We start from the raw sequence: 54,549 nt of genomic DNA, 5'->3' as shown, positions 1-54,549 counted from the left end.
GCCTGAGAGAAGTTTAGCCGGTGGGAGCGTTTTCACACAGCCTGGGCCATTTGCGGACTGTCGTCTGCAAGCGATCAGAACGCAGGCGAATCGATCGAGATCGTTTGCGTATTCTCGGCCTGCGCCTCGCTATTGGGCACGGTGGGTGACTTACCTTCATCCAGTGCCGGCGGCTCCTGGGCGGTGCGGTTGTTGGTCATCCAGGTCAGGATGTCGAAATAGGCGCGAATATTGCCCACATAGGTTGCCGCCTCATGCCCGCGCGCATATCCATAGCGCGTATCCGAGATATAGCGTTCCTGGGTGAGCCAAGGCAGTGCATCGCGCAAATTCACCCACAGATTCGGGTCGCGACCGCGATCTTCGAGCAGGCGGCGTGCGTCCATTACGTGCCCGTAGCCGATGTTGTAGGCGGCCAAAGCGAACCATGTCCGGTCGGGCTGCTGGATCTCTTCGGGCATGCGTTCGAGCATGCGTACGAAATAGCGTGCACCGCCGTCGATGCTCTGGGCCGGATCGCGCCGGTTGGTGACGTTCATGTCGGATGCGGCGGCGCGTGTAAGCATCATGATGCCGCGCACGGTCGTGGGGCTGACCGCGTTCTTGTCCCAGTGGGACTCCTGATAGCCGATCGCGGCGAGCAGGCGCCAGTCCAGGCCGTATTCCTCGCCGGCGCGCTTGAAATAGTCTTCCCACAGGTGCAGGCGGTTATCGACCTGGCGGGCGAACTCGTGCCCGCCCACAAAACCCAACCGTTTGACGTGGCCGAAGTAACGATCACGCAGAATATGCAGGCGGCCGTTTTCCTTGACCTGCTCGAGAAAGGCGATCGCTTCGTTATAGAGCGTGTTGTCGCCGCCCATGTCGCCCCGACCCGGCATGGCCCAGGCCGTATGTTGGCGTACCTCGTCGAGGCTGAATGCCACGCGCAGGTTGGGGTAGTAGCGCTGGTTCATGTCGACGATGTCCGCGCTTGCGATCGTCGCCGCGAGATCGCCGGCGGCCACCCGGTCCATCAGTTCTTCGGTATTGGCCTGCTCGTCGACCGTGAATTCGATATCCGGTCGATTCGCGCGCAGCCAATCGGCAAACGCCGTATGCGCCGGTAACACCAGATCGCCGGACAGGTCGGCCAGTTTCCTGGGTTTATGTTTGTAGACGCGATAGACCACTTCCAGCTTGGCTTCATCGTAGGGGGGCGTGAAGCGCACTTTTTCCCGGCGCGGCTCGCTGACCGCGACGCCTACGCCGATATGCGCATGCCCGGAGGCGACCGCGTCGATCACGGCCTGCTGGTCTGGCATGACGACCATATCGAAGCGCAGCCCAAGCGACTGCGCGAACTCGCGGATCAGATCGTATTCGAAACCGGTGGGGCCATCGGCGTCCAGATAGTAGGTGGTGGCCGAGTTGACCGTAGCCACGCGCAGCGTGCCGAGCGTGTCGATTTGTTCGAGCAGGCCGGGGCGTTCGATGCACGTCGCCAGCCCCAGCGTCAGCGCGGCGATCGTAATCAGCTGCAGGAGGCGCAGCAATTCGCGCAATCCGCTCATTGCGCGCAGCACCGCATTAGGCGCCAGGAGAGGCGTCGGGACGAAATCGTGGTCATGGCATCAGGCTATCTTGCACACAAGTCTTGGGAAAGCCGTCTTAATCATTTAACATACGCGACTTCGCAATAAGCCTGCGGCCAGCGTACCCCGCTAAAGCGCCGGCAGGCTGAACGAGTTTCAGGAGAGGTACCGAAGCGGTCATAACGGCACCGACTCGAAATCGGTTGGGGGCTAACCGCCCCACGTGGGTTCGAATCCCACCCTCTCCGCCATCTTTTTGACCCCCTGGACCGGCCCTGCCATGTCGTCAGCAGACTCCAAGCAGCGTCTCTACCGCGTGGCCTTCTTCAACCAGGGTGAAGTCTACGAAGTCTTCGCGCGCTCGGTGTCCCAGGGCGCGCTGTTCGGGTTCGTCGAAATCGAGAAGCTGGTCTTCGGCGAGCGCTCCTCGGTGGTCATCGACCCGGCCGAGGAAAAGCTCGCCAACGAGTTCGCCGACGTCGAGCGATCGTATATCCCCATGCATTCGGTGATCCGTATCGACGAGGTCACCCGCCGCGGCACGGCCAAGGTGACGCCGGCCGATAGCGACAGCAAAGTGCGTCCGTTCCCTGTTTATACACGCCAGGGCCCCGGCGGCGGTGGTCAGGGCAATCGCTAGTGCGGCATCTCGTGAAGCGCGCATGAGTCGGACCGCGGGAAGCATGCGTTTCGCGCTGCTGGGCAGCGGCAGCAAGGGCAATGCGCTGGTGGTCGAATATGCCGACACGCGTTTGCTGGTCGACTGCGGCTTTTCCGCCCGCGAAATGGAGCGCCGCCTGGCCCGCCTGGAACTCACACCGGCGGATATCGATGCGCTGGTGATCACCCACGAGCACGACGACCATTGGCGCGGCGTGTCGCGTTTTTCGCGCCGACACGAGATTCCCGTGTGGCTCACGCCCGGCACTCAGGCCGCCAAGGCCACCGACGCGCTCGCCGCCACCGAGCTGTATTCCCCGCACGAGCCGTTCGCGATCGGCGATCTCGAGCTGTTTCCCTATCCGGTGCCCCACGATGCGCGCGAACCCGCGCAGCTGATCGTGGGCAACGGCGACAAGCGTCTGGGCATTCTTTCCGACAGCGGCTATGCGACCCCGCACGTGCGCGAGATGGTCGATGCCTGCGACGCGCTGGTGCTCGAATGCAATCACGACCCCGAGATGCTGGCCACGGGCCCGTATCCGGCGTCGCTCAAACGACGGGTGGCCGGCAAGCTCGGCCACCTGAGCAATCAACAGGCCGCCGAGCTGTTGACGCAAATCGATGCCACGAGCCTGCAGCAGCTGGTGGTGGCGCATATCAGTGAATCCAACAATCGCCCGGAGCTGGCCCAGGCCGCGCTTGCACAAGCGCTGTCGACCACGGCCGACTGGGTGCATGTGGCCAATCAAAGCGAGGGTCTGTCGTGGCGCAGTCTGGTCAATCGGTAGGCGAACACGAAGTCGCAGCCGTTGAAGTCATCGTCGGCGCGCCGGCGCTGGCAGAATTCGAACTCGAACGCCTGCGCGGCGGTCTGGCCGGCGCTGGCATCGACGTGGCCAGCCTCGTGGCCCGCGAAGTCTTCGTTGCCGCCTGCAACCGCGCGCCGAGCGACGACGATCGCGCGCGCCTGCAGGCATTGCTCGGCGTCGAGGCCAACGATGACGTGCCCGAGGGTGTCATCGCGATTCCGCGCCTGGGCACGGTTTCGCCCTGGTCGACCAAGGCCGAGGACATCGCCCGCAACAGCGGCCTCGACGCGCTGTCGCGCCTCGAACGCGGCGTGGTGTTCTCCTTCGGCAGCACGCCCGATTTCGAAGCGCTGGCCCAGAGCGGCGTGCTGCACGACCCGATGACGCAATCGCTGCTCCCCAACGCTGAACGTCTGCCGCGGCTGTTCGACACGCTGGCCCGGCGCGGGCTGCGCCGCGTGCCGCTGGCCGATCAGGGCGTGACCGCGCTGCAGACCGCCAATCGCGACTGGGGCCTGGCGCTGGCCGACGAGGAAATCGAATACCTCGCCCAACAGTATCGCGCGCTCGATCGCGACCCCACCGACGTCGAGCTGATGATGTTCGGCCAGATCAACTCCGAGCACTGCCGACACAAGATATTCAACGCCGAATTCACCATCGACGGCGAAACCCGCGCCAAGTCGCTGTTCGACATGATCCGCGATTCGCATCGCGCGGCCCCGCAGGGCGTGCTCTCGGCCTATCGCGACAACGCGGCGGTTGTCGAAGGGCATGTCGCCACACGTCAGCTGGTGGGCACGGATCGCGTCTATCGCCTGCACGAAGAACCCGTGCACCTGCTCATGAAGGTGGAAACGCATAACCACCCGACCGCGATCGCCCCGAACCCGGGTGCAGCCACGGGCGCGGGCGGCGAGATTCGCGACGAAGCCGCGACCGGGCGCGGCGGCAAGCCCAAGGCCGGGCTCACCGGTTTTTCGGTCTCCGATCTGCGTCTGCCGGGCGATATCCAGCCCTGGGAAACCGACGACGCCCGCCCGGCCACGATCGCCACGCCCCTGGAGATCATGCGCGACGCCCCGATCGGCGCGGCGCGCTACAACAACGAATTCGGCCGGCCGGCGCTGGGCGGCTATTTCCGCAGCTTCCAGTACGAATCCGACGCCACGGGCGTACGCGGCTATCACAAGCCCATCATGATCGCCGGCGGCATGGGCAACGTCCGCCCCGACGACGTGGAAAAACATGCCGTACCGGTCGATGCCGCACTGATCGTGCTGGGCGGCCCGGCCATGCTTATCGGCCTGGGCGGCGGGGCGGCTTCATCCATGGCCAGCGGCACCTCGTCGGCCGAGCTGGATTTTGCCTCCGTGCAGCGCGCCAATCCGGAAATGGAGCGCCGCTGTCAGGAAGTGGTCGAAGGCTGTATCGCACTCGGTGCAGCCAACCCCATCGCCTCCATTCACGACGTGGGCGCGGGCGGGCTGTCCAATGCGTTGCCCGAGATCATCGATGCCGACGATCGCGGCGGGCGTATTCGCCTGCGCGACGTGGACGCGGCCGACGTGAGCCTTTCGCCGATGGAAATCTGGTGCAACGAATCGCAGGAGCGCTACGTGCTGGCGATCGCGGCCGACCAGCTCGATGCGTTCGAAGCGCTCTGTGCCCGCGAGCGTTGCCCCTATGCCGTGGTCGGCACCGCCACCGCCGAGCCCCAGCTGACCGTCGAAGACGAAGAAGCCGACCGCGATGATGCGCGCTATCCGGTGGACATGCCCATGGGCGTGCTGCTCGGGCGCACGCCGCAGATGCAGCGCGACGTTGCGCACCAGAATCTCGATCTGGCGGCCTGGGATCATAGCGGGATTGATGTTGCCGAGGCCGTCGAGCGCGTGCTGCGCGTGCCGAGCGTGGCCAGCAAGGCGTTTCTGATCACCATTGGCGATCGCAGCGTGGGCGGCATGACTGCCCGCGACCAGATGGTTGGGCCCTGGCAGGTGCCGGTCGCTGATGTAGCCGTGACCACCACGGGCTTTACCGGCGACACCGGCGAAGCCATGGCCATGGGTGAGCGCACGCCGCTGGCCCTGATCGATGCCCCGGCTTCGGGTCGTATGGCCGTGGCCGAAGCGGTGACGAATATCGCCGCGGCGCGTATCGACAAGCTCACCGATATCCGCCTCTCGGCCAACTGGATGGCGGCCTGCGGCGAGCCGGGCGAAGACGCCCGGCTATACGACACCGTGCAGGCGGTCGGCGAACAGCTCTGCAGCGAACTGGGCCTGGCGATTCCGGTGGGTAAGGATTCGCTGTCCATGCGCAGCGTCTGGCGCGACGACGACGGCAACGAACGCCGCATGAGCGCGCCGCTGTCGCTGATCGTATCGGCCTTCGCGCCGGTGGGCGCGGCCCGTGCGACGCTCACGCCGCAGCTCGTGGCGCCGAGCGAAGCCAGGACCGCGCTGGTGCTCGCCGATCTGGGCAACGGTAAGAACCGCCTCGGCGGCTCGGCCTTCGCCCAGGCGTATGGTGCGCTCGGCAACATCGCCCCCGATCTGGACCAGCCCAAGCAGCTGCGCCAGTTCTTTGGCGTCATCCAGCGCCTGGCGAGCGAGAACCGCATCAAGGCCTACCACGACCGCAGCGACGGCGGGCTGCTGGCCTGTGTTGCCGAAATGGTGTTCGCCGGCCGCGTCGGCGCGGATATCGCCCTCGACGATCTCGGCGACGATGCGCTGGCAGCTCTGTTCAACGAGGAACTGGGTGCCGTGCTCCAGGTGGGGGCGGACGATGCCTCGGTCGTGGTCGGCGAGCTGCGCGCTGCCGGTTTGACCGCGCATGCGATCGGCACGGTCACCGCCGAGCCGGGCCTGGTCGTACGTCATGCAGGCCAGACGATTTACAAGAACACGCGCGCCGCGCTCGAACGCAGCTGGGCCGCGACCAGTCATGCCATGGCCCGACTGCGCGACGACCCGGCCAGCGCCGACGAGGCCTTTGAGGCCCTGCTCGACGACGCCGATCCGGGCCTGGCCGCCGAGCCCGCGTTCGACTTGAGCGACGACGTGGCCGCGCCGTTCGTGAATACCACGCGTCCGCGGGTCGCCATCCTGCGCGAGCAGGGCGTGAACGGCCATAACGAAATGGCCTGGGCGTTCTCGCGGGCCGGCTTCGAGGCCGTCGACGTGCATATGAGCGAGATCGCGGCCGGTCGCGATCTGTCGGATATGCAGGGACTGGCCGCCTGTGGCGGTTTCTCCTATGGCGACGTGCTCGGCGCCGGTCAGGGCTGGGCGAAATCGATCCTGTTCAATGCCGGTGCGCGTGCGGCCTTTGCCGATTTCTTCGAGCGGGAGGAAACCTTCACGCTCGGCGTGTGCAACGGCTGCCAGATGCTGGCCGCACTGGCCGAGATCATCCCCGGCACCGATCACTGGCCGCGTTTCGTGGCCAACGCCTCGCGCCAGTTCGAAGGGCGGACCAGCAGCGTGGAAATCCTCGAATCCAAGGCTGTGCTGCTCGACGGCATGGCCGGCACGCGCGTGCCGATCGCGGTGGCCCACGGCGAAGGCCGGGCCGAATTCGCCGATGCCAACGATCTGGACATGCTCGCGGCCAACGGTCAGGTAGGCATGCGCTATGTCGACGGGCGCGGCGCGCCAGCAACGCGCTACCCGGCCAACCCCAACGGCTCGCCCGGCGGCGTGACCGGCCTGTGCAATGCCGACGGGCGTGTGTTCATCACCATGCCGCATCCCGAACGCGTGACCCGCAGCGTGAACCTGTCCTGGGCGCCGAAGGGCTGGGGCGAGCTCAGCCCCTGGGCACGGCTGTTCGGCAACGCCCGGCGTTTCGTCGGCTAGGCGGCATGGCGCCCGAAGCGCAGCTGTCGTTGCGTGCCTTTCGACGCAGCGACACGGATGCGCTGGTGGCCCTGTGGCAGGTGTGCGGGCTGACACGGCCCTGGAACGACCCGTATCGCGATATCGAGCGCAAACTGGCCGTCGATCCTGAGCTACTCGTTGTCGGCGAGCGCGGCGACGAAATCGTGGCCAGCATCATGATCGGCTATGAAGGCCATCGTGGCTGGATCAACTATCTGGCGGTCGCGCCGGGCTGCCAGCGCCAGGGCGTCGGGCGCCGGCTCATGGCGCACGCCGAAAAGGCGTTGCGCGAGCGCGGCTGCCCGAAAATCAACCTCATGATCCGCGACGGCAATACCCAGGCTTTGGCGTTCTATCGTCGCCTGGGTTATGTCGAAGATGCGGCGACTGCGCTGGGGAAACGCCTCGAAGCCGACGGTTAGGCGTTTTCGCTGTAGATGCGGCGCAAGTCCTTGCGCGACACCTTGCCGATCGCGTTGCGTGGCACCGCATCCACCACCCGAGTATCGCTCAGACGCTGGAACTTGCCCAGCCGTTCGTTGGCCCAGGCCTGAATCGATTCGGCGTCGATATCCGCGCCCGGGGCGAGGGTCACAAAGGCCACGGGCGTTTCGCCCCACTGTGCGCTGTCCACGCCGAATACGGCCACGTCGGCCAGGGCCTCGTGTTCGCGCAGCACGGCCTCGATATCGCTGGGAAAGATATTGAAGCCGCCGGAGATGATGGTTTCCTTGGCGCGGCCGACGATATTCAGGAACCCATCCTCGTCGAAATAACCGATATCGCCGGTCCGAATGAAGCGGGCGCCGGTCTCGGGCTCGTACCATTCGGTCGCCCGGGTACGCTCGGCGTCGCCGTGATAGCCGCGCATGATGAAGCCGGAATGGCCGACGATTTCGCCCACGCGGCTGCGCTCGATCTCGATGCCGTCTTCGTTGATGATGCGCAGCTCGTGGCCCGGCATGGGCTGGCCTACGGTATGCAGCTTGTCCGGATGCTCGTGGGCGACCAGCATGCAGCTGCCGCCGCCTTCGGTCATGCCATAGAACTCCAGCAGCCCGCCCGGCCAGCGTTCGAGCACTTCGGCCTTCACGTCGGCGCCGAACGGCGAGCTGGTACAGCACTTGATCTGAAAGCTCGACAGATCGGTATGGTCGAAGTCGGGATGATCGAGCAGGCGCCGGTACTGCACGGGCACGAGCATGGCATGGGTGACGTGGTGCTGTTCGGCGAGCGCCAGAAAACGCCCGGCATCGAACTTGGGCATGAGCACGAGTATACCGCCGGCGGCCAGCGCGGGCATGAAGCTCACCAGCGTGGTATTCGAATACAGCGGCGTGGAGACCAGCGTGACCGAGCTTTCGTCGTAGAGCTTGACCACGCCGCCGGCGATCTGCGGCCAGCGCAGGCGGTTGGTATGTACGATGCCCTTGGGCGCGCCGGTGGTGCCGGAGGAATAGATGATGTTGAAGATCGTGTCCGGATCGGGTTCGACCGGCTCGGGTGTGGCGTTGTACGCGCCCAGCCACTGGCCGAACGGGGTATAAGCCGTTTCGCCGTTAATGCCTACCGGCTGGATCTGTGTGCGCTCGGCGAGTGCGGGCTGGGCATTGCGGCCATAGTCGTCGACGAAGGCGAAGCGCGCGCCGCTGTTGTCGAGCATCAGGCCGAGGGCCTCGGCGGTACTCGACGGCGCCAGCGGCGCAAACGAGCCGCCGGCGCGTAGCGCGGCGAGCATAACCACGACATAGTCGATGCTGTTCGCGGCGCACAGGGCGACAACGTCGCCCGGCGTGAAGCCGTCGCGCTGGAGCGCGGCGACCGCACGATCGACAAGCCCATCCAGTTCGCCGTACGTAACGCTGTTTTCGGCGTCGATCAGCGCAACAGCCTCGGGCCGGGCACTCGCGTGTTCATGCACACGGCCGGGCAGGGTGCCGAATTCGTCGATGGCCGTGGTCGGGACGTAGGTCGACATGGAATCTCCTCGTGCAGCAACGGCCGTTTATGGCCGGCGGGTTGTAATCGTTGTGCTGCGAAGTCTTGCACGGTGCACGCACCGTCGCAATTCGAATGAAACGACGTTTCAATCTGGCCTGCCGCGTTATACCTCGGTGCCACCGCAGGCCGGCGAATGGCCCGCAAACCAAGCTCGGTTTATTTGCATAGCCATACAGGGAAAGCGTTGCGTCACAAGATCTTTGTCCGCGAATAAACGCCAATAAACGCGAATGTAATTCGGCGTTGGCAGGCTTGGCGGCATCACTGTTTCAAGCGCCACGCCGATACAGCGGCGCGGAATACGGCTGTCTATGTGGCTGTCATGGCGATACCACGCCGCGCGTCGCTGACTTGCATTTGCGTGTCTTGGCGTTCATCTGCGGACAACCTGCTTGCTTGAGGGCGTCCCACTGAGTTTCATACATAATCAGCGTTATTTCGCGGACAAGATTCTTTTCGTGAGCGAAGTCGAGTAAAACGCAGACGTCAGCGATTCGATTCGCGCGTGGCGCTATGTCGACGATCCGCGCGCACGGGCGAGGATACGGCGGGCCACATCGAAATGCGGCTGGTCGACCATGCGTCCGTCGAGTTGAAACGCGGCCGTATCGGGATTTTCATCGACCAGTGCCTGGACTCGCGTCGCCCAATCCAGGGCGGCCACACTCGGCGCGAGTCCGCGGTGCAGCGTGTCGAGCTGGGCCGGGTGGATGGCCATCTTCGCGGTAAAACCCAGTTCGCGGGCATAGTCGCATTCGCGTTCCAGGGCGTCGAGATCACGAAAGTTGGCGCTGATCGCGTCGATGGGTTCGACGCCGGCGGCCGTGGCCATGAGCAAGCAGTGGCGCTGCATAGCGGCGGTGAGTGCGGCATGGGCGTCGGTCGTGCCGGCAATCGGCGGTCGCGCCAGGGCGGCCGACATATCCTCCATGCCCCAGCTATAGCCACGTAGCCGTGCATGGCCACGGGCCAGGCTTGCGGCCTGTTCGCCCACGACCGCTGCCGGACTTTCGGTGATGATGCCGACGATGCCGATCGGGTCGCGGTCCAGGGCGTCGCGTGCTTCCAGCGCGTCCAGCCAGGTGCCCATGCGTTCCAGCTGTGCGTGGCATTCCAGCTTCGGATGGACGATACCGGCAACGCGGGCCAGCGGTAGGCCTGCAAGCTCGGTTAGCGCTTGCGCCGGATCGCTGGCGTTCACCCGTACCCAGAGCGCGGGGCCGCTCGCGTGCGAGTCGCGAGATTGAAGAAATTCGACCGTGGTTGCCAGCGCTTCGTGCTTGCGAGCGGGCGCGACGGAATCCTCCAGATCCAGAATCAGCGCCTCGGCGCCCGATTCGAACGCCTTGGCCATCTTGTGCGCCGAATCGCCTGGCACGAACAGATACGAGCGCGGGCCGATGGTGGGCGTGTTCATGTCGAGGCCTGTGTGGGCATACGGCGCATCATCGCCTGGCGCCGACAGTTGGCCACTTCCGTGCCGTCTTGCTTGAACGCACGATGGATGAAATCGACGATGCCGACTTCGGGGCGCGAACGGCTTTCGCGCAGACCGGCGACTTCGGTGACCACATGCACGGTATCGCCATGAAACAGCGGCGCCGGAAAACGCGTGTCGCTCATGCCGAGATTAGCCACCGTGGTGCCCAGCGTGGTGTCGTTCACCGAAATGCCGATCATCAGCCCGAGCGTGAAGAGGCTGTTGACCAGCGGCTGGCCGAACTCGGTCTGCGCGGCGAAGTCGCGGTCGATATGCAGCGGCTGCGGATTCATGGTCATGCCGCAGAACCACATGTTGTCGGCCTCGGTCACGGTGCGGGTGAGCTCGTGCTCGAAACGCTGGCCTTCGTGAAACTGTTCGAAATACAGACCGGGCATCAGGCTCTCCTGGCTTATTCGTTGGGCAGACGCAGCGCGCCGGCGGCCACCAGCGCATCGATGGTGGCATCGTCCATGCCGTAGTCGTGCAGTACCGTACGGCCATCGATGCCTAGCTGCGGTGCCGGGGTGTCGGGCCGGGTGGGGGCATCGATGAATCGTAACGGTTGGCGAATGGTGTTGATGGCGCCTTCGCTGGGATGCGCGACCCGCTGGAAAAAGCCGACCGCGGCGAGATGCGGATCGTCGAGCAGATCTTCCAGGCGGTTGACCGGTCCGCAGGGAATATCCAGGCGCCTGAATTCGGCCAGCCATTCGGTGGACGTGCGCGCGGGCATGGCCTCGCCAAGCACCGCATACAGTTCGCCAATACGTTGGCTGCGCAGCGACGGATCGCGTACCCAGTCCGCATCGGCGAGATCGTCACGGCCGATCAGGCGCAGGAATCGTTCCCAGTGGCGGGTGGAATACGGCAGCGCCGCGATATGGCCATCGGCAGTACGATACGGCCGTCGATGCGGCGAGGTGAGGCGGTCGTAGCGCAGCGTGCCCTCGGGCGGCTCGAAGACGTGCCCGGATAGATGCTCGACGAGCATGAACGACGCCAGGCTTTCGAACATCGCCGCCTCTACGGCCATGCCTTGGCCGGTACGTTCGCGCGAAAGTAGCGCGCCGAGGATGCCGGCCAGTGCATACAATCCGGCCACCTTGTCGGTGAGGATGGTGGGCAACAGCTGCGGTTCGGCGGCTGGGGCGATATTCATCGAGGCGAAGCCGGTCATGGATTGGATGACATCGTCATAGGCCGGATCGTTCGCATACGGGCCGTCGCTGCCAAACCCCACCGCTGCACAATAGATCAGCCGGTCGTTGAGTGCGCCCAGCCGCTCGTAGCCCAGATCGAGTTTCTCGATCGCTTGCGGGCGCATGTTGTGCAGAAACACGTCGGCATCCGCGACCAGCCGATCGAGCGTCGCCTGCCCCTCGGCGGTCTTCAGATCCAGGGATATCGATCGCTTGTTGCGATTGAGGTTGAGATAACCCGCGCCCATGCGGGAGCTGCGCGCCGGTGCGGCCGCACGAAAGATGTCGCCGTCGGGCGGTTCGATCTTGATTACGTCGGCACCGAAGTCCGCCAGCATTTGCGAGGCGAACGGGCCGAACACGACCGTGCTCAGGTCGAGCACCGTAATGCCTTTCAACAATTCGAACATTCGAAATCCCTGCGATTCGATCAGACCCGGCGGCGATCAGGTATGCGTGCGCACCGGCTCGGCTGTTTCGAAGCCGAGTCTTGCACGATTCTTTTTTAGCTGCAATAATTTTTGAAACAATGGTTCACTAGGTGAAACTTGGCATACGCGCCTATTACGGCATTGATGCGAGGGCTGAAAATCCTCGAAACGGTCAACCGGCTGGGGCCCGTGCGTTTGACCGATATCCAGACTGCAACCGGGTTGCCCAAGGCGACCGTGCTACGCGTGCTGGATACGTTGCGTCATGGCGGCTATGTGACGATGACGCCGGACGGACGGGAATACCTGGTAGCCGCCCGCACACTGTCGCTGTCGAACAACTACGAAGCCGACGAGGCGTTGATCGCGACAGCCGCGCCGATACTTCAGGAGTTGCGGGAGGCGACCGGCTGGCCATCGGATCTGGCCTTCTATCAGGCCGGCAAAATGGTGATTGCGGATACCAATCGACGGCCGGGGAGTTTTTCGGTCAATCGCAAGATCGGCACGCGGGTATCGGTGATGCTGACCGCCATCGGTCGTGTCTATCTGTCGTTCTGCGAGGCCGATGAGCGCGCAACGATCATCGAGACGCTGCTGGCCAGCGATGACCCGGAAGAGCGCAGTGCCCAGGATGCGCAGGCGCTGGATGCGTTGATCACCCGCACGCGCGAACGCGGCTACGCGATCAACGAGCGCGAATCGGTGGCCACCATTCGCGCGGCTGCGGTTCCGGTCATGCACCAGGGTCGCGTGATGTGCGCCTTCAATGTGATCGGTCTCGCACAGGCCGTACCGATGCAGGAATTCGAGAACACCTACATCCCGATGCTCATGCAGGCGCGTGCGCGTATCGAATCGGCACTGGAGCGCCGTGACTGAGCGATGACGGCCGAATCACGGCCGGATTTTTCAGTGTCCGCACCGACTCTCGAGAAAGCCGGGCGGCCGCTACACAAAACGGAGGAGATGCCGTGTATAAGAAATCGATGGCGAAATCGGCCCGTGTGGCCGCGTTGTGTGTGCTCGTTGCGGCAGGCTGCCTGCCGGCCCAGGCGCGCACCCTCATGTTCGCCGATTCGTTTCCGCTATCTCATACGCTGTCCACTGACGGTACGCAGCGGTGGATGAAGCGGGTCGAGACATTGACCGACGGCGAAATCGATTTTCGCCACTTTCCGGCCGAACAGCTGGCCAAGGCCGGCGAGATCCTGCAGAAGATCGAGGACGGTGTGATCCAGGCCGGCTATATCGGCACCGGTTATGTCAGCGACGAACTACCGCTCAACGGGGCATTGATGCTGCCGGGCGAAGTCCGCGATACGGTCAATGCCAGCCAAGCGTACTGGCAGCTGCTCAAAAACGATACCCCATTGCGTCAGGAATATCTGGATAACGGCGTGGTGCCGATCTATGCCGTGATGCTGCCGCCGTATCAGCTTGTGCTCAAGCGTGGGCCGGTCAGCGACCTTGCCGATCTCAGGGGTCTCAAGCTGCGCTCGACGGGCAGTCTCAATCTGGTGGTCCAGGCAGTTGGCGCCAACCCGGTATCCATGGCGGCACCCGATGCCTATCTCGCGATCCAGCGCGGCACGCTCGACGGCACGGTGCTGCCAGTGACCAGTATTGCGCCTTACAAGGTCAACGAAGTGACCAGGAGCCTGAGCACGAATGGTCGCTTCGGCAGCTTCGGCATTACCGTTGCCATGGACAAGAAGACCTACGACGGCTTGAGTGAAAGCTAGCGAAAAGCAGTCGATGAGGCCGGCGACGACACCACTGTCCATCTCGCAAAAGTGATCGAAGCAGAGGTTCAGACCGATCTCGCCGAATTCCGCGACCAGGGCATGGCGGTCTATGAACTGCCTGAATCGATGCGCGAGGCACTCGAACCCAAATATCAGGCAGCCCAGCAGGCCTGGGTGAAACGCATGGCAGGGCGTGGGCTGGACGGTCAGGCGGTCATCGACGCCTATGAGTCGGCTTTGGCAGAAGTCCAGGCCGGTCGCTGAGGCGTTGACTTCTCTCACCTTCGAATAGAGGGGTATGTCGATGCTTGAAAGAATTCACCAGGGGGTGGATATCACATTGTTCTGGCTTGCAGGGGTCGCACTCATCGCGATGATGGCGCTGGTCAGCATCGATGTGATCGCGCGTTACCTGTTCAACGCGCCGCTGACCTTTCAGTTCGAACTCACCACGAATTACCTGATGGTGATGGTTGCCACGCTTGGCTTGCCGTGGTGCCTGCGTCGCGGTGCGTTCATCAAGCTCTCGGTCGTCGGTCGGTTGTTGGGCGTGCGTTCACACAACCTGCTGCACGTGTTCAACGCGCTGGTGGCCGCCGCTGTGCTCATCACCATCGCCTGGTTTTCCGGCGCGCGTACCTGGGACAAGTTTGTCGGCGGCGACGCGATGTTCGGCGTGATCGACTGGCCCGTCTGGCTGTCAACCATCTGGGTACCCATCGGCTGCGCGATGCTTGCCTTACGACTGGTCACGGAGGCGTTGCTGCGGCTTGGCAATCTGGACCGGCCGGTCGACAGCGGGGACGAGCGGACACACGACGCACACGATATTTCCGAAAACGGTGATGCTCCATGACGGTGTTCATTGGTGTGGCCGTGCTGATCGTGCTGCTGCTCATGGAAATGCCGATCGCGTTCGCCATGATGATCGCGGCCACGGTCGGGTTGTATCTGGTCGGCGGCGAGTCGTTCGTTGCCAGCTATCTGGCCGATGTCTATCACAGCGTGTCGGCATCGTATGTCTTTCTCACCATTCCGATGTATGTACTGCTGGCACAATTCATGGCCCAGTCCGGCATGGCGCGCGACATCATCAAGGCCAGCGACATGTGGCTCGGCCGGCTGCGCGGTGGATTGGGCGTGGCTTGTGTGATGGCCAGTGCCTTCATGGCCGCCATCATTGGATCGAGCACGGCCAGTTCGGCGACCATGTCGGCAGCCGCGTTTCCGTCGATGCGCGAAGTCGGCTACGACCGGCGCGTCGCGGTAGGCATCATCGCGATCTCGGGCACGCTGGCGATCATGATCCCGCCGAGCATCGTGCTGATCATCTACGGCATTCTCACCGAACTGTCGGTTGGCAAGCTGCTTATCGCGGGCCTGTTGCCGGGCGTGCTGACCGCGGCTGGCTATATCGTGACCATCTTCTGGATCGCCTCGCGCCATCCGGAAAAGATGCCGGCGCAACCGCAGTTTGACGTGCGCGCCGCCACGCGGGCATTGCTGCCGGTCTGGCCGGTTCTTTTGCTGATGCTGCTGGTGGTCGGTGGGCTTTACGGCGGTGCCGCCACGCCGACCGAGATTGGCGCCGTGGGGGCGGCCGCTGCGCTCGTGATCACACTGATCATGCGTCGCATGGACCGGGCCCGTTTCGTGGCCGCGATCGAGGATACGCTGGGCACCACGGTGATGATCGTCACCATCGTCATCGGCGCGATGATGTTCGGTTATTTCCTCACCCTGACACAGGCTACGCAGTCGCTGTTCGACGCCATTGAGTCGGCGGGCATGGCGCCCTGGATGGTCATCGCGGTTCTGGTGCTGATCTATCTCGTGCTCGGTATGTTCATGGACCAGATTGCGATCCTCGTGCTCACCGTGCCGGTTACCCATGCGCTGATCACCCAGCTGGGGTTCGACGGCATCTGGTACGGGATCGTGATCACCAAAACTGTCGAAATCGGCCTGGTGACGCCGCCACTCGGACTCAACGTGTTCGTGACCTCTGGCGTTACGCGGGTGCCCCTGGCCGAGTGTTTTCGCGGCGTTGCGCCATTTCTACTTGTCGAGGTCGTGGTTCTGGGTCTGCTGCTGGCGTTCCCCGAGATCTCGCTGTTGCTGCCCAATTTGATGAGCCATAGAGGAGATAACCATGCATTTCGATCTGCCCGAAGAACTGGTCGCGCTTGGCGACGCGGTCGCCGATTTCGCCCAACGGCGGCTGACTGCGGAGGCCGATGCGTACGAACGCAGCGGCGAGTTTCCCTATCCGTTGATACGGGAAATGGGCGAGGCGGGGTTTTTCGGTGCGCCGTTTCCCGAATCACTGGGCGGCAACGAGGCGGGTTTCATGGCAGTGTCCATCATCGCCGAGGAAATCTCGCGTATCGCGCCGGCATACGGTTATGCGATGAACATGCAGTGTGCGACCTGCCCGTACACGATCTACAACTGGGGCACGCAGCCACAGATCGAACGCTTCGTGCCCGAACTGATCGGTGGCCGTGCGATCGGTATGTTCGCGTTATCCGAGGCTGGGGGCGGCTCGGACCCGGCCGGGGCCATGCGCACGACCGCACGTCGCTCGGGCGATCACTACGTGCTCAACGGCTCGAAGATGTGGATCACGTTTTCCAACGCGGCGGATGTGGGCGTGCTGTTCGCCAAGACCGACGCCACGGCGCAGCCGGCACACAAGGGTGTGACCGCGTTCATCGTCGAGCCCAAGAAGTTCGAAGGCTATAGCGCACAGCCGATCGATATGCCGGGGCTGTCGAAAAGTTTGCGCTCCTGCACGGTCTTTCTCGAAGACTTCGAGGTGCCGGTGGAGAATCGCCTCGGCGAAGAGGGCAAGGGCTTTGCTATTGCCATGAACGCGCTGGAGTTCGGCCGGCTGACTGTCTCCGCCCGGCTGACCGGTCTCGCCCAGGCCGCGCTGGATGCCAGTATCGCCTACGCCAACGAGCGTGTGGTCGGCGGCGGCCCGATCGCGCGGCATCAACTCATTCAACAGCGTATCGCCGATGCCACCGTGCATGTGGAGGCGGCGCGGCTGATGGCCCGTCGTATTGGCTGGACGATGGATCAGGGTCGTACGTCCACGCGTGTCGCCTCGCGCGGCAAGTATTTCGCCACGCAGGCCGCGCGTCTGGCCGTGGATGTCGCCCGCGAAGTGTTTGGCGGCAATGCCTTGACCGCGGAATATCCCGTTCAGCGATTGCAGTCCTATATCGACATGCTCACCGTGGGCGAGGGCTCGGAAAACGTTCAGCGCGTGCTCATCGGCGAGGATGCACTCGGTATCAAGGATGCGGCGCGGCATACGATGCGCAACCGTTTCGCGGGTGTAACCTGAACGCGACCGCAGGCCGTCAGAAAGGATCGACGCATGAGCGAAACCAATCCCGTTGTCTATCAACCCAGTGCCGAGCGCATGCGCGCCAGCCGCATGTACGACTATATGCAATGGCTCGCCCGCGAGGGCATCGCCGAGGTCGCGGACTACGATGCCCTGCATGCCTGGTCGATCGATGCGCTGGAGGATTTCTGGACCAGCATCTGGGATTACACGGGCGTGATCGCCGAGGCGCGCGGCAATACGGTCCTCGATAGTCGCGCGATGCCCGGTGCGCGCTGGTTTGGCGGCGCCCGGCTGAACTTTGCCGAGAATCTGCTGCGCGAGGCGATCCATGGCGATGCCGACAAAACCGCGATCGTCGGTCTGTCGGAATCACGCGAAACGACACGTCTGAGCTACGGCGAACTGCTCTCCCAGGTCGGCGCGCTCGAGGCATGGCTGGTTGCACACGGCGTGGGCGCGGGCGATCGCGTGGCCGGGGTGGTCGCGCATACGCATGAGCCGATCGTGGCCATGCTGGCCTGTGCGAGCATCGGTGCGATCTGGTCGTCGGCATCGCCGGATTTCGGCGTAGCGGGGCTGGTCGATCGCTTTGCCCAGATCGAGCCGCGCGTATTGATTACCGTCGATGGCTATCGCTACGGCGGCAAGGATTTCGACCGCCGCGATCGTATCGACGCACTCTGCGAACGCATTCCCTCGATTAACCATGTGCTGGTCACGCCGAACTGCGGACTCACACCGCCTGACGATAGTCGGGTTACCGCCTGGGCCGATGCGCTGGCTGCGCATCGCGGCGCGACGCCATCGTTTACGCCGCAGCCTTTCGAGCACCCGGTGTATATCCTGTTTTCATCGGGCACGACCGGCGCACCCAAATGCATCGTCCACGGCGCGGGCGGCGCGCTGCTTCAGCACAGCAAGGAGCTGATGCTGCACGGCGATATTGGTCGCGACGACGTGTTTTTCTACTTCACCACCTGTGGCTGGATGATGTGGAACTGGCATGTCTCGGGACTGCTCACCGGTGCGCAGTTGGTGCTCTATGACGGCAATCCTGGGCACCCGGATATGAACCTGCTCTGGCAGGTGGCCGAGCACGAAGGTGTGACCCATTTCGGCACCAGCGCGAAATGGCTGGCTGGCTGTCGTAATGCCGACATCGCGCCAGGCGCGAACCACGATCTATCCGCGTTGCGCGTGCTGTTTTCCACCGGCTCGCCCCTGCTGCCGGCCGACTACGACTGGGTCTATGCGCAGGTGAAAGCGGACGTGCTGCTGGGCTCGATTTCCGGCGGCACCGATATCGTGTCGTCGTTCGTCGGCTGTGCGCCGTTGTTGCCGGTACGCCGCGGCGAAATCCAGTGCCGGCTGCTCGGTGTCGCGGCCGCGGCTTTCAATGAAGCAGGTCAGCCGGTTATCGACGAATGCGGTGAACTGGTCTGTACGCTGCCATTGCCGTCCATGCCCGTGGGGTTCTGGAACGATGCCGATGGCAGCCGTTATCGTGAGGCCTATTTCTCCCGTTTCGACGGCGTCTGGTCGCATGGCGATTTCGTGCTGTTTACCGCCGCAGGCGGGGCGATCATCTATGGACGCAGCGATGCGACCCTCAATGTCGGCGGCGTACGGATCGGCACGGCCGAAATCTATCGCCAGATCGAGCCGATGGCCGAAATCGCCGATGCGATGGTCGTCGCCCAGCCCCACGGCGACGATGCCCGGATCGTGCTGCTTGTTGTACTCAATCACGGCTATACGCTCGACGACGCGCTCAAAAACGAAATCCGTCAGCGCCTGCGCGAAAACGCCAGCCCGCGCCATATGCCCGGTGTGATCGAAGCAGTCAGCGCCTTGCCGTATACGCGCAGCGGCAAGAAAGTGGAAATCGCGGTCGCGCGCCTGCTACGTGGCATGAGCATCGACAATACCGAGGCGATCGCCAATCCGGATGCGCTCGACGAAATCCGCGACATCGAAACGCTGGGTATTTCGCGCGACTAGTGCCAAGGGATTCACTAAGCGGCGCGAAACAGTCCGCAAATGAACGCGAAAAGCGCAAATGAAGACGAGGTGGACTGTTTCCGCCTCGTTTTTTGTTGGTCCGCGAATAAACGCGAATGACCGCAAATAAAGGCAGCTTGGCTGAGCTATGGGTAGGCCGGACACATCGAATAGCCCCCGCAGGGTGCCGCCGGCTGTGCTAGCTAAAAAACGTTCGCGTGCGTTGGCGTTTAGTCGAGGCCCGGCCTTTTATGAAGCAACGCGGCGACGGGACGTGCCCGCGAGCACGGCCTGAGCCCGTGGGGCGAGATTGGCGGGCAGCGCTTTTTGGCACTCGGCGGCGATCGCGTCGGCGTGGTCCGCCAATAAACGCAAATAAGGGCCGCGAACAGACGGGTCGTGTCGGTGCGGCACGCGGCAGGCTATTCGTACGTCGCCTTCCGGCCCAAAAAACATTCGCGTTCATTGGCGTTTATTCGCGGACAGGCGTTTTGCCAAACAAGGCCGCAGCCGGGTATGGCCGCGATGCTCGCGCTGGTGACGGGTCGTCGGCTGTGCTTAATCCGCAAATAGACGCGAAAAGCGCAAATATCGATGTGAGCGCGTAACCATATAAGGCGATAGATGGACCGCGTTTCATTCCTCCCGGACGTCGTTTCCCAGGTTGTTGTCCGCGAATGAACGCCAATGAACGCGCATATGATCAGGCGCTGGCAGGCTTCGTACACTTAGCAACCATAAGTGCCACGCAGCCGCAGCGTCGTTCATCCATAGGTTCATGTGCAGATCAATCGCAGCCGATCGTCTGCGGCTGTCGATAGACGACAGCACACAGACCAAACACGACGGGAGGAGTACGAGCACGCGGCTACGTCAGCCGGCGCGCCGCCGCACAAAATCCTTCCCCGTGAATAAATGCGCACGTTTGGTGGCCAGGGCTACAGCGCATTTTTAAACGCAACGCCGGTACGGCGGCTTCCTGCGGCGGGCTATTTAACGTGTCTGGCCCACTGATTGCCGGGCCATCCCGCCTTTATTTGCGTTCATTGGCGTTCATTCGCGGACAAACAAAAGGCGACGCAGCGAGCCAACCTCGTCTTACTTGCGCTTTTCGCGTTGCGTTGCGGACTTGGGCGTCCGCACGCGCCGGATCAATCCGTGGCGCGTAGCCGAATGACGTCGTTGAGCGCGCAGAAGTCGATGATCGCGCGCATCTGGGCGGGGGCATTGATAAAGCTTAGCGTGGCGTGGCGGGCATGGGCATCGCGTACCCATTCCAGCAGCAGCGCGACCCCGGCGCTATCGACGCGTTTGACGCCCGACAGGTCGATCACGGTTTCCTGACCGCTTTCGAACCAGTTTTCGGACTCGCGCAGGCGCCAGGGCACGGTGGCCGCGTCCAGTTCGCCGGACAATTGGATATGCCCGGCGTTGCTGTCTTGCTCGTGCATCTTCGAACGCAGCCTGATCCGCGATTAATTGCTGGTGTTGTAGCGCGCTTCCATGCGCTCGATGAGCTGTTCGAGGCCGCCGTTTCGGATCTGCGAATTGAACTGGCCCCGATAGTTGGTCACGAACGACAGATTGCCTACGCTGCCATCGTAGATTTTCCATTCCCCGTCGACGACATGCAGCTGGAAGGTCACGGGCGTCTTCTGGCCGTCGTCGGTGGTGACGGTGGCGCGGAAAGTTACGTCCTCGGCGCCTTCGGGCGCGCGTACCGGCTGGTATTCGATTTCCTGGCTGTCGTCGAAGCTCAGCAGGCCGTTACCGTAGGTCCGGATGAGCATGTTCTTGAAGGCGGTCTGAAAGCGCTCGCGCTGCTCGGGTGTGGCTGTGCGCCAAGCGCGCCCGAGCACCAGCTGCGACATATAGGGCAGGTCGACCAGCGGTACCAGCTCCTTGTCGATCAGGGCATAGAGCTCCTGCGGATTCTGGCGCAGTTCGTCGCGCCGTGCTTCCATCTTGGACAGCACGGTTTCCACCGTCTGGCGCGCAAGCTGATCGGGCGGCGTCGGGGCGGCCAGCGCCAGAGCGGGCACGAGCAGCGCCAGGGCGATGGCAGTGATGAAAGAGCGGGTCATGCGTAGCATTGCGAATCCTCGCAGGTTGTTCTTGCCATGGTTATCAGTGGCATCGAGTATCGTGCAGGGCGATTAATCGCCCCTGAATTGATTGTGCACAAGCGAGCGCCCGTGCCTTAGGGCGCGGGCAATGCGTTGTTGTTATTGCCGCCGCCGGTGGCGCCACTGTTGCCGTTGTTGCTGTTGTCCGAACCCATGCTGGTCATGAACTGGCCGATGAGGTTTTCGAGTACGACCGCGCCCTGGGTGATAATGAATTCGTCGCCGTCCTTCATGTTCTTGAGCGAACCGCCGGGCCCGATGCCCACATACTGTTCGCCCAGCAGACCGGAGGTCAGCACGGAGGCGTCCGAATCCTTGGGAATCTTGTATTCGCCGCCGATGCGCAAGCGCGCTTCGGCACGATAGGTCTGCTGATTGAGCGAAATATCGCCCACGCGACCGACGCGCACGCCCGCCAGATTGACCGGCGCGCCGACCTTGAGCCCGCCGATGTTGTCGAAAGCGGCGACGACGGTATAGCCGCTGTCGACATCGCTGGTATCGGCGAGGTTGCTCACGCGCATGGTCAGAATGAAGATCGCCGCGATACCGAGGCAGACGAAGAAACCGACCAGAAGCTCAACTGCACGAGACTGCATAGACGAACCCTAATTACTGCCGAAAAGCACGGCAGTGAGCATGAGATTGGCGCCGAGGATCGCCAGCGACGCGATCACGACCGTATTGGTCGTCGCCCGCGACACGCCCTCGGACGTAGGCGGCGCATGATAGCCCTGGTAGACCGCCACCCAGGTAATGATGGCACCGAAAACGCCGCTTTTCAGAAATATGTTGATGATGTCTTCGCCGAAATCCACATTGGCCTGAATGCCCGACCAGTAGGAGCCCGCGTCCACGCCGAGCATGTCGACGCCGACGAAATAGCCGCCGCCTGCACCGATGGCCATCACACAGAATATCGATGTCAGCAAGGGCAGGGCGATCACGCCGGCCAGAAAACGCGGGGCGATGATGCGCTTGACCGGATCGACCGCCATCATTTCCATGCCGGCGAGCTGGTCGGTGGCTTTCATGAGCCCGATTTCCGCCGCCAGCGCGCTGCCAGCACGTCCGGCGAACAGCAGGCCGGTGACCACAGGCCCGAGCTCGCGCACGACCACCAGCGCGACCGAGGTGCCCAGCGCTTCTTCCGCGCCGAAGCCGACCAGCAGACGATAGCCTGACAGGGCCAGCACCATGCCCACGAAAATACCGGCGACCACGACGATCACCAGCGACAGCACGCCGACCGAATAGATCTGCTCGATCAGCAGCCGTGGCTTGAACACCAGCGACGGCAGGCTCATGAGGATACGCAGCAGAAATATCGCGCCGCGCCCCAGGTCGGCGACCCATGAGGTGGCCGTGGTCAAACCGCGTTGCAACGAAGTCATGAGCGATCGGCCTCGAGCAGGTCGTCGGCGTAGGCCTCGGCGGTCTGATAATGAAACGGCACCGGTCCGTCGGCTTCGGCATGGATGAACTGTTGCACCCATTTCGAACTGGAATCACGAATCTGTTGCGGCGTGCCGTGGTCGATGACCGCGCCGTCGGAAATCACGTACACATAGTCGGCGATGCCGAGCGTTTCCTTGACGTCATGGCTGACCACGATCGCGGTCAGGCCGAGCACGTCGTTGAGCCGGCGAATCAAGCGCAGCAGCACACCCATGGAAATCGGATCCTGGCCGGCAAACGGCTCGTCGTACATGATCATCTCGGGGTCGAGCGCGATCGCACGCGCGAGCGCGACGCGTCGGGCCATGCCGCCGGACAACTGGGCCGGATAGAGATTGCGCGCCCCGCGCAGCCCAACGGCCTCGAGCTTCATGAGTACGATGTCGCGGATCAGACGTTCGGGCAGTTTCGTATGTTCGCGCAGCGGAAAGGCCACGTTGTCGAACACCGACAGATCGGTCAGCAGCGCGCCGGACTGAAACAGCATGCCCATGCGCTTGCGTTGTTCGAACAGATCGTTCTGCGACAGCCCGGCCACATGCTGGCCGTCGAAATAAACCTTGCCCGACGCCGGGCGCCACTGACCGCTGATCAGGCGTAGCAGCGTCGTCTTGCCGGTACCGCTTGGACCCATGATGGCGGTAATACGACCACGGGCGATATCCAGATCCACCGATTCGTAGATCAAGCGCTGGCCGATGCGAAAATGCACCGCGCGCACTTCCACCAGGTTGTCGGACACCGGGTCGCGAGAGTCAGCCATGGACGAGTCTGGATTCATTGGAGCGTAGGCACTTAACTTGCGCGCAGCCTATCAGATCGGCATGGCGTCGAGCGTCTCGCCGGTACGAACATTGAGCGCGCGGCATAGCTGGGTGCTGAGGTCGGTGGCGACGACATCCAGCGAGCTCGGCCCGCCGAGGTCGGCGACCTGGGTCATGGCCAGCCCGTGATAGCCGCAGGGATCGATACGCGAGAAGGGTTCGAGGTCCATATCCACGTTCAGCGCCAGGCCGTGATAGCTGGTGCCGCGACGCACGCGCAGACCGATGGAGCCGATCTTGGCTGCATCCACATAAACGCCGGGGGCATCGGGTTTGGCGAAGGCGTCGATATCGTAGCCGGCGAGCGTGGCGATCATCGCCTGTTCCAGCGCCGTGACCAGACTGCGAATGCCAATACCCAGACGCCGAAGGTCGACCATGACATAAGCCATGATCTGACCCGGGCCGTGATAGGTCACCTGGCCGCCGCGATCGATCGGCACCACGGGAATATCGCCCGGGGCCAGCACGTGTTCGGCACGGCCGTTCTTGCCCTGGGTGAATACCGGTACATGATTGAGCAGCCAGAGCGCGTCGGGGGTGTCGTCGTCGCGGGTGTCGGCGAAATCCTGCATCGCCCGCCAGACGGGTTCGTACGGCTGTGGCGCCCAGCCGAAGCGGGTGATGTCGATCACGGGCTCAGCCATCGCTAGAGGGCCATCAGCACGGCGTCGTCGTTGCTCAGATCGCCGTAGATGGCATCCAGATGGGCCTGGCTGCGTGCGATGATATGCACGGTGACCGCCAGATACTTGCCACCGCGGCTGTCACGCGCGGTTACCGCGCTGCGCTCGAGTTCGGGCACATGCGCCTGGACGAGCGCATAGATATGCGCTTCGAAATCGTCGGCGTGCTTGCCGAAGGCCTTGATCGGAAACTCGCAGGGGAATTCGAGTAGGGTCGTTTGTTCAGTCATGGGCCATAGCTTGCAGCGCCGATTGCATACGCGTCCAGAGCGGGCCGGGCTTGCCGCTGCCTACGGTTTTGCCATCGAGCGAGGTAACAGCAAATATTTCGCGAATCGACGATGTCACCCAGATTTCGCTGGCCTTACGCAAGGCGCCAACCGACAGGCTGTCGATCTCGGCATGATCGATGCCCTCGCGCGCCGCGAGTTCGAGCACGGCAGCCCGGGTGATGCCCGGCAGGATCGTATCGGTCAGGGCCGGGGTCACAAGTTGCCCGTCGATCACCGCGAAGACATTCGATGAGGTGCCTTCCTGCACGGCGTCATCACGTACCAGCAGGGCTTCGCCGGCCTCCTGGCCGCGGGCCGCGTCCGCGGCGAGCACATTGGCCAGCAACGAGGTCGATTTGATCGTGCAATAGCGCCAGCGCGTGTCCTCGTGGGTGATTGCGGCGATCCCGTTTTCCAGTATCGCCGGGTCGACCGGGGCGCGACTCTGGCAGAACGCGACCACGGTCGGGGCGACATCGCGCGGAATACGATGATCGCGCCGTTCCGGGGCACCGCGGCTGACCTGTACGTACAACGCCAGATCCCCGCCGCCGTTGGCTTCGACCAGCCGCGCGATCATCTGGCGCCAGCGCGGCCGGTCGTAGGGGTTGGTCATGCGCAACAGCGCCAGGCTGCGCTCCAGGCGTTCCAGATGCGCCTCCAGGCGAAAGCCGTGCCCGGCATAGAACGGCACTACTTCGTAAACACTGTCGGCAAACAGAAAGCCGCGATCGAGCACGGAGATACGTGCTTCTTCGAGGGGCAGGAATTCCCCGTTTACGAATGCAGTGGTCATGGGCAGCTCGCTGGCCGGGAGGGCCGGTTATTCGAACATCATCATCACTTCGTCGGTGAGCTGGCGGAAGATACCGCCGCGCTCGATATCCTTGCCGGCATAAAGTGGCACCTGGGCCAGGGTCTTCGTGCCGTACTTGATTTCCAGCGTGCCCAGCCGTTCGCCTTTCTTGATCGGCGCGAGCAGGGTGGAGGGCAGCTCGGCGCTCGTGGTCAGCGCATCGCGCTGGCCGCGCGGAAAGGCCACGTCGACCGCGCCCTTGGCCACCACCGGCAGCATGGTGTCGTCGCCTTTCCAGACACGGACTTCGGCGATCTGCTTGCCGGCATCGAACAGATGCCCGCTTTCATAGAAGCGGAAGCCGTAGTTGAGCAGGGCCGCGGTCTGCGATTTACGGGCGTTGTTGGAGTTGGTGCCGGTGACCACCGCGATCGTGCGCATGCCGTCGCGCTTGGCCGAGGCCGACAGGCAATAGCCGGCCGATTCGGTATGCCCGGTCTTGCCGCCGTCCACGCTGTCGTCCGACCACAGCAGCGAGTTGCGGTTGTACTGCTCGATACCGTTGTAGGTGAATTTCTTTTCGTTGAAATACTGTTGATACAGGTCCGGGAAGTCGCGAATGATCGCGCCCAGCAGGCGGGCGATATCGTGGGCCGACATGTAGTGGTTTTCATGCGGCCAGCCGCTGGCATCCACGAAATGGCTGTTTTCCAGCCCGATTTCGCGGCCGTACTGGTTCATGTAATCGGCGAAGGTGGACTCGGTGCCGGCCACGTATTCGGCCAGTGCCACAGTCGCATCATTGCCCGAGGCGGTGATCATGCCGTGCAGCAGATCATCCACCGATACCTGGGTGCCGACCTCGATGAACATCTTCGAGCCGCCCATGCGCCATGCTTTTTCGCTGATCGTGACCTTGTCGTCGGGCGAGATATTGCCCTTCTTGAGCTCGTCGAAGACGATATAGGTCGTCATCAACTTGGTGATGCTGGCCGGTTCGACACGCTGTTCGGCGTTCTTGGCCGCCAGCACCTGGCCCGAATCGAAATCGATCAGGATATAGCTGCGCGCATCCAGGCTCGGCGGCTCCGGGATCGGCAGCGGCTTGGCCAACGCGCTGGCCGTAACCATGAGGAGAAAAACGAAATAAAGCAGGCGTTTCGCGTGGCTCATCGACTTCGGCTCTTTGACAGGACAAATTTGGACAATCGCCAAGCGCGGCAGTTTAGCGCTTTGGCAGGGTTTCGGGCTAACGATCGACCTTCTGGGCAGTAAAACCCTGCTCGCGCAGGATCTGCCCGTTCAGCGCGCGGGTGCGTTCATCGGCGTAGGGGCCCAGCTGGACGCGATAGATCGTGTTGGCGCCGTTGGATTCGACCACCGACACACCGGCAAAACCGGCATGCTGCAGGCGTTTACGCAGCCGCTGCGCATTGGATGGATCGCCAAAGGCGCCGGTCTGCAGATACAGCGTGCCCTCGGCGTTGCCGGCACCCGGCGAATCGATGCGATTGGCGACCTTGATCGCGCGTGCCGGTGGGCTAGCAGCGGCCGCACTGCGCGCGCTGGCGGCCGGCGTGGCGCGCGGTGCACTGGCGCTCGGGCGCCGCGGCGGGGTAGCCGCGGCCGTTTGCGTGTTAGGGCTGCGCTCCCGTTGTTCTGCGCGCATGCTCGCCGGGGTGACGGTTTCGATACGTACCGGCACGCTGCCATGGGCGACCACGCCCAGACGCCGGGCGGCAACATATGACAAATCGATAATACGTCCGTCGTGGAACGGGCCGCGGTCGTTGACGCGCACGATGGCCTGTTTGCCGTTATCCAGATTGGTCACCCGCACATAGCTGGGGATCGGCAGGCGCTTGTGCGCGGCAGTCATCTTGAACATGTTGTATGGCTCGCCGCTGGAGGTGCGCCGGCCATGAAACTGCTTGCCGTACCAACTGGCGCGCCCGGTCTGGGTAAAGCCGGCGGCGCTGGGCAGCACGTAGTAGGTCTTGCCCAGCGCTTCGTAGCTGGCCGGGTTGCCATAGCGCGAATAAGGCTCGTCGCGCGGCACGGCATCGGGAATCGAATCGATATCGATGTTCTCGTCGTCCGGCGGGCCGTCGTTCTGGTAGTAACCGCCACCCTTGCTGGCCTGCGGGCTGGACGCGCTGGTGTTCGAACTGCCGCGCGGCTGACTCGCGCAGCCGGCTACGATCAGTGCCGCGCAGGTCAGGGCCAGGGTGGGCTGCCAGCGCATCATTGCGACGACTCGCCGTCGCTGGCGTCGTGCTGACGCGCGTAGGCGATCTCCTGGCCGAGTTGGTAGACCGCCATGGCATACAACGGACTGTGGTTGTAGGTGGTGATCACGAAGAAATTATTCAGCCCGAGCCAGTATTCGGTGCCGTGGGCGCCGGCGAACTCGAGCAGCCCGACCTGGGCACTGTCCGGCGGCGGGTCGTCCACGCGTACGCCCAGACGGTCGAGCGCATCCCAGCGATAGGCGGGCTTGCGCTTGCTGCGTTCGATCGCATCGAGGTTTTCATCGTCGCCGATCCAGGCCGGCAGGGCCACGCGCGCACCGCGCTGCCAGCCGTGTTCGGCCAGATAGTTGGCGACCGAATAGATGATATCGGCCGGCTCTTCCCACAGATCGCGCTTGCCGTTGTCGTTGCCGTCCACGGCATAGGCGCGATAGCTCGACGGCATGAACTGGGGCAGGCCCATGGCGCCGGCATAGGAGCCGATCTCGCGATCGCAGGCGAGGTCTTCCTCGACACAGAGCACGATGAAGTTCTCGAGTTCCTTGACGAAATAAGCCGAGCGTTCGGGATAGTCGAAACCGAGCGTGGCCAGCGCATCGAGCACACGATCGCGGCCGATGAATGCGCCGTATTTGGTCTCCACGCCCACGATCGCGGCGATGATGTTCGCCGGCACGCCGTATTCGGCCTCGGCGGCGTCGAACAGTGCGCGATGCTTTTCGATATACGCCGCGCCCTTGCGCGCGCGTTCGGGCTGCAGAAAGATCGGCCGGTAATCGGCCCAGGTGAGCGTGCGCTCGGCGGGCTTGCGCATCGTGGCCACGATCTTCGGCTGGTACTCCGCGTCTTCGAGCAGGGCGCGTGCGGCGTCGATATCTACACCGTCGGTGTCTTGCAGGCGCTCGAGCAGGGCCTGGCCTTCCGGGCGCTGGGCATAGTTGCCGGTCGCCGCGGTCGCGATCATGGGCGCACAGGTCACAGCCAGTGCGAGCGCAATCAGGGAACGTGTCATGTGGCGAGCAGTTTCCGATGGGTGTGGATAGACATGAGAATGCCGAACGAGGCCAGCAGGATTACCATCGAGGTGCCCCCGTAGCTGATCAGCGGTAACGGCACGCCGACCACGGGCAACAGCCCGGCGACCATGCCGATATTCACGAATACATAGATGAAGAATGTCAGGCTCAGGCTGCCCGCGGCCAGACGCTGAAACGTATCCTGGCTCTTGAGGGCGATATACAGCCCACGCGCGACGATGAAGCAATACAGCGCGAGCAGCGCGATCACGCCGAACAGGCCGGTTTCTTCGGCGAATACGGCGAATACGAAGTCGGTATCCGACTCCGGCAGGAAATTCAGATGCGCCTGGCTACCGTTGAGCCAGCCCTTGCCGAACAGCCCGCCCGAGCCGATCGCGATCTTGGATTGCGAGATGTGATAGCCGGCGCCGGTGGGATCACGCGCCGGGTTGAGGAAGGTGAGCACCCGTTCCTGCTGGTAGTCGTGCATGTTGTACCACAGCAACGGCGCTGCGGCGGCGGCCACCAGCACCAGCAGCAGGATGATGCGCCAGCGCAGCCCGGCAAAGTACAGCGCAAAACTACCGGCCGCGGCGATGAGCAACGCCGTACCCAGATCCGGCTGGTCGGCCACCAGCAATACCGGCACCGCGATCAGCAATGCGCCGACGCCGACATCCTTGAGATTGGGCGGCAGACTGCGATCCCGAAAATAGGCGGCCACGGTCAACGGCGCGGCCAGCTTCATCAGCTCCGAGGGCTGAAAACGCACCACGCCCAGATCAAGCCAGCGGCGCGCGCCCATGGCCGTATCGCCCAGCAGTACCACGAGTACGAGCAGAAACACGCCAAAGCCGAATACCCAGGGCGCGGCCACGCGAAACCATTCCGGCGGTATCTGGGCGACCACGATCATGCCCAGCAGGCCGATGCCCAGGCGGATGGCCTGATTGATGACTACCGAAGTCGATTGACCCGATGCGCTGTAGAGCACGAACAGCCCCAGCGCGGCGCAGCAGGCCAGGGCAACCAGCAATTGCAGGTCGATACGCCAGTAGACCAGCCATTCGGAAAGTGTCGACGGGGTGTTGGTGGCGTTCGCGCTCATCCGCCCGTCCCCGTCGAGGCCTGCAACACCGGTGGCTGACTACGAAAGGCATCGATGACCTTGCGCGCGACCGGACCGGCCACGCTCGATCCGCCGCCGCCGTGTTCGACGAGCACCGCAACCGCGATCTCCGGGTCCTCGATCGGCGCAAAGGCAATGAACAGGGCATGGTCGCGAAACTGATGCTCGACATCTTCGAGATCGGGCGCGGCCTGGTTCTGGGCGAGCTTGGCGACCTGGGCAGAACCGGATTTGCCGGCAATGCTGTAGTCCAGGTTCTTGCCCACATAGTAATGGGCGGTGCCGCGCGGATTGCTGATCACCTGCTGCATGCCGCTGATCACGACATCCCAGTGCGCGGGATCGTTGAGCGTGATCGGGCGCAGGGGCGTGGGCTTGGACTGATGCATTTGGCCATCGATTGGATCGCGCCAGCTACGCAGCACGTGCGGTTTGTAGCCGCCGCCGCGTTCGGCGATGCGGCTGGTCATCTGGGCCAGCTGTAACGGCGTGGTCGTCATGAAGCCCTGACCGATGATCGTATTGAGGGTTTCGCCGGGAAACCAGGGTTGATTGCGGGTGCCGTTTTTCCAGGCGCGAGACGGCATGATGCCGGAATTCTCGCGCGGCAGGTCGATGCCGGTACGCGAGCCCAGCCCGAACAACGCACCGTAGCGATGGATATTGTCGATACCCAGCTTCAGGCCGAGCTTGTAGAAATACACGTCCGACGATCGAAAGATCGCCTCGGGCATGTCCACCCAGCCGTGGCCGGAACGCTTCCAGTCGCGATAGCGATGGTTGCTGCCCGGCAGGGTGATAAAGCCGGGGCACCAGACCTGCTTGTCGGCCGCGATCTGGTCGGTTTCCAGCCCGGCGAGTGCCATCACCGGCTTGACCGTGGACCCGGGCGGATACTGGCCTTGCAGGGCGCGGTTGAACAGTGGCTTGTGCGGGTCGGCAATAAGCTGCTGATAGTTCTTGTGGCTGATGCCGTCGACGAACAGGTCCGGGTTGTAGCTGGGCTTGGATACCAGAGCCAGCAGGCCGCCGGTTTTCGGGTCCATGGCCACCACGGCGCCGTCCTGATCGCCCAGCGCTTCGTAGGCGGCCCGCTGCAGCCGGGCATCGATAGTCAGAAACAGGCTTTCGCCGGCGACCGGGCGATGCATTTCCAGCTCGCGCAGTGCCCGTCCGCTGGCGTTGGTTTCCACCACACGCGAGCCGGGTTCGCCGTGCAGGCGTGATTCGTAGCTGTATTCCACGCCGGATTTGCCGATGTGATTGGAGCCGCGATAGCGCTTTTCGTCGACCCGGCGCAGATCCTGCAGGGTGATGCCGCCGACATAGCCGACCAGGTGGGCGGCCACGTCGCCCAGCGGATAATGCCGGGTCAGCCCCGCGCGAATCTCGACCCCGGGAAAGTCGCCGCGGTTGACCTCGAAGCGTGCGACCTCACGCTGGCTGAGGTTGAGCCGGATCGGCACGCCGCGAAAACGCGGTGTCTTGGCCACCCGGTCGCGAAAACGCTGGCGGTCGGCATCGCGTATTTCCACGATCGTGGACAGCCGGTCGAGCGTGGCATCGAGATCGTCGACCTGTTCGGGCACGATTTCCAGACGATAGGCGGGCAGATTATCGGCAAGCACGACACCATTGCGGTCGTAGATCAGCCCGCGTACCGGCGGCATCACCTGCACGCGCATGCGATTGTCCTGCGAGCGGGTTTCGTAATAGCCGTGGCGCAGAACCTGCAGAAAACCCACGCGAAACAGCAGCACGCCCACGAGCACCATGATCGCCGCGCCCGCGATCGCGGTGCGCAGTAAAAACATGCGCCGTTCGGCAGCATGATTCTTGATGGCGTTATCGGTGACCATGCGGCGTTAAAGACTCCCGTGCCCCTGTGTGATGTGTCGGTATGGCGCGAACCGGCTGCGTCGTCGGTTCGCACGGCGGGCAGCACAGGGCTTTACCCGTCGCATCAGACGCTTAGCGCCGATATCTTGAATTCCCTGGACTATCCGACCTCTAATTCGGCGATGCGTTCCAGCAATGCCGCCCAGAATGGCCAGACCAGGACCGTCGTGGCCACGGGTAGCCAGCGCCACCACTGATCGACTTCGGCGCCGGCCACGCCGTCGATCCAGAACAGCGCGAACTCATAGAGTATGAAAACCGGTAGCAACAGGATGCCCTGTTGCCAGATCGGCAAGGTCCACAGCAGTTCGCGCATGCGAATGACCGCATAACCGGCCAGCGCCAGCGCCAGACCATGTTCGCCCAGCGGCGTGCCGTAGATGACATCGATGAGGATACCGCAGGCCCAGGCGGCCAGCAGACCGAAGCTGGCCGGCTGCATGAGCACCCAGAACAGTACCGTGGCCGGATAGATCGCCGGCCGGATCGCCGAGAGCGTGTCCGGCAATGGCAACAGGGCAAGAAGCAGCGCGCCGCCGAGCGTGGCGAGAATCAGCAGGCCGCTGACGCGGCGCTCGATAATCATGGAGCCGGTGTGTCGCCGCGCGCATTGCCATCGGCCGCGGCCGCGCTGTCAGCCTCGGGCTGAGCGGTCGGGTCGGTCGTATTGTCGGTCCAGACCAGCAGCACTTCGCGGCCACGATTGAGATGGGCGGTCGGCGTAGCGACGACATCCAGGAACTCGTCGCCCGGCTGATGCACGACGCTGGTGACCTCGGCGACCGGATAGCCGGCCGGATAACGTCCGCCCAGGCCCGAGGTCACCAGCAGATCGCCGACCTGGATATCCGCATTGTTGGCCAGAAACGGCAGGCGCAGTTCGTTGGTCTTGCCGCTGCCCTGGGCAATGGTCTGCAGGCCGGTTCGGTTGATTTCCACCGGAATGCCGTGGTTGGCATCGGTAATCAGGATCGCGCGCGACCCCATGGGGGTCACATCGGTGACCTGGCCCATGATGCCATTGGCATCCACCAGCGCCTGACCGACGAATACGCCGTCGGTGGAGCCCTTGTTGAGCTTGATGTAATGCCGGTAGGGATCGGGGCTGACCGACAGAATACGCGCGATCAGCACGTTCTGGTCCAGCGAGCTGGCCGAGGCGAGCAGGGCGCGAATACGCTCGTTCTCGGCCTGTAGCGAGGCCAGGCGCTGCAAACGCGCCTGTAGCAGCAGTACTTTCTGCTCCAGGGCTTCGTTGTCGGCGATGAGCTGGCCGCGATCGAAATAGCGACCCATATAGTGGGCCACCTCGCCGGGCAGTTCGGCGATCATCTGGATCGGCTGGGTCGCGACCGCGAGCGTGCTACGAATCGGCGAAAGTGAGGTCGTGGCGTGGTCGACCATCATCAGGATAATGGAGATGACCACGATCGCGACGATTCGAAGGCCCGGCGTGATGCGGCGACCCAGCAACGATGATTTGTCGTCCTCGGCGAGTCCGCGCACTCAACGCCCCTGAAACCGTGGAATAAACCGAATTATCGCGCCAGATTAGGCTGGCGCACGGGCCTTCGCAACTGTCGTGGCAGCCAGAAGGCCACGAACCGCCGTCTTATTCGAGCGCGAGCAGCTGGCCGGTCTTGCGGTCGATCATTTCCAGCAGAATGCCGCCGCCACGGGCCACACAGGTCAACGGATCGTCGGCGACGATCACCGGCAGGCCGGTTTCCTCGGAAATCAGCTTGTCCAGATCGGCCAGCAGCGCGCCGCCGCCGGTCAGCACGATGCCGCGCTCGGCGACGTCCGAGCCCAGTTCCGGCGGGGTGGACTCCAGCGCCAGCTTCACCGCGCTGGTGATGTTCGACAGCGGTTCCTGCAACGCATCCAGCACTTCGTTGGAATTGAGCGTGAACGCGCGCGGCACGCCTGCCGACAGATGACGCCCGACCACCTCGATTTCCTTGACCTCATGGCCCGGGAACGCGGTGCCGATCTGCTGTTTGATGGATTCGGCGGTGGATTCGCCGATGAGCATGTTGTACTGGCGGCGTACGTAATTGACGATCGCCTCGTCGAACTTGTCGCCGCCGGTGCGCACGGATTCGGCATAGACGATGCCGTTAAGCGAGATCACCGCCACTTCCGAGGTGCCACCACCGATATCCAGCACCATCGAGCCGCGTGCCTCGCCAATGGGAATGCCGGCGCCGATGGCTGCGGCCACCGGTTCCTCGACCAGATATACACGGCGTGCGCCAGCGTTGGAGGCGGACTCGCGAATCGCGCGGCGTTCCACCTGGGTCGAGCCGTAGGGCACACAGACCAGCACCCGCGTCATCGGCCGCAACATGCGCTTCTTGTGCACCTTGCGGATGAAGTGCTGGAGCATCTTTTCCGTGACCGTGAAATCCGCGATCACGCCGTCCTTGAGCGGACGAATCGTGGTGATGTGGTTCGGCGTACGGCCGAGCATGCGCTTGGCGTCGTGGCCGACGGCCTCGATACGCTTGCCGCCGCGCGCGTCCATGCGCACGGCCACCACAGAGGGTTCGTTGAGCACAATGCCCTGGTCGCGCGCATAAATCAGCGTATTGGCCGTACCCAGATCAATCGAGAGATCGTTGAGAAACAGGCCGCGAAAGTTGTCGAACATGTGAAGCACACCCGAGGGCAAGTACAAAAAAGCGCGTGATCAACACGCGCGGCGGGCACCGCGAAGTTGCATGGCGGCGCGCAAGCGACCCTGTGAATAGGTCACAGGGTCTTCAGGAGCGCAATGCTAGCAACGGGCTTGCGTAACGGCAACGCTGACGACGGCTGCCATGGCACTTATGCTAGTTTTAGCCCCGCGCGGCGGGTGCCCGCTGTGTTTTCACGCCATGTACTACTTGGAAGAATTGCTGTGAGTCTGAGCGAAGATCAGGTCCGCAATGTGGCTCATCTGGCCCGTTTGGGGCTCGATGACGACCAGATCGCCGAATATGCGGGTGAGTTGTCGAATATTCTCGACGTGGTCGCGAGCCTGGAAAAAGCCGATACTACTAATGTGGAACCCATGGCCCACCCGCTGGATCTGGCCGCGCGTCTGCGCGCCGACGAGGCGGTCGAGGTGACCACGCGCGACGCCTTCCAGGCGATCGCGCCCGCCGTCGCCGATGGTGTGTATCTCGTGCCGAAGGTGATCGAATGAGCGATATCCGCAGTATTCGCGAACTGGTCGCCGATCTGGCCGCCAGAAAAATCGGCGCGCTCGAACTGACCGACCATTTCCTCGCGCGTATCGATGCCCACGACACGGCGCTGAATACGCTGATCAGCCGTAGCGCCGAGCCGGCGCGTGCGCGTGCGGGCGCGATCGACAACGGCGAAGCGGCCGGCGCGTCGCTGGCTGGCCTGCCGATCGCGCACAAGGATATTTTCTGTACCCAGGGGGTGCGTACCAGCTGCGGCTCGCGCATGCTCGACAACTTCGTCGCGCCCTACGATGCCGGCGTGGTCGAGCGTCTGGCCGGCGCGGGTACCGTGATGCTCGGCAAGACGAATATGGATGAGTTCGCCATGGGCTCGTCCAACGAAACCAGTTTCTATGGTCCGGTGCGCAATCCCTGGAACACGGAGTACGTGCCGGGCGGCTCTTCGGGCGGGTCGGCTGCGGCCGTCGCGGCGGGCCTCGTGCCGGCAGCCACCGGCACCGATACCGGCGGCTCGATCCGTCAGCCAGCCGCGTTGTGTGGTGTGACCGGCATCAAGCCCACCTACGGGCGCGTGTCGCGCTACGGCATGATCGCCTTTGCCTCGAGCTTGGATCAGGGCGGCTGTTTCGCGCGCTCGGCCGAGGATTGCGCCGCTGTGTTGCAGGCCATGGCCGGCTTCGACGCGCGCGATTCCACCAGCGTCGAACGCGCGGTACCCGATTACAGCGACGCGCTGGCCGGCCAGGGCGATGATTTTCTCAAGGGCATGAAGATCGGCCTGCCGAGAGAATATTTCGCCGAAGGGCTGGACGCGGCCAGCCGCCAGGTCATCGATACGGCGATTGCCGAATTCGAGGCGCGCGGCGCCGAAATCGTGGAGATCACGCTGCCGCATACCGATCTGGCGGTATCGACCTACTACGTGCTGGCGCCCGCAGAGGCGTCTTCCAATCTCGCCCGTTACGACGGCGTGCGCTATGGCTATCGCTGCGACGACCCGGTGGATCTGGAAGATCTGTATACCCGTTCGCGTGGCGAGGGCTTCGGTCGCGAGGTGCAGCGCCGCATCATGATCGGCGCCTATGTGCTCTCCGCAGGGTATTACGATGCCTATTATCTCAAGGCTCAGAAGACGCGCCGGCTGATCGCGGGCGACTTCATTCAGGCTTTCGAGGGGGTCGATCTGATCGCCGCACCCGTGACCCAGGCGCCGGCCTTCAAGCTCGGCGAAAAACTCGACGATCCGGTGTCGATGTATCTCAACGACGTGTACACGTTGCCGGCGAGTCTGGCCGGGCTGCCCGGCATGTCGGTGCCGGCAGGCTTCGTGGATGGACTCCCGGTGGGCCTGCAGCTGCTTGCCCCCTGGTTCGAGGAGGCCCGGCTGCTCGGTGCGGCCCATGCCTACCAGCAGTCCACCGATTGGCACACCAAGCGTCCGGCAGGGTTCGAATAATGGCCTGGGAAACCGTGATCGGGCTGGAAGTGCATATCCAGCTCGCGACTCGTAGCAAGATCTTTTCCACCGCGCCGACCGCTTACGGCGCCGAGCCGAACACGCAGGCCAGCGCGGTGGATATCGCGCTGCCCGGCGTACTGCCCGTCATCAACAGCCAGGTCATTCGCATGGCCACGCTGTTCGGGCTGGCCATTGATGCAGATATCGCGCCGAAATCGGTGTTCGCGCGCAAGCACTATTTCTATCCCGACTCGCCCAAGGGCTACCAGATCAGCCAGTTCGAGCTGCCGATCGTGGCCAATGGTCACTTGGATATCGTGTTGCCGGATGGCACGGAAAAGCGGGTGGGCATCACCCGTGCGCATCTGGAAGAAGACGCCGGCAAGTCGCTGCACGAAGCTTTCGATCGCGAAACGGGCATCGATCTCAACCGCGCCGGCACGCCGCTGGTCGAATGCGTGTCCGAGCCGGAGATGCGCAGCGCGGCCGAGGCAGTGGCCTATGCGCGCAAGCTGCATGCGCTGGTTCAGTATCTGGGCATCTGCGACGGCAACATGCAGGAAGGCTCGTTTCGCGTGGATGCCAACGTTTCGGTACGCCCGGTCGGCTCGACGGAGTTCGGCACCCGTACCGAAACCAAGAACGTCAACTCCTTCCGCTTTCTGGAAAAAGCGATCGAGTTCGAGGTCGAGCGCCAGATCGATGTGCTCGAATCCGGCGGCACGGTAGTTCAGGAAACCCGGCTTTACGACCCCGACGCCGACGAAACGCGCTCCATGCGCAGCAAGGAAGAAGCCCACGATTATCGCTACTTCCCGGACCCGGATCTGTTGCCGGTGGTCATCGACGACGCGTTCGTCGAGGCCGCGCGGGCGGATCTGCCCGAGCTGCCGGATGCCAAGCGCGAACGCTTCATGGCCGAGTACGCGCTCGGCCGCGACGATGCCGCCGCGCTAACCCAGTCGCGTGCACTGGCGAAATATTTCGAGGCCACGGTGGCGGCCGTGGGTGGCGACGCGGCGAAGCACGGCAAGCCGGCGGCGAACTGGATCATGGGCGACCTGTCCGGCGCGCTCAATCGCGAAGGGTTCGCGATCGTCAATTCGCCGGTGAGCGCCGAACAACTGGGCGGGCTGATCGCCCGCGTGGCGGATAACACCATCTCCGGCAAGATCGGCAAGGATGTCTTCGAAGCCCTGTTTCAGGGCGAAGGCGAATCCGCCGACGCGATCATCGAAGCCAAGGGCCTCAAGCAGATCACCGACAGCGGCGAAATCGAAGGCTTCGTCGACCAGGCCATCGCCGACAACCCGGATCAGGTGCAGCAGTACCGCGAAGGCAAGACCAAGGTCATCGGCTTTCTCGTCGGCCAGGTCATGAAAGCCTCGAAAGGCAAGGCCAATCCGAAGGAAGTCAATCAGATGATGGCGGCCAAGCTCGCGGAATAGCGCGGCCGGCCGGTTTGTCGGCCGCAAATTTCGCAGGCTGGCTTTCCCGCTTGTCGGGAAGCGGGTCATCTTGCGGGGCGCGAGGAACCACCGGCTATGTTCGTCTGTGGGTTCGCGCTACGGTCGGCTTGCTTGTTTGTCCGCAGATCGACGCAGATCGACGCAGATACAAGTAATCATATGTTTTCGGCGTGTTTGGACCGGTAGCTTGGCGCATTTGAGGGCCCGGTATTCAATCCGCGTAACTCGCGAAATCTGTGGTTTGTTTCGTGAAGCGGGCGCTATTTGTCCTTACGACTGAAGGCGCGATAGCCTGTCGCGCGCGATTAACCGTTTTCATCTGTGTAGATCTGCGTCGATCTGCGGACAGTATTCCGCGGCCGCAGCTTTCCTGCGTTGCTCGTATTGCTGCGGAACGTGGTTGTCTCGTCGATCTGCGGACAACAGATGTCCCATGTGCGACGCCCTTGTAATCCCGGTGAAAGGCGCCACGGTTAAACGCATGCAACGCACGCTTTCATTCCAGACACCCGGCCGTTCGACACGGGATATCACCGACGACGTCAACGCGGTGGTACGCGAGGCGGGCGTGGCGACCGGCGTATGCCATGTATTCATTCGGCACACGTCGGCCTCGCTGATGATCTGCGAAAACGCCGATCCGGATGTGCGCGAGGACGTGGAGCGCTGGATGGCCAAGGCCGTGACCGATGGCGACCCGATGTTCGTGCACGATATGGAAGGCCCCGACGACATGCCCGGCCATATTCGCAGCATTCTGACCGGCATGGATCTGACCGTGCCCATCACCGATGGCGCGCTCAACCTGGGCACCTGGCAGGGCATCTATCTCTACGAGCACCGTAGCGCCCCGCATAATCGCGAGGTGGTGGTGACCCTGTTGCCGGCTGCGGGCTAGAGCGCGAGCGCCATAGCCAGGCGCAAGAAGCCGGCCGTGTCGGCTACGGCTCGCCGCGAGAACCACTTACCGGCCTGACTATCTTCGACTTGTAGGTAGCTGCGCCCGCGAGCGGTTCCCCAGCTCAGGCAGTAAAGCAACGGCCCCGCGTCTATTCGATCACGCCACAGTACATGCGTACGCCGCCCTTGCCGTGGGTGTGGTTCGACGCCGCGTGGTGCTGGTAGCGGTCGGCGCCCGCGTGGATCATGATCGAGCGCCCGGCGAGATCGGCGACGCTCAGGCGTGGTGCCAGAACCGGGATGGTCGCCGAACCGTCGGCCTCGACCGCGAGATTGGGCAGATCGCCGAGATGACCCTGACCGTAGGGGCCGTCGTGCCGGCCGGTATCGTGCGGGTCGTAATGGCCGCCGGCAGCGGCCCCTATCGTCATGTGCCCGTGTTTCGCTGCGGCGCCGCAGTCGGCATGGCTATGGATATGGGCGCCGTGCAAGCCGGGCGGTTCGAGATCGTGAAGATCGGGCGTTACCAGCAGCCCGTGTTCAGTGTCGGAGAACGTTACGACGCCGACGGATGCGCTCGGCCCATCGTGGCCGAGGCGATGTAGTTCGACTGTCTTGGCGGCCGCATTTGCGACCGCGCTTATTGCCAGCGCCAGTGACGCCGCGATGGCGAGGCGGCCGGCGCTCACGGCGCCCGGGCGATCGGCGCCACCGGCTTCCATTCGGTCACGCCTTGGATCGTATCCTCGTGTTCGCCTATCGTCACCGGGATCGACCAGCGCTTTATCACGTTGTCATTGTCATCGGACTCGACCTCACCGAGGTGGCCGATACGAGGATCGACCCAGCCATAGCGTGGCTGGCTCGAAATCTCGGCCCAACTCACGCCATTGCCGGCCTCGTAGCCGGGCGCGCCGGCAGGCGCGGCCTGCTGCCAGGTCGTGCTATGCCGGTTCACCGCCACGCCGCGCTTGTCGAAGCGCAGCATGGGCTCGGCGTCGGCGCCGTGCACCACCAGCGCCGCGTCGCCGGCATAGGACAGGAACAGCCCGGCCCGTGCACTGCCGTTCATGGCGCGCACCACAACGTTCGAGGCCAATGCGTTCGTCACACGGGCCTCCGGAATGCCGGTGGGTTCGGGCACGAACTGAAAACGGCCGCTGATGGCGCTGCGTGTATCCCCGTATTGCACGGGGATGCGCCATTCGCCGACGTCGGCGCTCTTGCCTTCCCGGCGAACGGTGTCCGCTACGGCGACGGTGTCGGTGCGCAGACGCAAATCGAACCAGCCCCAGTTCGCGGCCGGTTCGACCACCTGCCAGTTCGGTGCGCGAGAGGCATCGGCAGAGAAGGTGCCCGGCGCCATGAGCGTATTGCTGCGGTGAAACGCCGCGGCGCCCAGGTCGGCTTCGACAACGCCGTCGCCGATGCGCAGAAACGCACGGCCGTTGTCATCCAATATCGTCAACGGTCGCTCGCCCGGATTGGCCACGAGCAGCTGCGGGGCGAGGGTACGACGCAGCTGTACCCGTACGCCCTCAAGTTCGGCCGGCAGCGGATCGAGCACGGCACGCACGGTCGCGTCGTCTTCGTTGCCGGAATGCCCGGCATGGCCGTGGGCCAGCGCGCTCGCGCCCAGAAGTATCAGCAGGGTGAAGTGCCGGCTCGTCGCAACGAGCCGGCGTACGGATAAACAGCGCATCATTCGCCGTCTGCCTCGTTGTTGCCGGCGCTTTCGCCGAGATCCTCGGCCAGACCCTTTCCGGCTTCGGGCAGGCTCGTGGCGGTATCGACGCCCACGCCCGCGGCGCGCTTACCGGCCTGGGTGAGTTCCTCACCCACCGCGGGCGCGCCCTCGATCAACTCGCCCGGTGCCGGAATGATGCTGGTCACACCGGACAGCAGATCGGTGATCGGCATGATCGGCGAGACGTCGTCTGCGGCCTGGCCGCTGCCCAGCAGGCCGTCGCCAGCTAACAGCCCGCCGACCAGTCCTTTGCTGTCTTCGCCGTCGGCAACCGGGGCCGCCGGTTCGGGCTGATTGATTTCACCCTGGCCGGCCGGGTTCGGGGCCACGCCCACCGGCGTCGACACCGACGGCACGCGCTTGCCGTCGGCGGCTTGGAAACTCGCAAACAGCATGTACTGGCCCGCGGGCAGTACGGCCGGATTCGCCGTCATCTGCACAGTGAGCGTGTTGCCGCTACGCGAGACGATCGGCAGCTCCACGGCGCGTTGGTCGCCGTCGACCAGGTGCGTGGTGGCCGTGCGGCGAATGAGCATGACCTGATCCACGGCCGGGTTGCTCACCGTCATGGTGAAGGTGTCGCCGTTGGTTTCGAGGTCGGTGGGCGCGTTCTCGATCACGGGCCGGTCGCTGCGCATGGCGTAGGGCGGGGTATAGATCTCGAAGGAGGGGTCGCGGCTTTCGTAGTTGGCCAGGCCGATACTGTCGAGGTTGATGTTCGATGCGTAGGCCGTGTTGATCGGCGAATGGCCGCCGACGAGCACGCGCCCGTCGGGCATCAGCAACGCCGTGTTGTGGTAGGTGCGCTTGCGATGCGCTCGCGTCATCACCTGCCAGGTTTCGGTCTGCAGATCGAAGCGTTCAGCTTCGCGGATCGCGCCTTCCGCGCCGGGAACCACCACGCCGTCTCGATCGCCGCCGGAGAAGATCATGACGCTGTCGTCAGGCATGACCACGGAATAGCTGTACCAGCGCGGCCGGCTCAGCGGTCCGGTCAGCCGCGAGGAATAGCGCATGTCGTCGCCGTTGACCTCGACCGTATCGATACGCGAGGACGACACCGGCAGGTAGCCGCCGGGGCTGCCCACGGTGACGTAGGTGGGTACACCGCCTGCAGTCAGGAACTCGGCTTCGTGGTAGCCGCCGTTTTCGTCCGGGCGCAACGGCAGCATGGCCGAGAAGGTCGAACCGCGCATGCCGGAGCCGATCGTACGTTCCAGCGTGCGGGCGTCGACCGGCGTATCGGCCAGTTGCTCGATGGCGGCCGCGGGATTGCTGGCGGTGGTGCCCACCAGATCGCCAAGCAGGCTGGTGACCTGTTTGCCGTTCAGGTTGGTCGGGTTGAGGGTGCTGGTCAGTTCCTTGAGTCCGATCTCGTTGAACTTGAGCGGCAGCCCGGCATAGCCCAGATCGGTCCATTGCTGGGTGTCCGGATCGTAGGCGGCCACGATATTCCAGAGCGCCTGATCATAGGCCTGGCCGAACGGATTGAAGGCTTGGCCGCCGGCGTTGTAATAGACCTGGCCGTTGGGCAGCAGGTGCAGGCGCGGGAACAGCGGCAGCGAGCGCTGTGCGGCGTCGCCGTTCTCACTCCAGCGGCCGGTATCGAGATCGTAGGTTTCGGTCTGCGTGACGTTGCGCCCCGAGTTCAACGGCTGTTCCGGATACACCGGCTTGAGCAGCTTGGTAACGCCGCTGGCCACGAACACGTCACCATCGGCGAGGGTCACAAGGGTGGGGTACCAGCGCCCGAACGTCATGTCGCCGCTTTGCGTCCACGTATTGCTTTGCGGGTCGAAGATACGCGAGGACTTGAGCCCTTCCAGTTCGACCACGCCCACCGGCAGGCCGTCCACGCCGGGCTCGGTGTAATAGTCGGTCCCGCCCACGGCCATCATGCTGCCATCGGCAAGGAATACCACGTCCGCGCAGAACAGGGCGCCATCGTTCTTCGCGGTGTTGTCGGCGGTGGACAGAATGCCGTTGGGCACACCCGGCAGGCCGCGCGCGATGGTTTCGCTGTCGTTGCCCTCCGGGTTGGCGCCGCCGTCGAGCGGGGAGGGTTTTTTCCACGACGGGGTGTCGCCTTCGCCCAGGGTGAGTACCCGCGACTGATCGTTGACGGTGACCTCGCCGAACTCGGCCACGATCGACAGCTCCACGTTCTCGGTGCCTTCCAGGGCATTGAGATAGACGAAGCGGCCGGCGCCGAGATTGGCCACCGTGCCGGCCGCCGGCTTGCAGCTCAGCGTGCCGTCCTCGCGCGTCAGGCAGCGTTCCTCGGTTTCCACCGTTTTACCGTCGACCACGAGGGTGGGTTCGGCAAAGGGTTCGCTGAAACGACCGCCGATCTGCGGCGGCAGGTTGTTCGCCTCGGCGCCGCGTGGCGCGGCGGCAGGTTTGGCGGCAGCTGCGGGCTCGGATGCGGCCGCCGACTCATTGCCCGAGTCGCTACGGGCCGGCGTATCCGGCTTACCGGCATTGAGCAGCTTGCCCAATACGCCGTCGTCGAGGGCAGCCAGCGCCGGGCTGGATGACAAACAGAAAGCCAGAGCGGCCGTCGTCGCCGCAGACAGGGTCGTGCGCATCGGGTTCTCCTCCGACAACTTCGAGGCATTTTGTCGTTCTGCCCGAGTCGTTTTATTTGTAATCGGTCGGAAGCAACCGTTAGCACGCGCCAATTAATTGGCGCAAACACGAAATTCGCGTCGGAATGCCGTCTTTTGCGGCAAAAGGATTTGACGACAAGGGGTTAGCAAGCTGTCAAATTGTTGGGAAAAATTACCCAGATACGTATCGAGCACCCGATCGGCTCGATCCAGCGCAGTCGGGCCGGGTGTTGCGCCCGGCCCGCAGCGGCCCTAGTGGTGGAAGTGGCGAATGCCGGTAAAGACCATGGCAATGCCGGCTTCATCGGCGGCGGCGATCACTTCGTCGTCGCGAATCGAGCCCCCGGGCTGGATCACGGCCTTCACGCCGGCTTCGGCGGCGGCGTCCAGGCCGTCGCGGAAGGGGAAGAAGGCATCCGATGCCATCACCGAACCGGCTACTTCCAGGCCGGCGTCGCGGGCCTTGATGCCGGCGATACGGGCTGAATCCACGCGGCTCATCTGGCCCGCGCCCACGCCGATCGTGCGCCCGTCGCGGGCATACACGATGGCGTTGGATTTCACGTATTTGGCTACCCGCCAGGCAAACAGCAGGTCCTGTAGCTGGGTGCCGTCGGGCTGGGCCTGGGTGACCACATCGAGCTTGTCGCGGTCGAACAGCAGCGTATCGGCATCCTGTACCAACAGCCCGCCCGCGATCTGGCGCATGGCGAGCTTCGGTTCGGCATCGGCCTTGAAGTCGCCGGTGGCGATCACGCGCAGATTCTTCTTCTTGGCGAAGGCCGCCAGTGCGGCGTCGTCGATGCGCGGCGCGAGGATCACTTCTGCGAACTGGTTCGCCAGAATCTGGTTCGCCGTGTCCACGTCCAGGGTCTCGTTGAACGCGATGATGCCGCCGAAGGCCGAGGTGGGGTCGGTGGCAAAGGCGCGCTCGTAGGCGGTCTTCAGGTCGGGACCGACGGCCACACCACAGGGGTTGGCGTGCTTGACGATCACGCAGGCCGGGGCCTGGTCGAAGGCGCGTACGCAGGCCAGGGCCGCGTCGGAATCGGCCAGATTGTTGTAGGACAGCGCCTTGCCCTGGCATACACGGGCATCCACCAGGCTCGCGGCCACCGGGGTGGAGGCGGCGTAGAGGGCCGCCCGCTGGTGCGGGTTCTCGCCGTAGCGCAGATCCTGGCGCTTGGTATAGGTCGCCGCGAAGCGGGCCGGCAGCACGTCTTCGGCTTCGCTGTCGGGCGTGCTCTCGTCGCCCTGCAGATAGTCGGCGATGGCACGGTCGTAGCCGGCGGTATGGTTGAAGCCCTTTGCAGCCAGACGACGGCGGGTGGCGGTACGCGTGCCGCCATGGGCGCTCAGATCATCCAGTACGGCGTCGTAGTCCGCAGCATCCACGACCAGGGTCACGAAGGCGTGGTTCTTGGCCGCGGCACGCAGCATGGCCGGGCCGCCGATATCGATGGTCTCGATGGCCTGATCGCGCGGGCAGTTCGGGTCGGCCACGGTCTGTTCGAAGGGGTAGAGATTGACCACCACCAGGTCGATGGGCGCGATGCCCTGTTCGGCCATCACGTCGTCGTCCTGACCGCGCCGGCCGAGAATGCCGCCATGAATCTTCGGATGTAGTGTTTTAACGCGCCCGTCCATGATCTCCGGCGCGCCGGTGTGGGCGGCTACATCGACCACCTCAACGCCGGCTTCGCGTAGTACGCGGGCCGTGCCGCCGGTGGACAGGATTTCGACGCCGTGTTGTTCGGCCAGCGTCTTGGCAAACGCGGCGACGCCGGTTTTGTCGGAAACGCTGATCAGGGCGCGGCGGATGGGGGCGTGTTCGGTAGAGCTCACGATAGCCTTTGTCCGGAAAACGGAGTGTGGTCGATTGAAATAAAAACACCCGCTGTGCGGGTGGGAAGATGCGTGCCGTGTATCGGCGGTCTAACGGTCGAGCGCGTAGGTGCGCAATTTCTTACGCAGCGTCCCGCGATTGATGCCCAGCATTTCGGCCGCGCGCGACTGGTTGCCCTGGCTGTAATCGAGCACGCGCTCGAGCAGTGGCTTTTCCACCTGCGCGAGCACCATCTGGTAAAGATCGCGCGGCGGCGCGCAACCGTTGAGCGAATCGAAATAGCGATCGAGACTGGCGCCCACATAATGGCTGAGCGGCTGGGCGGCGTCTTGGTCGATCTTCGACATTCGAAACGGGCGCGTGGGCAGGGACAAGGCGCAAAACTATAACGGCATTTCGCCCGCAGAGAAAGACGACTTTCGGCTATTCGTCGTCATGCAAGGCGGCGCTTGCCGTTCAGGCGGACCCAATCGTCCTCGATGGCCGGCTCGGTGAACGTGAATGCGCGGGTATACGCATTTTGTACGTCGTCGATCTGGCGTGTCAGCAGACCCGAGAGCACCAGCGGCGCGCCGGGCGCGGCGTGGGCGGTGAGCGTGGGCGCGAGTGCGATCAGCGGCTTGGCCAGGATATTGGCGAGCACGATATCGAACTCGCGATCGCCGATCGCATCCAGTGCCGGCGTATGGATACGATCGAGCACGCCGTTGCGCTCGGCATTCTCGCGGGTCGCGCGTACGGCCTGATCGTCGATATCCACCGCGGTGACCGATGCCGCGCCCAGGCGCGCGGCGGCGACGGCGAGAATGCCCGAGCCACAACCGTAGTCGAGCACCTGCTTGTCGGCCAGATCAGCCTCGGCGAGCCAGCCCAGACACAGCGCCGTGGTCGGGTGGGTGCCGGTACCGAAGGCAAGCCCGGGATCCAGACGCACGACGATGGCGTCATCGTCGGCCGCCACCGGGGCATTGTGCGGAGCGATCCAGAGCCGCGCGCCGAAACGGATGGGCGGATGCTGGGCCAGCCACGCGCTGGCCCAATCCTCGTTTTCCAGCCGGTCGATACGAATGGTCGCGTCTGCGCCCAGCGCCTCGCGTAGTGCTGCCTCGATCGGCTCCGCACGGGTGCCGTCGGTGAACAAGCCGGTGATACGTGAATCGGCAAAGGCCGGTTGCTCGTTGGGCGTGTTCTCGACGGTGATGTCGTCGCCAGCATCGAGCACGGTAACCGCTTCGGCGTCGAAGCTTTCGAAGACCGCCTCGGCCAACGATGCTCGGGGCGTCTCGACGGTAATCTGCAGCCAGGCGGGTCCGTCAGCCACGGCTGCTTTCATCCTTGAGTTTCTTTTCCAGCCAGTGGATCGATACCCCGCCCTCGATATGCGCCGGGTCGTGGATGATGCGTTTATGCAGGGCGATATTGGTATTGATGCCCTCGACGACCATCTCCGACAGGGCCATGTCCAGACGCGCGGTGGCGGCATGGCGGGTATCGCCGTGGGCGATGAGCTTGCCGATGAGCGAGTCGTAATACGGCGGAATGCTGTAGCCGGCATAGATATGCGAATCCATGCGAATACCCGGCCCGCCCGGCGCGTGGTAAGCCTGAATCTTGCCGGGCGAGGGCACGAACGTCTCGGCGTGCTCGGCATTGATACGGCATTCGATGGCATGCCCGCGCAGCTGGATGTCTTCCTGCTTGTAGCGCAGTTCGTGGCCCGCGGCGATACGCAGCTGTTCGGCGACCAGATCCACGCCGGTGATCATTTCCGTGACCGGATGCTCGACCTGGATACGCGTGTTCATTTCGATGAAATGGAACTCGCCGTTTTCGTACAGGAATTCGAAGGTGCCCGCGCCGCGATAGCCGATGCGCTTGCAGGCATCCACACACAGCTTGCCGATATGTTCGCGCTCTTCAGCCGTGATGCCGGGCGCCGGCGCTTCTTCGACCACTTTCTGGTGGCGACGCTGCGGCGAACAATCGCGCTCGCCCAGATGAATCGCGTTGCCGTAGTTGTCGGCCAGCACCTGAACCTCGATATGCCGTGGCAGCTCGAGGTATTTCTCCATGTACACGGCCGGGTTGCCGAAAAAGCTGGCCGCTTCCCGGCGTGCCATGTCGATGGCACCGGCCAGGGCCTTGGCCTCATAGACCACGTGCATGCCGCGCCCGCCGCCGCCGCCGGCGGCCTTGATGATGACCGGAAAGCCGATCTTCTGGGCCAACTTGCGATTGGCTGCATCGTCGGCGGTCAGCGGCGCGCCGGAGCCGGGCACACAGGGCACGCCCGCGGCTTTCATTTCCTGAATGGCCGAGGTCTTGTCGCCCATCAGGCGGATGGTTTCCGCGCGCGGGCCGATGAAGGTAAAGCCGGACTGTTCCACGCTTTCGGCGAAATCCGCGTTCTCCGAGAGAAAGCCGTAGCCCGGATGGATGGCGCTGGCGCCGGCGACTTCAGCCGTGCTCATGATCGCGGCCATGTTGAGATAGCTCTTCGAGCTGTCGGCCGGGCCGATACAAACGGCTTCCTCGGCCAGCAGCACGTGTTTTTGTTCGCGATCGGCGGTGGAGTAGGCCGCGACCACGGGGATATCCAGTTCGCGGCAGGCGCGCAGGATACGCAGCGCGATCTCGCCGCGATTGGCGATCAATACTTTGCCTAGCATGCAAAAACCTCTCTGTGACCGGCGCCGCCAGCCCCTCGGGGCGGCGCTGTCGGTCGTTGTCTGTCAGTGCGCACTCACTGTCCCTCTATCGGGTCGATCGGCTCCGAAAACGGAACACGATCGACAATCATCGGGCCTCGGAGGTTCGGTTTATCTCACGACGAACAGCGGCTGATCGAACTCGACCGGCTGGCCGTTTTCCACCAGTACGGCACTGACTTCGCCCGCGACTTCGGCTTCGATCTGGTTGAGCATCTTCATGGCTTCGATGATGCACAGCGTATCGGTGGGCCCGATCTTGTCACCCACTTCCACGAACGGCTTGGCATCCGGCGCCGGCGCGCGATAGAAGGTGCCGACCATCGGCGAGCGCACGATATGGCCTTCCGGGGTGTCGTCTTCGTCGTCGGCGCTGCTGTTGCTGGCGTTATTGGTCTCGGCGGGCGCGGGGGCAGGCGCTGGAGCGGCTGCTGCCGGCTGCGGCGGCGCGGCCGGGATGCTGCCGGGCGCCGGATAACGGCCGATGCGGACCGACTCTTCACCTTCGGTGATTTCGAGCTCGGCGATGCCGGAGTCCTCGACCAGCTCGATGAGCTTTTTGAGCTTGCGGATATCCATGGGGGTTATTTCTCCTCGGTGGTCTCGGCGGTGCGCGTCATCGCGGCGTCCAGGGCCATGACATAGCCGTGCGCGCCAAAACCGGTGATGGTGCCGATCGCGATATCGGCGATATAGGAATGATGGCGAAACGCTTCGCGTTGCGCGGTGTTGGAAAGATGGATTTCGATACAGGCCAGCTGTGTGCCCAACAGGGCATCGCGCAGGGCGATGCTCGTATGCGTGAATGCACCAGGATTGAACAGCACACAGGCGACGTTTTCATCGCGCGCGGCGTGGAGGCGATCGATGAGTTCGCCTTCGCTGTTGGACTGGAAACAGGCCAGGCTGTGGCCGTGTTTCTGTGCGCGCGCTTGCAGGCGGCGTTCTATGTCGGGGAGCGTGTCGTGGCCGTAGACGTCCGGCTCGCGGCTGCCGAGCAGATTGAGATTGGGTCCGTTGAGCAGCAGAAAATGAGCCACGCAGCCCGTCCTTGGATGGCGATGCTCGGAGTCTGCCCCAAGGAAATGGACGTTACAACCGAAAAGAAAGTGTTTTCGCGACCGTTCGCTACCGTATTGTCGATAATTCGGCGACGTTCAGGCCAGCCGCGCCGCATCGCGACGGCCGTTCGGCGGCGTTGTACGCATGGGCTCAGTCTTTGGTCGCAGATGCGCTTTTTTCGAGCAATGGCTGCACGATATCGGACAATCGCGCATGATTCAGCGCACCGGCAATACGAGCGACCACCTTGCCGTTGCGATCGATGATGGCAGTAAACGGCAATACACCCGCCGGCGCGCCCTCGGCGGTGTAGCGATCCTGAATACGTGCGCCTTCGGTGGCGTCCGCCAGAACCGGGTAGTTGATGTCGTAGCGCTTGGCGAATTCGGCCGCTGCCTCGGGTTTATCGACGGCAATGCCAATAATCTGAAGGCCCTGATCGGCGTATTCGCGCTGGGCGTCGATGAGCATGGGCACTTCTTCGCGGCAGGGCTTGCACCAACTGGCCCAGAAGTTGAGCACCACCACCTGACCGTCGTAGTCGGCGATCGCATGGGGTTCGCCGTCGAGATCGGCCAGGGTGAAATCCGGCCGGTACGGCTTCTCGTTCGCACTGTTCCAATAGACGAATACACCGGCGACTACGACCGCTGCCAGCAGGCCGATACCCACAATCCGCGCCATCACACGATTCATAAGGGTTGTTCCAGGCGTTGCAGGCGCTCAATGAAACCGGCGCTATCGATTGTGCCAATCAGGCGCTGGTCGGCGGCTTCGCTGCCGTCCGGGCGATAGAACAGCACCGTGGGCGGGCCGAATACGTTGAGCTCGCGCATGAGCGCACGGTCGGCGCTGTCGTAGTCGGTGACATCCACCTGCAGGGCCACCACCTCGGACAGGGCCTGGCGTACCGAGGCTTCGGCAAACAGACCGTGTTCCATCTGTACGCACTCCACGCACCAGTCCGCATAGAAATCCACCACCGCGGGGCGGCCGTTCTCGCGTGCGCTGGCCAGTGCGGCCTGGAGCTGGTCGAGATTGGCCACGCGGGTAAAGGGCGAATCCGTGGTAATACCCTTCGCCGCGGTATTCGTCGTGGTGCTGATCAGCGGCGCGAGCGGGCGCAGTGCGGTAGCGTTGTGTGCGCCGGCGAGTACGCCAAGCGTGGCCGCCCCGGCATAGACGAACAACAGGAATGCTACGGCGCGCACAATCGCACGCCCGGCCCGTGCGGCCGGCTCGAGCGTGGACAGATAGCTGGCATAGCCGAGTGCCAGCAACGCCCAGCCGGCCAGGCTCACCGGCGCGGGCAGAATGCGCGTAAGCAGCCACAGGGCGACCGCCAGCAGAATCACGCCGGACAGAATCTGCACCTCGCTCATCCAGGCGCCGGCGTGGGGCATCAGCCGGGCGCCGAATACGCCGATGAGGATCAGCGGTACACCCATGCCGAGCCCGAGCATGAACAGCGCCGCGCCGCCGAGCACCATGTCGCCACTGCTGGAGATGTAGAGCAGCGCGCCCACCAGTGGCGGCGCCAGACAGGGCCCGGCAATCAATGCCGAAAAGAACCCCATGAGCGCCGCGCCGGCGAGCCCGCCCCGGCGGGCGCCGATGGCGCTGGCGCGCTGGCGAATCGGGGCCGGCATCTGCAGCTGGAACAGGCCGAAGGCGGCCAGTGCCAGCAGTACGAAGATCACCGCAAAGGGAATGAGTACGGCCGGCATCTGCAGGGCCGCCTGCAGGTTCGCCCCGAAATAGCCGGCAATCACGCCGAACACGGTATAGGCTGCGGCCATCGCCAGCACATAGGTCAGCGAAAGCGTGAAAGCCCGTGCCGGCGTGGCCTGGGCGCCGACGATCAGCCCCGACAGAATCGGGATCATCGGCAGGATGCAGGGCGTGAATGCCAGTAACAGCCCGAACACGAAGAACAGACCCAGCGTGGGTAAGGTGCCCGCGCTCGCGAGCCGGCCGGCCAGATCGTCCTGCTGGGTGAGAAAGCCGCCATCGCCGGTGTCGGCGTTCGCGGCAAAATTCGAATCCGCCGTGGCGGTGGGTGCCTCCGCGATATCCAGTGTTTTCGTCTGCGGCGGGTAACACAGGCCGGCGTCCGCGCAGCCCTGATAGGTCACCTGAATACGCGCGCCCGGCGGCAGCGGCGTATCGCCCAGCACCGCCAGCACCACGCGCACGCTGTCGCGATAGCTTTCTACCGGGCCGAAGAACTCGTCGGTATGTTTTTCGCCACTCGGAAACCGGGCATCGCCGGATATGGCCGGCTCGGCGTCGACGAGCTTAAAGTCGAAGGCGTGGCGATACAGGTAATAGCCGTCGGCGATTTGCCAGGTTACGGCCACATCGCCGTCGGCGGTGCGCTCGGCACTGGGCACGAAGGCCTCGTCCACGGGCAGAAAGTCGTTCGCCGCCGCAGCGCTCGTACTGAGCAAGGCCAGCAGACAAGCCGCCAGCGCCAGCAGTACGCGCGCCCGAACTGAATGCATGGCGGCGTTCACGACCGCCCGGTTTGCGCTTCGAGCCAGTCGAGATAGGCCGTGGCGCCTTCGACGATCGGCACCGCCACCATTTCCGGTACATCGTCGGGGTGCAGGGCGGCCACACGGGCCTGGATATCGTCAATCCGCTCGGCCCGGGTCTTGATGAGCAGCAGCAGTTCGTTGTCGATCTCGATTTTGCCCTGCCAGCGATAGACCGATTCGACGCCCGGCACGATATTCACGCAGGCAGCCTCGTGGTGTTCGACCAGGGCGCTGGCGATCGTGCGGGCGGTTTCGATATCGGGGCAGGTCACATAGACCATGCGGGCTTCGGCGGATTTTTGCGTATCGTTCATGGCGCGCATTCTAGAAGTTTGCGATGCAATGCGCGATAACACGCCGGTCTTGTCCTGCGCGAAGCCGGCCCCAGAATAAAAGACGAAGTGAAAGTTATTTAGTGGCGGCGAAAAGGCACTGTTATAGTCGCGCCACAACAACGATGGAGTATGCGACATGAGTTTGCGACTGGGCGATACCGCACCCGATTTCAATGCCGACACCACGGAAGGCGAAATCAACTTCCACGAATGGCTGGGCGACCAGTGGGGCGTGTTGATGTCCCATCCCGCCGACTTCACGCCGGTGTGCACCACCGAAATCGGTGCGACTTCCAAGCTCAAGGACGAATTCGCCAAGCGTAACGCCAAGGCGATCGTCGTCTCGGTGGATTCGGTCGAGGATCACAAGGCCTGGTCCAAGGACATCGAGGAAACCCAGGGCTGCGGCGTGAACTTCCCGCTCATCGGCGATACCGACCGCAAGGTCTCCGAGCTCTACGACATGATCCACCCGGGCGAGGGTGACACCTCCACCGTGCGTAGCGTGTTCGTGATCGACCCGAACAAGAAGATTCGCATGACGCTCACCTACCCGAAGAGCGCCGGGCGCAACTTTGACGAGATCCTGCGCGTGATCGATTCGCTGCAGCTGACCGACAACTACAAGGTCACCACGCCGGCGAACTGGAAAGACGGCGACGACGTAATCGTCTCGCCCGCGCTGTCCAACGAGGAAGCCGAGAAGCACTTCCCGAATGGCTGGAACGAGCTCAAGCCGTACCTGCGCATGACCAAGCAGCCGAACAAGTAAACGGCGTTTCGCCAGGCCGAATCGCTTGGCGGAGTCAAAGGCGCGGTCTTTCGGGGCCGCGCCTTTTTTGTGTGTGCTGCAGTTAGCGCGGCATACTACGGCGCGCGATAACGGGCGCCGCCGAGAACGCCCGACCGTCACACGCTCCACTTATTCAGATCCACAACGAGAACACATCATGGCCGAGGACACGCCGAAACAGCGCCGCAGTCACGTCGTCACCCAGGGCACCTCGCGTGCGCCCAACCGCGCCATGCTGCGCGCCATGGGCTACACCGACGAGGACTTCAACAAGCCCATCGTCGGCATCGCCAACGGCTACTCGACCATCACGCCCTGCAACATGGGTCTGAACGATCTCGCCAAGCGGGCCGAAGGCGCGCTCGAAAACGGCGGCGCCAAATCGCAGATGTTCGGCACCGTGACCGTCTCCGACGGTATCTCCATGGGCACGCCGGGCATGAAGTATTCGCTGGTCTCCCGCGAAGTGATTGCCGACGTCATCGAAACCGCCGTGCAGGGCGAATCCATGGACGGCGTCATGGCGCTGGGCGGCTGCGACAAGAACATGCCGGGTGCGATGATCGGCATCGCGCGCATGAACGTGCCGGCCATCTTCGTCTATGGCGGCACCATCAAGCCCGGCCATGCCTTCGGTGAAGACCTCACCGTGGTTTCCGTGTTCGAAGCCGTCGGCCAGCGCGTGGCCGGCAAGATCGACGACGAACGCGTCAAGACGGTCGAGTGCAACGCCTGCCCGGGCGCGGGTTCCTGTGGCGGCATGTTCACCGCCAACACTATGTCCAGCGCGTTCGAGGCGATGGGCATGAGCCTGCCGTATTCGTCGACCATGGCCGCGGAAGACGAAGAAAAAGCCGAAAGCGCGGCCCGCTCGGCGGAAGTGCTGATCCAGGCCATCGAGAAGGACATCAAGCCGCGTGATCTGCTCACGTTCGAAGCCTTCGAAAATGCCATCACACTGATCATGGCCGTGGGCGGCTCCACCAACGCCGTGCTGCATTTGCTGGCCATCGCCCAGGCCGCGGACGTGAACCTCACCATCGACGACTTCGAGCGCATCCGTGCCAAGGTGCCGGTGTTCTGCGACCTCAAGCCCTCGGGGCGTTTCGTGGTCACCCAGCTGCACGCCGCCGGTGGCATTCCGCAGGTGCTCAAGATGCTGCTCAAAGCTGGCCTGCTGCACGGCGACTGCCTGACCATCACCGGTGAAACGCTGGCCGAAACCCTGGCCGATGTGCCGGACGAACCGCCGAAGAGCCAGAAAGTCATCCTGCCGATGGAAGAGGCGCTGTATAAATCCGGCCATCTGGCCATCCTCAAGGGCAATCTGGCCGAAGAGGGCGGTGTCGCCAAGATCACCGGCCTCAAGAACCCGGCCATCACCGGCCCCGCCCGCGTGTTCGATTCCGAAGAAGAAGCCATGCAGGCGATCGTCGACGAGAAGATCGTCTCCGGCGATGTCGTCGTCATCCGCTACGAAGGCCCGAAAGGCGGCCCCGGCATGCGCGAAATGCTCTCGCCGACTTCCGCCATCGTCGGCCGTGGATTGGGTGAAGAAGTCGGCCTGATCACCGACGGCCGCTTCTCCGGCGGCACCTACGGCATGGTCGTCGGCCACGTCGCCCCGGAAGCCGCCGTCGGCGGCAACATCGCCCTGGTGCAGGAAGGCGACACCATCACCATCGACGCCCACGAACGCAAACTGCATCTGCACGTCAGCGACGAAGAACTTGCGGACCGCCGCAACGCCTGGCAACCCAAGCCGCCGAATGCGACTCGGGGGGTGTTGGCTAAGTATGCTCGGTTGGTGGGGACGGCTTCTAAGGGGGCGGTTACAGATCAGGGTGGCGATTGATCATATAGCTGCTGCTAGGGCTCGCGAGAAACCCGCTGAACGGCGGGTTTTTTATGCGTGCTCTTCGTGCCATATTACTAGCGGAGGACGCAGTACGTTTTGACCGCTACGAAGACGATAATGCGGAGGTCAGTAGCTTGGTAGGCAATTTGTGTCGACCTAATACGCGCGATAAGACCTGACGTATTGATTTATAAATAAAACGAGGCGGCGTTATGTCGACCATCTGCCGCGTGATATACCTACAAATGTCGTCGAATTGGCGTTAGCGGCAGCAAGAGAGAGTAAATATGATTTTAAGAACACTGACGATTTTGATGCTTGCATTCTGCATAAACGCCAATGCTCAAGGAATACCACCTAGGTGTGTAAACCCAACACATTGTTCACGGATAAGCCCAGGCGGCTGATCGG

General features: G+C 63.6%; 49 protein-coding genes, 1 tRNA gene and 1 pseudogene. 18 read left to right on the top strand and 33 right to left on the bottom strand.

Going from position 1 to position 54,549, the window contains the following annotated elements; genetic code table 11:
• Nucleotides 1-74: 74 nt before the first annotated feature.
• Nucleotides 75-1,553 carry a membrane-bound lytic murein transglycosylase MltF gene (mltF, locus tag T5B8_RS17405; RefSeq protein ID WP_353180635.1) on the bottom strand — a complete coding sequence of 493 codons (1,479 nt, stop codon included), beginning with the start codon at nucleotides 1,551-1,553 and terminating at the stop codon, nucleotides 75-77.
• A 180-nt stretch (nucleotides 1,554-1,733) separates the two neighbouring features.
• Here mltF and T5B8_RS17400 point away from each other — a divergent pair.
• The 5 genes from T5B8_RS17400 (at nucleotide 1,734) to T5B8_RS17380 (ending at nucleotide 7,355) form a co-directional block, all read left to right on the top strand.
• Nucleotides 1,734-1,825, top strand: a tRNA-Ser gene (locus T5B8_RS17400).
• Between the two features lie 29 nt (nucleotides 1,826-1,854).
• Nucleotides 1,855-2,214: a DUF1820 family protein gene (locus T5B8_RS17395; RefSeq protein ID WP_006915318.1), complete on the top strand. Its 360-nt coding sequence runs from the start codon at nucleotides 1,855-1,857 to the stop codon at nucleotides 2,212-2,214.
• A gap of 43 nt (nucleotides 2,215-2,257) precedes the next feature.
• Nucleotides 2,258-3,025, top strand: coding sequence for an MBL fold metallo-hydrolase (locus T5B8_RS17390; protein WP_353180634.1), 768 nt, complete (start codon nucleotides 2,258-2,260; stop codon nucleotides 3,023-3,025).
• Nucleotides 3,001-6,912, top strand: a complete 3,912-nt coding sequence (gene purL / locus T5B8_RS17385) for a phosphoribosylformylglycinamidine synthase (RefSeq protein ID WP_293627780.1) — start codon at nucleotides 3,001-3,003, stop codon at nucleotides 6,910-6,912. The genes T5B8_RS17390 and purL overlap by 25 nt, the downstream gene beginning before the upstream one ends.
• A gap of 5 nt (nucleotides 6,913-6,917) precedes the next feature.
• Nucleotides 6,918-7,355 carry a GNAT family acetyltransferase gene (locus T5B8_RS17380; protein ID WP_502950811.1) on the top strand — a complete coding sequence of 146 codons (438 nt, stop codon included), beginning with the start codon at nucleotides 6,918-6,920 and terminating at the stop codon, nucleotides 7,353-7,355.
• On the opposite strand, the gene T5B8_RS17375 is transcribed toward T5B8_RS17380, so the two are convergent.
• The 4 genes from T5B8_RS17375 to T5B8_RS17360 form a co-directional block, all read right to left on the bottom strand.
• Nucleotides 7,352-8,911, bottom strand: coding sequence for a class I adenylate-forming enzyme family protein (locus T5B8_RS17375; protein ID WP_353180633.1), 1,560 nt, complete (start codon nucleotides 8,909-8,911; stop codon nucleotides 7,352-7,354). The genes T5B8_RS17380 and T5B8_RS17375 overlap by 4 nt on opposite strands.
• 534 nt (nucleotides 8,912-9,445) lie before the next feature.
• Entirely contained in the window at nucleotides 9,446-10,351 is a 906-nt protein-coding gene (locus T5B8_RS17370; RefSeq protein WP_353180632.1) for an HpcH/HpaI aldolase/citrate lyase family protein, read from the bottom strand.
• Nucleotides 10,348-10,812 carry a MaoC family dehydratase gene (locus T5B8_RS17365; protein ID WP_353180631.1) on the bottom strand — a complete coding sequence of 155 codons (465 nt, stop codon included), beginning with the start codon at nucleotides 10,810-10,812 and terminating at the stop codon, nucleotides 10,348-10,350. The genes T5B8_RS17370 and T5B8_RS17365 overlap by 4 nt, the downstream gene beginning before the upstream one ends.
• A 14-nt stretch (nucleotides 10,813-10,826) precedes the next feature.
• The gene (locus T5B8_RS17360) at nucleotides 10,827-12,026 is read right to left on the bottom strand and encodes a CaiB/BaiF CoA transferase family protein (RefSeq protein WP_353180630.1); all 1,200 of its coding nucleotides are present in this window, start codon (nucleotides 12,024-12,026) and stop codon (nucleotides 10,827-10,829) included.
• Between the two features lie 165 nt (nucleotides 12,027-12,191).
• Here T5B8_RS17360 and T5B8_RS17355 point away from each other — a divergent pair, with 165 nt between their 5' ends.
• From T5B8_RS17355 to T5B8_RS17325, 7 genes and pseudogenes are all read left to right on the top strand, one after another.
• Nucleotides 12,192-12,929, top strand: a complete 738-nt coding sequence (locus T5B8_RS17355) for an IclR family transcriptional regulator domain-containing protein (protein ID WP_353180629.1) — start codon at nucleotides 12,192-12,194, stop codon at nucleotides 12,927-12,929.
• Between the two features lie 92 nt (nucleotides 12,930-13,021).
• Nucleotides 13,022-13,792, top strand: a complete 771-nt coding sequence (locus T5B8_RS17350) for a TRAP transporter substrate-binding protein (protein ID WP_353180628.1) — start codon at nucleotides 13,022-13,024, stop codon at nucleotides 13,790-13,792.
• A gap of 51 nt (nucleotides 13,793-13,843) precedes the next feature.
• Nucleotides 13,844-14,059: a hypothetical protein gene (locus T5B8_RS17345; protein WP_353180627.1), complete on the top strand. Its 216-nt coding sequence runs from the start codon at nucleotides 13,844-13,846 to the stop codon at nucleotides 14,057-14,059.
• A 34-nt stretch (nucleotides 14,060-14,093) separates the two neighbouring features.
• The gene (locus T5B8_RS17340) at nucleotides 14,094-14,651 is read left to right on the top strand and encodes a TRAP transporter small permease (RefSeq protein WP_353180626.1); all 558 of its coding nucleotides are present in this window, start codon (nucleotides 14,094-14,096) and stop codon (nucleotides 14,649-14,651) included.
• Nucleotides 14,648-15,907, top strand: a pseudogene (locus T5B8_RS17335) (TRAP transporter large permease); the annotation flags it as partial. The gene T5B8_RS17340 and the pseudogene T5B8_RS17335, both read left to right, overlap by 4 nt.
• A gap of 40 nt (nucleotides 15,908-15,947) precedes the next feature.
• A complete protein-coding gene (locus tag T5B8_RS17330; RefSeq protein WP_353180625.1) occupies nucleotides 15,948-17,150 on the top strand; it encodes an acyl-CoA dehydrogenase family protein in 1,203 nt (400 codons plus the stop codon).
• A gap of 33 nt (nucleotides 17,151-17,183) precedes the next feature.
• Nucleotides 17,184-19,157 carry an acetoacetate--CoA ligase gene (locus T5B8_RS17325; protein WP_353180624.1) on the top strand — a complete coding sequence of 658 codons (1,974 nt, stop codon included), beginning with the start codon at nucleotides 17,184-17,186 and terminating at the stop codon, nucleotides 19,155-19,157.
• A gap of 1,151 nt (nucleotides 19,158-20,308) precedes the next feature.
• On the opposite strand, the gene T5B8_RS17320 is transcribed toward T5B8_RS17325, so the two are convergent.
• The 16 genes from T5B8_RS17320 to T5B8_RS17245 all read right to left on the bottom strand — a co-directional run bounded on the left by T5B8_RS17320 (nucleotide 20,309) and on the right by T5B8_RS17245 (nucleotide 34,271).
• Nucleotides 20,309-20,608 (bottom strand): STAS domain-containing protein, encoded by a 300-nt coding sequence (locus T5B8_RS17320; RefSeq protein WP_353180623.1) that lies wholly within the window; start codon nucleotides 20,606-20,608, stop codon nucleotides 20,309-20,311.
• Nucleotides 20,609-20,632: 24 nt separating this feature from the next.
• Nucleotides 20,633-21,250, bottom strand: a complete 618-nt coding sequence (locus T5B8_RS17315; protein ID WP_353180622.1) for an MlaC/ttg2D family ABC transporter substrate-binding protein — start codon at nucleotides 21,248-21,250, stop codon at nucleotides 20,633-20,635.
• Nucleotides 21,251-21,357: 107 nt separating this feature from the next.
• The gene (gene mlaD, locus T5B8_RS17310; protein ID WP_353180621.1) at nucleotides 21,358-21,882 is read right to left on the bottom strand and encodes an outer membrane lipid asymmetry maintenance protein MlaD; all 525 of its coding nucleotides are present in this window, start codon (nucleotides 21,880-21,882) and stop codon (nucleotides 21,358-21,360) included.
• Nucleotides 21,883-21,891: 9 nt separating this feature from the next.
• Entirely contained in the window at nucleotides 21,892-22,677 is a 786-nt protein-coding gene (gene mlaE / locus T5B8_RS17305) for a lipid asymmetry maintenance ABC transporter permease subunit MlaE (protein ID WP_353180620.1), read from the bottom strand.
• Nucleotides 22,674-23,504 carry an ABC transporter ATP-binding protein gene (locus T5B8_RS17300; RefSeq protein ID WP_353180619.1) on the bottom strand — a complete coding sequence of 277 codons (831 nt, stop codon included), beginning with the start codon at nucleotides 23,502-23,504 and terminating at the stop codon, nucleotides 22,674-22,676. The genes mlaE and T5B8_RS17300 overlap by 4 nt, the downstream gene beginning before the upstream one ends.
• Before the next feature lie 51 nt (nucleotides 23,505-23,555).
• Nucleotides 23,556-24,212 carry a lipoyl(octanoyl) transferase LipB gene (lipB, locus tag T5B8_RS17295; RefSeq protein WP_353180618.1) on the bottom strand — a complete coding sequence of 219 codons (657 nt, stop codon included), beginning with the start codon at nucleotides 24,210-24,212 and terminating at the stop codon, nucleotides 23,556-23,558.
• A gap of 2 nt (nucleotides 24,213-24,214) precedes the next feature.
• The gene (locus T5B8_RS17290) at nucleotides 24,215-24,481 is read right to left on the bottom strand and encodes a YbeD family protein (RefSeq protein WP_353180617.1); all 267 of its coding nucleotides are present in this window, start codon (nucleotides 24,479-24,481) and stop codon (nucleotides 24,215-24,217) included.
• Nucleotides 24,474-25,319, bottom strand: coding sequence for a D-amino acid aminotransferase (locus T5B8_RS17285; protein ID WP_353180616.1), 846 nt, complete (start codon nucleotides 25,317-25,319; stop codon nucleotides 24,474-24,476). Before T5B8_RS17285 ends, T5B8_RS17290 begins: the two co-directional genes overlap by 8 nt.
• Nucleotides 25,320-25,346: 27 nt before the next feature.
• A complete protein-coding gene (locus T5B8_RS17280) occupies nucleotides 25,347-26,492 on the bottom strand; it encodes a D-alanyl-D-alanine carboxypeptidase family protein (protein WP_353180615.1) in 1,146 nt (381 codons plus the stop codon).
• Between the two features lie 76 nt (nucleotides 26,493-26,568).
• A complete protein-coding gene (locus tag T5B8_RS17275; protein WP_353180614.1) occupies nucleotides 26,569-27,567 on the bottom strand; it encodes a septal ring lytic transglycosylase RlpA family protein in 999 nt (332 codons plus the stop codon).
• Complete coding sequence (gene mltB / locus T5B8_RS17270) at nucleotides 27,564-28,583, bottom strand: lytic murein transglycosylase B (protein WP_353180613.1); 1,020 nt, start codon at nucleotides 28,581-28,583, stop codon at nucleotides 27,564-27,566. Before mltB ends, T5B8_RS17275 begins: the two co-directional genes overlap by 4 nt.
• Nucleotides 28,580-29,698, bottom strand: coding sequence for a rod shape-determining protein RodA (gene rodA / locus T5B8_RS17265; RefSeq protein ID WP_353180612.1), 1,119 nt, complete (start codon nucleotides 29,696-29,698; stop codon nucleotides 28,580-28,582). The genes mltB and rodA overlap by 4 nt, the downstream gene beginning before the upstream one ends.
• Nucleotides 29,695-31,578, bottom strand: coding sequence for a penicillin-binding protein 2 (gene mrdA, locus T5B8_RS17260; protein ID WP_353180611.1), 1,884 nt, complete (start codon nucleotides 31,576-31,578; stop codon nucleotides 29,695-29,697). Before mrdA ends, rodA begins: the two co-directional genes overlap by 4 nt.
• A 140-nt stretch (nucleotides 31,579-31,718) precedes the next feature.
• Nucleotides 31,719-32,204 carry a rod shape-determining protein MreD gene (gene mreD / locus T5B8_RS17255; protein WP_353180610.1) on the bottom strand — a complete coding sequence of 162 codons (486 nt, stop codon included), beginning with the start codon at nucleotides 32,202-32,204 and terminating at the stop codon, nucleotides 31,719-31,721.
• Nucleotides 32,201-33,124, bottom strand: a complete 924-nt coding sequence (gene mreC, locus T5B8_RS17250; protein WP_353180609.1) for a rod shape-determining protein MreC — start codon at nucleotides 33,122-33,124, stop codon at nucleotides 32,201-32,203. The genes mreD and mreC overlap by 4 nt, the downstream gene beginning before the upstream one ends.
• A gap of 106 nt (nucleotides 33,125-33,230) precedes the next feature.
• Nucleotides 33,231-34,271 (bottom strand): rod shape-determining protein, encoded by a 1,041-nt coding sequence (locus T5B8_RS17245; RefSeq protein WP_006915356.1) that lies wholly within the window; start codon nucleotides 34,269-34,271, stop codon nucleotides 33,231-33,233.
• A gap of 249 nt (nucleotides 34,272-34,520) precedes the next feature.
• Here T5B8_RS17245 and gatC point away from each other — a divergent pair, with 249 nt between their 5' ends.
• The 4 genes from gatC (at nucleotide 34,521) to T5B8_RS17225 (ending at nucleotide 38,638) form a co-directional block, all read left to right on the top strand.
• Nucleotides 34,521-34,808: an Asp-tRNA(Asn)/Glu-tRNA(Gln) amidotransferase subunit GatC gene (gatC, locus tag T5B8_RS17240; RefSeq protein ID WP_353180608.1), complete on the top strand. Its 288-nt coding sequence runs from the start codon at nucleotides 34,521-34,523 to the stop codon at nucleotides 34,806-34,808.
• Nucleotides 34,805-36,268 (top strand): Asp-tRNA(Asn)/Glu-tRNA(Gln) amidotransferase subunit GatA, encoded by a 1,464-nt coding sequence (gatA, locus tag T5B8_RS17235; RefSeq protein WP_353180607.1) that lies wholly within the window; start codon nucleotides 34,805-34,807, stop codon nucleotides 36,266-36,268. Before gatC ends, gatA begins: the two co-directional genes overlap by 4 nt.
• Nucleotides 36,268-37,719, top strand: a complete 1,452-nt coding sequence (gatB, locus tag T5B8_RS17230) for an Asp-tRNA(Asn)/Glu-tRNA(Gln) amidotransferase subunit GatB (RefSeq protein WP_353180606.1) — start codon at nucleotides 36,268-36,270, stop codon at nucleotides 37,717-37,719. Before gatA ends, gatB begins: the two co-directional genes overlap by 1 nt.
• 454 nt (nucleotides 37,720-38,173) lie before the next feature.
• Nucleotides 38,174-38,638 carry a secondary thiamine-phosphate synthase enzyme YjbQ gene (locus tag T5B8_RS17225; RefSeq protein ID WP_353180605.1) on the top strand — a complete coding sequence of 155 codons (465 nt, stop codon included), beginning with the start codon at nucleotides 38,174-38,176 and terminating at the stop codon, nucleotides 38,636-38,638.
• Nucleotides 38,639-38,789: 151 nt separating this feature from the next.
• On the opposite strand, the gene T5B8_RS17220 is transcribed toward T5B8_RS17225, so the two are convergent.
• From T5B8_RS17220 to cutA, 12 genes are all read right to left on the bottom strand, one after another.
• On the bottom strand, nucleotides 38,790-39,329 hold the full coding sequence (locus T5B8_RS17220) for a superoxide dismutase family protein (RefSeq protein WP_353180604.1): 540 nt from the start codon (nucleotides 39,327-39,329) through the stop codon (nucleotides 38,790-38,792).
• Complete coding sequence (locus tag T5B8_RS17215) at nucleotides 39,326-40,345, bottom strand: hypothetical protein (protein WP_353180603.1); 1,020 nt, start codon at nucleotides 40,343-40,345, stop codon at nucleotides 39,326-39,328. The genes T5B8_RS17220 and T5B8_RS17215 overlap by 4 nt, the downstream gene beginning before the upstream one ends.
• Nucleotides 40,342-42,975 (bottom strand): galactose oxidase early set domain-containing protein, encoded by a 2,634-nt coding sequence (locus tag T5B8_RS17210; RefSeq protein WP_353180602.1) that lies wholly within the window; start codon nucleotides 42,973-42,975, stop codon nucleotides 40,342-40,344. Before T5B8_RS17210 ends, T5B8_RS17215 begins: the two co-directional genes overlap by 4 nt.
• 273 nt (nucleotides 42,976-43,248) lie before the next feature.
• Nucleotides 43,249-44,841 (bottom strand): bifunctional phosphoribosylaminoimidazolecarboxamide formyltransferase/IMP cyclohydrolase, encoded by a 1,593-nt coding sequence (gene purH / locus T5B8_RS17205; protein ID WP_353180601.1) that lies wholly within the window; start codon nucleotides 44,839-44,841, stop codon nucleotides 43,249-43,251.
• 90 nt (nucleotides 44,842-44,931) lie between these two features.
• The gene (fis, locus tag T5B8_RS17200) at nucleotides 44,932-45,189 is read right to left on the bottom strand and encodes a DNA-binding transcriptional regulator Fis (protein ID WP_353180600.1); all 258 of its coding nucleotides are present in this window, start codon (nucleotides 45,187-45,189) and stop codon (nucleotides 44,932-44,934) included.
• A gap of 86 nt (nucleotides 45,190-45,275) precedes the next feature.
• Nucleotides 45,276-46,163 (bottom strand): 50S ribosomal protein L11 methyltransferase, encoded by an 888-nt coding sequence (gene prmA, locus T5B8_RS17195; RefSeq protein ID WP_353180599.1) that lies wholly within the window; start codon nucleotides 46,161-46,163, stop codon nucleotides 45,276-45,278.
• Nucleotides 46,156-47,511, bottom strand: coding sequence for an acetyl-CoA carboxylase biotin carboxylase subunit (gene accC / locus T5B8_RS17190; RefSeq protein ID WP_353180598.1), 1,356 nt, complete (start codon nucleotides 47,509-47,511; stop codon nucleotides 46,156-46,158). Before accC ends, prmA begins: the two co-directional genes overlap by 8 nt.
• Before the next feature lie 150 nt (nucleotides 47,512-47,661).
• Nucleotides 47,662-48,129, bottom strand: coding sequence for an acetyl-CoA carboxylase biotin carboxyl carrier protein (accB, locus tag T5B8_RS17185; RefSeq protein WP_353180597.1), 468 nt, complete (start codon nucleotides 48,127-48,129; stop codon nucleotides 47,662-47,664).
• A gap of 5 nt (nucleotides 48,130-48,134) precedes the next feature.
• The gene (aroQ, locus tag T5B8_RS17180) at nucleotides 48,135-48,590 is read right to left on the bottom strand and encodes a type II 3-dehydroquinate dehydratase (protein WP_353180596.1); all 456 of its coding nucleotides are present in this window, start codon (nucleotides 48,588-48,590) and stop codon (nucleotides 48,135-48,137) included.
• A 172-nt stretch (nucleotides 48,591-48,762) separates the two neighbouring features.
• Entirely contained in the window at nucleotides 48,763-49,308 is a 546-nt protein-coding gene (locus T5B8_RS17175; protein ID WP_353180595.1) for a TlpA family protein disulfide reductase, read from the bottom strand.
• Nucleotides 49,305-51,116, bottom strand: coding sequence for a protein-disulfide reductase DsbD (dsbD, locus tag T5B8_RS17170; RefSeq protein ID WP_353180594.1), 1,812 nt, complete (start codon nucleotides 51,114-51,116; stop codon nucleotides 49,305-49,307). The genes T5B8_RS17175 and dsbD overlap by 4 nt, the downstream gene beginning before the upstream one ends.
• A gap of 8 nt (nucleotides 51,117-51,124) precedes the next feature.
• The gene (cutA, locus tag T5B8_RS17165) at nucleotides 51,125-51,466 is read right to left on the bottom strand and encodes a divalent-cation tolerance protein CutA (protein ID WP_353180593.1); all 342 of its coding nucleotides are present in this window, start codon (nucleotides 51,464-51,466) and stop codon (nucleotides 51,125-51,127) included.
• 157 nt (nucleotides 51,467-51,623) lie between these two features.
• Here cutA and T5B8_RS17160 point away from each other — a divergent pair, with 157 nt between their 5' ends.
• A complete protein-coding gene (locus T5B8_RS17160) occupies nucleotides 51,624-52,259 on the top strand; it encodes a peroxiredoxin (RefSeq protein WP_353180592.1) in 636 nt (211 codons plus the stop codon).
• A 178-nt stretch (nucleotides 52,260-52,437) separates the two neighbouring features.
• A complete protein-coding gene (ilvD, locus tag T5B8_RS17155) occupies nucleotides 52,438-54,135 on the top strand; it encodes a dihydroxy-acid dehydratase (RefSeq protein WP_353180591.1) in 1,698 nt (565 codons plus the stop codon).
• Nucleotides 54,136-54,549 lie beyond the last annotated feature (414 nt).

The sequence above is a fragment of the Salinisphaera sp. T5B8 genome (assembly GCF_040361255.1).
Classification (GTDB): Bacteria; Pseudomonadota; Gammaproteobacteria; order Nevskiales; family Salinisphaeraceae; genus Salinisphaera.
This window is presented reverse-complemented; position numbering and strand designations above follow the sequence as displayed.

What these genes read in the sequence shown, in the direction of transcription:
- cutA (WP_353180593.1), bottom strand. Translation starts at nt 51,466, where the DNA reads ATGAACGATACGCAAAAATCCGCCGAAGCCCGCATGGTCTATGTGACC.
- T5B8_RS17355 (WP_353180629.1), top strand. Translation starts at nt 12,192, where the DNA reads ATGCGAGGGCTGAAAATCCTCGAAACGGTCAACCGGCTGGGGCCCGTG.
- T5B8_RS17210 (WP_353180602.1), bottom strand. Translation starts at nt 42,975, where the DNA reads ATGCGCACGACCCTGTCTGCGGCGACGACGGCCGCTCTGGCTTTCTGT.
- T5B8_RS17300 (WP_353180619.1), bottom strand. Translation starts at nt 23,504, where the DNA reads ATGGCTGACTCTCGCGACCCGGTGTCCGACAACCTGGTGGAAGTGCGC.
- mrdA (WP_353180611.1), bottom strand. Translation starts at nt 31,578, where the DNA reads ATGGTCACCGATAACGCCATCAAGAATCATGCTGCCGAACGGCGCATG.
- T5B8_RS17285 (WP_353180616.1), bottom strand. Translation starts at nt 25,319, where the DNA reads ATGACCACTGCATTCGTAAACGGGGAATTCCTGCCCCTCGAAGAAGCA.
- T5B8_RS17370 (WP_353180632.1), bottom strand. Translation starts at nt 10,351, where the DNA reads ATGAACACGCCCACCATCGGCCCGCGCTCGTATCTGTTCGTGCCAGGC.
- gatB (WP_353180606.1), top strand. Translation starts at nt 36,268, where the DNA reads ATGGCCTGGGAAACCGTGATCGGGCTGGAAGTGCATATCCAGCTCGCG.
- T5B8_RS17360 (WP_353180630.1), bottom strand. Translation starts at nt 12,026, where the DNA reads ATGTTCGAATTGTTGAAAGGCATTACGGTGCTCGACCTGAGCACGGTC.
- T5B8_RS17380 (WP_502950811.1), top strand. Translation starts at nt 6,918, where the DNA reads ATGGCGCCCGAAGCGCAGCTGTCGTTGCGTGCCTTTCGACGCAGCGAC.
- T5B8_RS17275 (WP_353180614.1), bottom strand. Translation starts at nt 27,567, where the DNA reads ATGATGCGCTGGCAGCCCACCCTGGCCCTGACCTGCGCGGCACTGATC.
- T5B8_RS17245 (WP_006915356.1), bottom strand. Translation starts at nt 34,271, where the DNA reads ATGTTCGACAACTTTCGCGGCCTGTTTCTCAACGATCTCTCGATTGAT.
- accB (WP_353180597.1), bottom strand. Translation starts at nt 48,129, where the DNA reads ATGGATATCCGCAAGCTCAAAAAGCTCATCGAGCTGGTCGAGGACTCC.
- T5B8_RS17215 (WP_353180603.1), bottom strand. Translation starts at nt 40,345, where the DNA reads ATGATGCGCTGTTTATCCGTACGCCGGCTCGTTGCGACGAGCCGGCAC.
- T5B8_RS17390 (WP_353180634.1), top strand. Translation starts at nt 2,258, where the DNA reads ATGCGTTTCGCGCTGCTGGGCAGCGGCAGCAAGGGCAATGCGCTGGTG.
- T5B8_RS17340 (WP_353180626.1), top strand. Translation starts at nt 14,094, where the DNA reads ATGTCGATGCTTGAAAGAATTCACCAGGGGGTGGATATCACATTGTTC.
- ilvD (WP_353180591.1), top strand. Translation starts at nt 52,438, where the DNA reads ATGGCCGAGGACACGCCGAAACAGCGCCGCAGTCACGTCGTCACCCAG.
- T5B8_RS17330 (WP_353180625.1), top strand. Translation starts at nt 15,948, where the DNA reads ATGCATTTCGATCTGCCCGAAGAACTGGTCGCGCTTGGCGACGCGGTC.
- dsbD (WP_353180594.1), bottom strand. Translation starts at nt 51,116, where the DNA reads ATGCATTCAGTTCGGGCGCGCGTACTGCTGGCGCTGGCGGCTTGTCTG.
- T5B8_RS17395 (WP_006915318.1), top strand. Translation starts at nt 1,855, where the DNA reads ATGTCGTCAGCAGACTCCAAGCAGCGTCTCTACCGCGTGGCCTTCTTC.
- mlaE (WP_353180620.1), bottom strand. Translation starts at nt 22,677, where the DNA reads ATGACTTCGTTGCAACGCGGTTTGACCACGGCCACCTCATGGGTCGCC.
- T5B8_RS17375 (WP_353180633.1), bottom strand. Translation starts at nt 8,911, where the DNA reads ATGTCGACCTACGTCCCGACCACGGCCATCGACGAATTCGGCACCCTG.
- T5B8_RS17175 (WP_353180595.1), bottom strand. Translation starts at nt 49,308, where the DNA reads ATGAATCGTGTGATGGCGCGGATTGTGGGTATCGGCCTGCTGGCAGCG.
- mltF (WP_353180635.1), bottom strand. Translation starts at nt 1,553, where the DNA reads ATGAGCGGATTGCGCGAATTGCTGCGCCTCCTGCAGCTGATTACGATC.
- accC (WP_353180598.1), bottom strand. Translation starts at nt 47,511, where the DNA reads ATGCTAGGCAAAGTATTGATCGCCAATCGCGGCGAGATCGCGCTGCGT.
- lipB (WP_353180618.1), bottom strand. Translation starts at nt 24,212, where the DNA reads ATGGCTGAGCCCGTGATCGACATCACCCGCTTCGGCTGGGCGCCACAG.
- T5B8_RS17320 (WP_353180623.1), bottom strand. Translation starts at nt 20,608, where the DNA reads ATGCACGAGCAAGACAGCAACGCCGGGCATATCCAATTGTCCGGCGAA.
- mltB (WP_353180613.1), bottom strand. Translation starts at nt 28,583, where the DNA reads ATGACACGTTCCCTGATTGCGCTCGCACTGGCTGTGACCTGTGCGCCC.
- T5B8_RS17225 (WP_353180605.1), top strand. Translation starts at nt 38,174, where the DNA reads ATGTGCGACGCCCTTGTAATCCCGGTGAAAGGCGCCACGGTTAAACGC.
- T5B8_RS17280 (WP_353180615.1), bottom strand. Translation starts at nt 26,492, where the DNA reads ATGAGCCACGCGAAACGCCTGCTTTATTTCGTTTTTCTCCTCATGGTT.
- mlaD (WP_353180621.1), bottom strand. Translation starts at nt 21,882, where the DNA reads ATGCAGTCTCGTGCAGTTGAGCTTCTGGTCGGTTTCTTCGTCTGCCTC.
- fis (WP_353180600.1), bottom strand. Translation starts at nt 45,189, where the DNA reads ATGTCGAAGATCGACCAAGACGCCGCCCAGCCGCTCAGCCATTATGTG.
- rodA (WP_353180612.1), bottom strand. Translation starts at nt 29,698, where the DNA reads ATGAGCGCGAACGCCACCAACACCCCGTCGACACTTTCCGAATGGCTG.
- T5B8_RS17365 (WP_353180631.1), bottom strand. Translation starts at nt 10,812, where the DNA reads ATGCCCGGTCTGTATTTCGAACAGTTTCACGAAGGCCAGCGTTTCGAG.
- gatA (WP_353180607.1), top strand. Translation starts at nt 34,805, where the DNA reads ATGAGCGATATCCGCAGTATTCGCGAACTGGTCGCCGATCTGGCCGCC.
- T5B8_RS17290 (WP_353180617.1), bottom strand. Translation starts at nt 24,481, where the DNA reads ATGACTGAACAAACGACCCTACTCGAATTCCCCTGCGAGTTTCCGATC.
- T5B8_RS17160 (WP_353180592.1), top strand. Translation starts at nt 51,624, where the DNA reads ATGAGTTTGCGACTGGGCGATACCGCACCCGATTTCAATGCCGACACC.
- mreD (WP_353180610.1), bottom strand. Translation starts at nt 32,204, where the DNA reads ATGATTATCGAGCGCCGCGTCAGCGGCCTGCTGATTCTCGCCACGCTC.
- T5B8_RS17315 (WP_353180622.1), bottom strand. Translation starts at nt 21,250, where the DNA reads ATGCTACGCATGACCCGCTCTTTCATCACTGCCATCGCCCTGGCGCTG.
- T5B8_RS17325 (WP_353180624.1), top strand. Translation starts at nt 17,184, where the DNA reads ATGAGCGAAACCAATCCCGTTGTCTATCAACCCAGTGCCGAGCGCATG.